General features: G+C 60.4%; 55 protein-coding genes and 3 pseudogenes (2 of these 58 only partly in view). 19 read left to right on the top strand and 39 right to left on the bottom strand.

Annotated features, from left to right (window positions below):
* Both JS82_06150 and JS82_06155 read right to left on the bottom strand, forming a co-directional pair.
* Window positions 1-935 carry the 5' portion of an AAA family ATPase gene (locus tag JS82_06150; protein QHK17712.1) on the bottom strand. Its footprint begins 232 nt before the window's first position, so the window shows 935 of its 1167 coding nt (coding positions 1-935); its start codon is at window positions 933-935; the stop codon falls past the left edge of the window.
* Window positions 936-1343: 408 nt separating this feature from the next.
* Window positions 1344-1931, bottom strand: a complete 588-nt coding sequence (locus tag JS82_06155; protein ID QHK17713.1) for a methyltransferase domain-containing protein — start codon at window positions 1929-1931, stop codon at window positions 1344-1346.
* A 59-nt stretch (window positions 1932-1990) separates the two neighbouring features.
* On the opposite strand from JS82_06155, the gene JS82_06160 reads away from it, so the two are divergent.
* A complete protein-coding gene (locus tag JS82_06160) occupies window positions 1991-2623 on the top strand; it encodes a DUF1847 domain-containing protein (GenBank protein ID QHK17714.1) in 633 nt (210 codons plus the stop codon).
* Window positions 2624-2678: 55 nt separating this feature from the next.
* Window positions 2679-2981: a nitrous oxide-stimulated promoter family protein gene (locus tag JS82_06165; GenBank protein QHK17715.1), complete on the top strand. Its 303-nt coding sequence runs from the start codon at window positions 2679-2681 to the stop codon at window positions 2979-2981.
* 41 nt (window positions 2982-3022) lie between these two features.
* On the opposite strand, the gene JS82_06170 is transcribed toward JS82_06165, so the two are convergent.
* The 7 genes from JS82_06170 to JS82_06200 are packed head-to-tail and all read right to left on the bottom strand — an operon-like array spanning window position 3023 to window position 10339.
* A complete protein-coding gene (locus JS82_06170; protein QHK17716.1) occupies window positions 3023-4714 on the bottom strand; it encodes a leucine-rich repeat protein in 1692 nt (563 codons plus the stop codon).
* Window positions 4715-4732: 18 nt separating this feature from the next.
* Window positions 4733-5107, bottom strand: a complete 375-nt coding sequence (locus JS82_06175) for a hypothetical protein (GenBank protein ID QHK17717.1) — start codon at window positions 5105-5107, stop codon at window positions 4733-4735.
* 36 nt (window positions 5108-5143) lie between these two features.
* On the bottom strand, window positions 5144-6487 hold the full coding sequence (gene cobB, locus JS82_06180; protein ID QHK17718.1) for a hydrogenobyrinic acid a,c-diamide synthase (glutamine-hydrolyzing): 1344 nt from the start codon (window positions 6485-6487) through the stop codon (window positions 5144-5146).
* A complete protein-coding gene (gene cfbD / locus JS82_06185; protein QHK17719.1) occupies window positions 6484-7557 on the bottom strand; it encodes a Ni-sirohydrochlorin a,c-diamide reductive cyclase catalytic subunit in 1074 nt (357 codons plus the stop codon). The genes cobB and cfbD overlap by 4 nt, the downstream gene beginning before the upstream one ends.
* A complete protein-coding gene (gene cfbE, locus JS82_06190) occupies window positions 7554-8768 on the bottom strand; it encodes a coenzyme F430 synthase (protein QHK17720.1) in 1215 nt (404 codons plus the stop codon). Before cfbE ends, cfbD begins: the two co-directional genes overlap by 4 nt.
* A 4-nt stretch (window positions 8769-8772) precedes the next feature.
* Complete coding sequence (locus tag JS82_06195; protein ID QHK17721.1) at window positions 8773-9558, bottom strand: hypothetical protein; 786 nt, start codon at window positions 9556-9558, stop codon at window positions 8773-8775.
* 1 nt (window position 9559) lies between these two features.
* Window positions 9560-10339, bottom strand: coding sequence for an AAA family ATPase (locus JS82_06200; GenBank protein QHK17722.1), 780 nt, complete (start codon window positions 10337-10339; stop codon window positions 9560-9562).
* A gap of 118 nt (window positions 10340-10457) precedes the next feature.
* Here JS82_06200 and JS82_06205 point away from each other — a divergent pair, with 118 nt between their 5' ends.
* Window positions 10458-11150: a methyltransferase domain-containing protein gene (locus tag JS82_06205; GenBank protein QHK17723.1), complete on the top strand. Its 693-nt coding sequence runs from the start codon at window positions 10458-10460 to the stop codon at window positions 11148-11150.
* Window positions 11151-11187: 37 nt separating this feature from the next.
* A complete protein-coding gene (locus tag JS82_06210; GenBank protein QHK17724.1) occupies window positions 11188-12105 on the top strand; it encodes an alpha/beta fold hydrolase in 918 nt (305 codons plus the stop codon).
* A 155-nt stretch (window positions 12106-12260) separates the two neighbouring features.
* Here JS82_06210 and JS82_06215 read toward each other — a convergent pair whose 3' ends face one another.
* A complete protein-coding gene (locus tag JS82_06215; GenBank protein ID QHK17725.1) occupies window positions 12261-12827 on the bottom strand; it encodes a GNAT family N-acetyltransferase in 567 nt (188 codons plus the stop codon).
* Complete coding sequence (locus JS82_06220) at window positions 12824-13528, bottom strand: pseudouridine synthase (protein QHK17726.1); 705 nt, start codon at window positions 13526-13528, stop codon at window positions 12824-12826. The genes JS82_06215 and JS82_06220 overlap by 4 nt, the downstream gene beginning before the upstream one ends.
* A gap of 470 nt (window positions 13529-13998) precedes the next feature.
* Here JS82_06220 and JS82_06225 point away from each other — a divergent pair, with 470 nt between their 5' ends.
* Entirely contained in the window at window positions 13999-15021 is a 1023-nt protein-coding gene (locus JS82_06225) for a pirin family protein (GenBank protein QHK17727.1), read from the top strand.
* Window positions 15022-15175: 154 nt separating this feature from the next.
* Here the strand turns inward: JS82_06225 and JS82_06230 are convergent, their stop codons facing one another.
* The 8 genes from JS82_06230 to cobI form a co-directional block, all read right to left on the bottom strand.
* Window positions 15176-16330 (bottom strand): ATP-binding cassette domain-containing protein, encoded by a 1155-nt coding sequence (locus tag JS82_06230; GenBank protein QHK17728.1) that lies wholly within the window; start codon window positions 16328-16330, stop codon window positions 15176-15178.
* Window positions 16327-17457: an ATP-binding cassette domain-containing protein gene (locus JS82_06235; GenBank protein ID QHK17729.1), complete on the bottom strand. Its 1131-nt coding sequence runs from the start codon at window positions 17455-17457 to the stop codon at window positions 16327-16329. Before JS82_06235 ends, JS82_06230 begins: the two co-directional genes overlap by 4 nt.
* A gap of 2 nt (window positions 17458-17459) precedes the next feature.
* Window positions 17460-18305, bottom strand: coding sequence for a hypothetical protein (locus JS82_06240; protein QHK17730.1), 846 nt, complete (start codon window positions 18303-18305; stop codon window positions 17460-17462).
* A gap of 5 nt (window positions 18306-18310) precedes the next feature.
* Window positions 18311-19375: an energy-coupling factor ABC transporter permease gene (locus tag JS82_06245; GenBank protein QHK17731.1), complete on the bottom strand. Its 1065-nt coding sequence runs from the start codon at window positions 19373-19375 to the stop codon at window positions 18311-18313.
* A gap of 374 nt (window positions 19376-19749) precedes the next feature.
* On the bottom strand, window positions 19750-20385 hold the full coding sequence (gene cbiC / locus JS82_06250; protein ID QHK18418.1) for a precorrin-8X methylmutase: 636 nt from the start codon (window positions 20383-20385) through the stop codon (window positions 19750-19752).
* A complete protein-coding gene (gene cobJ / locus JS82_06255) occupies window positions 20381-21127 on the bottom strand; it encodes a precorrin-3B C(17)-methyltransferase (protein QHK17732.1) in 747 nt (248 codons plus the stop codon). Before cobJ ends, cbiC begins: the two co-directional genes overlap by 5 nt.
* A gap of 2 nt (window positions 21128-21129) precedes the next feature.
* Entirely contained in the window at window positions 21130-21885 is a 756-nt protein-coding gene (cobM, locus tag JS82_06260; protein QHK17733.1) for a precorrin-4 C(11)-methyltransferase, read from the bottom strand.
* A 6-nt stretch (window positions 21886-21891) separates the two neighbouring features.
* Window positions 21892-22593 carry a precorrin-2 C(20)-methyltransferase gene (gene cobI / locus JS82_06265; GenBank protein ID QHK17734.1) on the bottom strand — a complete coding sequence of 234 codons (702 nt, stop codon included), beginning with the start codon at window positions 22591-22593 and terminating at the stop codon, window positions 21892-21894.
* A gap of 121 nt (window positions 22594-22714) precedes the next feature.
* Between cobI and cbiD the strand changes: the two genes are divergently transcribed.
* From cbiD to JS82_06285, 4 genes are read left to right on the top strand one after another with little or no spacing between them, the layout of a single operon-like run.
* Window positions 22715-23869: a cobalamin biosynthesis protein CbiD gene (gene cbiD, locus JS82_06270; GenBank protein QHK17735.1), complete on the top strand. Its 1155-nt coding sequence runs from the start codon at window positions 22715-22717 to the stop codon at window positions 23867-23869.
* Window positions 23866-24897: a cobalamin biosynthesis protein CbiG gene (locus JS82_06275; protein QHK17736.1), complete on the top strand. Its 1032-nt coding sequence runs from the start codon at window positions 23866-23868 to the stop codon at window positions 24895-24897. Before cbiD ends, JS82_06275 begins: the two co-directional genes overlap by 4 nt.
* 1 nt (window position 24898) lies before the next feature.
* A complete protein-coding gene (cobK, locus tag JS82_06280) occupies window positions 24899-26896 on the top strand; it encodes a precorrin-6A reductase (protein QHK17737.1) in 1998 nt (665 codons plus the stop codon).
* Complete coding sequence (locus JS82_06285) at window positions 26893-28254, top strand: cobyrinate a,c-diamide synthase (protein QHK17738.1); 1362 nt, start codon at window positions 26893-26895, stop codon at window positions 28252-28254. The genes cobK and JS82_06285 overlap by 4 nt, the downstream gene beginning before the upstream one ends.
* 123 nt (window positions 28255-28377) lie before the next feature.
* On the opposite strand, the gene JS82_06290 is transcribed toward JS82_06285, so the two are convergent.
* Window positions 28378-29898: a hypothetical protein gene (locus JS82_06290; protein QHK17739.1), complete on the bottom strand. Its 1521-nt coding sequence runs from the start codon at window positions 29896-29898 to the stop codon at window positions 28378-28380.
* A gap of 637 nt (window positions 29899-30535) precedes the next feature.
* Window positions 30536-31039 carry a hypothetical protein gene (locus JS82_06295; GenBank protein ID QHK17740.1) on the bottom strand — a complete coding sequence of 168 codons (504 nt, stop codon included), beginning with the start codon at window positions 31037-31039 and terminating at the stop codon, window positions 30536-30538.
* A 74-nt stretch (window positions 31040-31113) separates the two neighbouring features.
* On the opposite strand from JS82_06295, the gene JS82_06300 reads away from it, so the two are divergent.
* On the top strand, window positions 31114-31395 hold the full coding sequence (locus JS82_06300) for a peptidylprolyl isomerase (GenBank protein ID QHK17741.1): 282 nt from the start codon (window positions 31114-31116) through the stop codon (window positions 31393-31395).
* A 53-nt stretch (window positions 31396-31448) separates the two neighbouring features.
* Here the strand turns inward: JS82_06300 and JS82_06305 are convergent, their stop codons facing one another.
* Genes JS82_06305 through JS82_06315 form a run of 3 tightly spaced genes read right to left on the bottom strand, consistent with a single transcriptional unit; the run spans window position 31449 to window position 32993 of the window.
* Window positions 31449-31976, bottom strand: coding sequence for a hypothetical protein (locus tag JS82_06305; protein QHK17742.1), 528 nt, complete (start codon window positions 31974-31976; stop codon window positions 31449-31451).
* Between the two features lie 44 nt (window positions 31977-32020).
* Window positions 32021-32353 (bottom strand): hypothetical protein, encoded by a 333-nt coding sequence (locus JS82_06310; GenBank protein QHK17743.1) that lies wholly within the window; start codon window positions 32351-32353, stop codon window positions 32021-32023.
* Between the two features lie 55 nt (window positions 32354-32408).
* On the bottom strand, window positions 32409-32993 hold the full coding sequence (locus tag JS82_06315) for a hypothetical protein (protein ID QHK17744.1): 585 nt from the start codon (window positions 32991-32993) through the stop codon (window positions 32409-32411).
* A gap of 157 nt (window positions 32994-33150) precedes the next feature.
* On the opposite strand from JS82_06315, the gene JS82_06320 reads away from it, so the two are divergent.
* Window positions 33151-33549: a hypothetical protein gene (locus JS82_06320; GenBank protein ID QHK17745.1), complete on the top strand. Its 399-nt coding sequence runs from the start codon at window positions 33151-33153 to the stop codon at window positions 33547-33549.
* A gap of 62 nt (window positions 33550-33611) precedes the next feature.
* Here the strand turns inward: JS82_06320 and JS82_06325 are convergent, their stop codons facing one another.
* The 11 genes from JS82_06325 to JS82_06375 form a co-directional block, all read right to left on the bottom strand.
* Window positions 33612-34382: a hypothetical protein gene (locus tag JS82_06325; protein ID QHK17746.1), complete on the bottom strand. Its 771-nt coding sequence runs from the start codon at window positions 34380-34382 to the stop codon at window positions 33612-33614.
* Entirely contained in the window at window positions 34379-35122 is a 744-nt protein-coding gene (cobA, locus tag JS82_06330; GenBank protein ID QHK17747.1) for a uroporphyrinogen-III C-methyltransferase, read from the bottom strand. Before cobA ends, JS82_06325 begins: the two co-directional genes overlap by 4 nt.
* Window positions 35119-35994 (bottom strand): hydroxymethylbilane synthase, encoded by an 876-nt coding sequence (gene hemC, locus JS82_06335; GenBank protein ID QHK17748.1) that lies wholly within the window; start codon window positions 35992-35994, stop codon window positions 35119-35121. The genes cobA and hemC overlap by 4 nt, the downstream gene beginning before the upstream one ends.
* Entirely contained in the window at window positions 35991-37259 is a 1269-nt protein-coding gene (hemL, locus tag JS82_06340; GenBank protein QHK17749.1) for a glutamate-1-semialdehyde 2,1-aminomutase, read from the bottom strand. Before hemL ends, hemC begins: the two co-directional genes overlap by 4 nt.
* Before the next feature lie 4 nt (window positions 37260-37263).
* Entirely contained in the window at window positions 37264-38229 is a 966-nt protein-coding gene (gene hemB / locus JS82_06345) for a porphobilinogen synthase (protein QHK18419.1), read from the bottom strand.
* A gap of 2 nt (window positions 38230-38231) precedes the next feature.
* Complete coding sequence (hemA, locus tag JS82_06350; protein QHK17750.1) at window positions 38232-39473, bottom strand: glutamyl-tRNA reductase; 1242 nt, start codon at window positions 39471-39473, stop codon at window positions 38232-38234.
* Window positions 39470-40087: a hypothetical protein gene (locus JS82_06355; protein ID QHK17751.1), complete on the bottom strand. Its 618-nt coding sequence runs from the start codon at window positions 40085-40087 to the stop codon at window positions 39470-39472. Before JS82_06355 ends, hemA begins: the two co-directional genes overlap by 4 nt.
* A gap of 155 nt (window positions 40088-40242) precedes the next feature.
* Window positions 40243-41577 (bottom strand): aminotransferase class I/II-fold pyridoxal phosphate-dependent enzyme, encoded by a 1335-nt coding sequence (locus JS82_06360; protein QHK17752.1) that lies wholly within the window; start codon window positions 41575-41577, stop codon window positions 40243-40245.
* Window positions 41578-41781: 204 nt separating this feature from the next.
* Window positions 41782-42555: a 4Fe-4S dicluster domain-containing protein gene (locus JS82_06365; GenBank protein ID QHK17753.1), complete on the bottom strand. Its 774-nt coding sequence runs from the start codon at window positions 42553-42555 to the stop codon at window positions 41782-41784.
* 72 nt (window positions 42556-42627) lie between these two features.
* Complete coding sequence (locus JS82_06370; GenBank protein QHK17754.1) at window positions 42628-43140, bottom strand: hypothetical protein; 513 nt, start codon at window positions 43138-43140, stop codon at window positions 42628-42630.
* Between the two features lie 57 nt (window positions 43141-43197).
* On the bottom strand, window positions 43198-43884 hold the full coding sequence (locus tag JS82_06375) for a methyltransferase domain-containing protein (GenBank protein QHK17755.1): 687 nt from the start codon (window positions 43882-43884) through the stop codon (window positions 43198-43200).
* A 105-nt stretch (window positions 43885-43989) separates the two neighbouring features.
* On the opposite strand from JS82_06375, the gene JS82_06380 reads away from it, so the two are divergent.
* Window positions 43990-45201, top strand: a complete 1212-nt coding sequence (locus JS82_06380; protein ID QHK17756.1) for an MBL fold metallo-hydrolase — start codon at window positions 43990-43992, stop codon at window positions 45199-45201.
* 61 nt (window positions 45202-45262) lie between these two features.
* Here JS82_06380 and JS82_06385 read toward each other — a convergent pair whose 3' ends face one another.
* Window positions 45263-47263: a hydantoinase/oxoprolinase family protein gene (locus JS82_06385; GenBank protein QHK17757.1), complete on the bottom strand. Its 2001-nt coding sequence runs from the start codon at window positions 47261-47263 to the stop codon at window positions 45263-45265.
* 125 nt (window positions 47264-47388) lie between these two features.
* On the opposite strand from JS82_06385, the gene JS82_06390 reads away from it, so the two are divergent.
* Complete coding sequence (locus tag JS82_06390; protein ID QHK17758.1) at window positions 47389-48048, top strand: dimethylamine methyltransferase; 660 nt, start codon at window positions 47389-47391, stop codon at window positions 48046-48048.
* Window positions 48049-48098: 50 nt separating this feature from the next.
* Here JS82_06390 and JS82_06395 read toward each other — a convergent pair whose 3' ends face one another.
* From JS82_06395 to JS82_06405, 3 genes are all read right to left on the bottom strand, one after another.
* Window positions 48099-48440 carry a QacE family quaternary ammonium compound efflux SMR transporter gene (locus JS82_06395; GenBank protein ID QHK17759.1) on the bottom strand — a complete coding sequence of 114 codons (342 nt, stop codon included), beginning with the start codon at window positions 48438-48440 and terminating at the stop codon, window positions 48099-48101.
* 1 nt (window position 48441) lies between these two features.
* Complete coding sequence (locus JS82_06400) at window positions 48442-48756, bottom strand: EamA family transporter (GenBank protein ID QHK18420.1); 315 nt, start codon at window positions 48754-48756, stop codon at window positions 48442-48444.
* Window positions 48757-49156: 400 nt separating this feature from the next.
* Window positions 49157-51163 (bottom strand): hydantoinase/oxoprolinase family protein, encoded by a 2007-nt coding sequence (locus JS82_06405; GenBank protein ID QHK17760.1) that lies wholly within the window; start codon window positions 51161-51163, stop codon window positions 49157-49159.
* Between the two features lie 382 nt (window positions 51164-51545).
* On the opposite strand from JS82_06405, the pseudogene mttB reads away from it, so the two are divergent.
* The 6 genes and pseudogenes from mttB to mtbB form a co-directional block, all read left to right on the top strand.
* A pseudogene (gene mttB, locus JS82_06410) lies at window positions 51546-53033 on the top strand ([trimethylamine--corrinoid protein] Co-methyltransferase).
* 5 nt (window positions 53034-53038) lie between these two features.
* Window positions 53039-53692 carry a dimethylamine corrinoid protein 3 gene (locus tag JS82_06415; GenBank protein ID QHK17761.1) on the top strand — a complete coding sequence of 218 codons (654 nt, stop codon included), beginning with the start codon at window positions 53039-53041 and terminating at the stop codon, window positions 53690-53692.
* Between the two features lie 101 nt (window positions 53693-53793).
* Window positions 53794-54869, top strand: a pseudogene (locus JS82_06420) (EamA family transporter).
* Between the two features lie 2 nt (window positions 54870-54871).
* A complete protein-coding gene (locus JS82_06425) occupies window positions 54872-55171 on the top strand; it encodes a hypothetical protein (GenBank protein QHK18421.1) in 300 nt (99 codons plus the stop codon).
* A 471-nt stretch (window positions 55172-55642) separates the two neighbouring features.
* A complete protein-coding gene (locus tag JS82_06430; GenBank protein QHK17762.1) occupies window positions 55643-56284 on the top strand; it encodes a dimethylamine corrinoid protein 3 in 642 nt (213 codons plus the stop codon).
* Between the two features lie 29 nt (window positions 56285-56313).
* Window positions 56314-57671: pseudogene (gene mtbB, locus JS82_06435) on the top strand ([dimethylamine--corrinoid protein] Co-methyltransferase); it runs 43 nt beyond the window's last position.

Below are 57671 nucleotides of genomic sequence, written 5' to 3' on the forward strand. Positions count from 1 at the left end.
AGAATGTTGCCTAGGACGTTGATCCATTGCGGGTGGAGATGGACCTCTGGTTCGTCCAGTAACAGGATCGAGCCTTCGTAGAGCTGTCCGTTGTCCACGAGCTTGCGGATAGTTCCAAATACCTTGATGCCAGACGCAACATTCCTTGGACTTAGAATATGCCCCCCGGGCGATTTGTATCTCAGACCGTTCTTGGTGTTGATGAACATTCCTGGAATGGATTCGTCCATGACCTTGTCCAACTTCTCTAAGTTAGAACGGTACGTCCCTTTCATTATGATGTTGCCTGAGTCCATGTTGAGCAAACGCCACACGTCCGTACGGTGATTGGTACGCCTGATAGACCATATCAGGCTATCATCGACGTTGAAAGGGGAGTCAAAATATACGACGCGAGGTATGCGCCTCCTGTTTCCCTTGCAAGAGATCTCACCTCTCTTGCGAACGTTGCAGGACATCGAAGGCCCCCCTGTGATGCTTACCGAGGCAATATTCTCTGAATCGACATTCCTGAATTGAGAAACGCTCTCAAACTCTGAATTGATTCTTCTACGGACGATTTTTCCATAAAAGTCGTCGTCCACTTTACCTTCTTTCAAATCGATAGCATATTCCAGGCTCTGCTTGTCCTGCTTATCTTCATCATCAATATGCTTGCGTAAATAATCTATGATTTCAAGATACTCGGATTCATCGACATCTCCGAGTAGACGGCTCCGATCCTCATCCGAGTGCCTGAACATTAGCAAATCCAAGGTCTCATCGATCTGATTGTTCTTGATGAGTTCGAAATCGCTCGGACACACCAATACCGAGTACAGAGCCTTAAGTATGGTGCTCTTGCCAGTGCTGTTCTGCCCGGAAATGACTGTGATGTTCCCGGCTATGAACTCAACTTTGCTCAGGCAACCGACATTCTTTATCGAGACCTTCATCGATATCTGAGCATAGCATCGTAGTCGCGGATATTATGGTATCGTACAAACATTCGATATTATAGGAAACGTTGAGAGAACGAATAAGAATTAAAAATGTGAAATTCAAGAACTTCAATAAACATACCTTGATTCCGATGGTTTTCCAATCTCCAAAATATCGGTTTTTTATACTTCTCCCGTCAATCTACCATCAGCGAGACGATTGGATCTCGTCGATGTTCTAGAGGCATGGGATGCGCCTCGAAGACGCGGATGCGCCTCGCATCCGTGTTCTCCGTCCATTCCGTTGTTTCCATGGCCATCGGCATGCTGAAATGGCTCGTCGATACCGACAAGTCCATTTCGGTCGTCGAATGCCATACTACTCCAGAGAGCCTGGGTGTCTATAAAACACTCGCCAGACCGTCAGGAACCGCTTCGTACCTTGACGAGCACGGCGTTCAGCCAGACGGTGCCGCGGGAATCGGAGTTCAACCAGACGTCCTCGGCCGGGAGCCCAGCATCCCCCGCCATCCTGACGAGTCCATCCACGGTCATGTCCGTGTACCAGCGTCCGTCACGGATCCCCTCGAAGGTACCCTCCTTGAACGACACGTAGGCCGCCCCGCCCTTCCTGAGGGCCCTGCAGATCAATCCCAGGACGACGGGTATCTGATCAGCCTTCAGATGGAGCAGCGAGGCGCAGGCCCAGACGCCGTCGAACTCGTCCTCGTAGTCAAGCTCCAGGAAGTCCAGGCGCCTGACCTCCGAACCGAGATTGGACGATGCCACACGGCACATCCCCTCCGAACCGTCCACCGGCACCACCTCGCACCCTGTCTCCCTGAATGCGAGCGTGTCCCTGCCGGAGCCGCAGCCCAGGTCAAGTATCCTGGCGCCGGGATCGAGACGGGAGAGGAAGCGCCGCCTGATGTCGGAGACGTCGTTTCCGAAGGTGGATTCGGAGTATCCCTCCGGGTCCCCGTCGTAGAACGCCCTTGTGACATGTTCCATGCACCCGTATCTACGGCATTACACAAATCATCATATGCGGAGACCCCCTCGGAGACCCCATGACCGATGAGAGGCGCTCGTGCGTGGACTGCGGAACGAAGGGTTGCGACGGCAAGGGCGCGAAGCGCCCGGATTTCTGCCTGACCGACAACATGCCCGAGGGGCTCCTCGAGGAATCGCTGTCCCATTACGCCGAGGGCGAGGAGGCGGACATCCTCAGGACGGCCGCGACGGTGGAGCACGACGGATATCTCAGATGGTGCCGGGTGCAGGAGACGATCGAGTTCGCCAGGCGCATGGGCTATAGGAGGATCGGCATCGCCACTTGCGTCGGCCTCCTGAACGAGTCCAGGACCCTGGCCAGGATCCTCCGCTCCCACGGGTTCGAGGTGTTCGGCGCCGGATGCAAGGCGGGCATGGTACTCAAGACGGACGTCGGCATCGACCCCGAATGCTGCGAGGTCGGGCCCAACACATGCAACCCGATCCTCCAGGCGGAGGTCCTGAACCACGAGGAAACCGACCTGAACATCATGATGGGGCTCTGCGTTGGACACGACTGCCTGTTCTACCGCCATTCCGAGGCCCCCGTCACCACGCTTGTCGCCAAGGACAGGGTGCTGGCCAACAACCCCGCCGGGGCCCTGTACACCGCGAACTCCTACTACAGGAGACTCGAGGGCGACCGGTGAGACGCGTTGCGGAAACAACGAGCCCCTTATCTGCATCGGACCGCGTGATTACCGCATGGCCGGTAGACAATCAGTGACCGCACGCGAGAAGAATACCGTGGAGACCATGGTCGGCATGTACTGCCGCGGTGTCCACGGCATGAGGGACGGCCTGTGTCCGGAATGCTCCGAACTCCTCGGGTACGCCTTCGGCAGAATAGACTCGTGCCCGCTCCGCGACAGAAAGGTGAGATGCTCGAAATGCGAGATCCACTGCTACAGCCCCGAGATGCGCGAACGCATAAGGGCAGTCATGAGATACAGCGGGCCGAGGATGCTGACGCATCCGGTGATGGCCCTCAGGCACCTCCTCTCCTGAGGGAAGAACGGCCGCCGCCCGAAGGCGGCGTAATTTGTTTCTCAGGCCTTGATCTTCCTGACGGAGATCGCCAGGAAGATGATGCCGAGCACGATGGCGACGACGACCCAAATCAGGGCGTCGCCCAGGAGCTCGTTCGTGCTCCTGATGCCGTAGTTCTTGTACTCGTCGTAGGTGACCGTGACACCGTCCCCGAAGGCGCTCTCTGCGAAGGGCTCCAGGTCGGTGAAGATCTCGACGGACACGGGCTCGCCGCCGTCGCTCAGGTCGAACGCTCCGTCGGCGACGGTCAGCTCGGTCGAGGCGATAAGGATCTCCCTGATGCCGGAGCAGCCTGCGAACACGCCCTCGCCGATCGCAGTGACGGATGCGGGTATGTCGACCATGGTGAGGTTGAGCGAATGGTCGAAGGCCGCCGCGGAGATGCTTGTCACGCCCTCCGGGACCTCGTACGACGTCGCGGTGGAAGCTGCGGGATACTTCAGAAGAGCATTCCCTCCGTTTCCGAATAGAACACCGTCGACGGATGAGAACGCTGTGCTCCCTTCGGCGACATTGATCGTGGTCAAGGACGGACATGACTCCATGACACGGTCTCCAAGGGTCCTGAGGGACGCCGGGAGGGTCACGGATGCGAGCGACGGACAGTCCGCCAATGCAGAATCCCCGATTGAAGTCACGCCCTCGGGGAATGATATGGCGGTCAGACCTGTGGACTGGAACGCTCCCGTCCCGACAGTCTCGAGACCGTCCTCGGCGAAGTTGACCTTGGACAGCGAGGTGCATCCGGAGAACGCTCCGGCAGGGATGTCATCGATGCCAGTCGACAGAGTGACCTCTGTCAGTGATCTGCAGTCGGAGAAGGCGGAATCTCCGAGTGACGTAACACTGTCTGGAAGTTCGACGGTTCTGACACCGGAGGCGGAAAACGCGTTTGCGCCTATGGTGCGAACGGTGTCGGGTATGGCGATGTCCCTAAGGACCGTGCATCCGGAGAAGGCGGAATCGCCGATGGATGTCGTCCTGTCGGGGATGACGAACGACTCGAGAACGGAGCATCCGCTGAACACACTGTCCCCTATTGTGTGGTTGTTCGTCCCCGTGGGAGCCCACGTCACGGTCTTGAGCGAGGTGCATCCGGAGAATACAGATTCCCCAAGATTTCTCACCCCGGGCGAGATGGTCACTTCCTCGAGAGATGTGCATCCGGAGAAGGCGGAATCTCCGAGACTGGTCACATGAGAGCCCATGCTCACAGATGTGATGGCAGTTCCCTCGAACGCATTGGCACCGATGGTCACGAGAGCATCTGGCAGATTGATTGTCGACAGCTTGGAACCAGCGAACGCGCCAGCACCAATCGTCTCCAGAGAGCTGGGGAACGTAACAGTCGTCACTCCGGAACCAGAGAAAGCGTTGGCTCCTATCGATTCGATGTGAGTGGCCCTGGACATGTCCACTGTTGTGAGATTGGCCTTGTCCTTGAACGCCTCTGCCGATATGGATATGATTGTGTATGTCCTGTTATTGTAATTTACCGTGTCGGATATCGTGATCTCAGATGAATCACCCTCCCATCCGACCACGGTAACATTGGTTGTGCTGCTCCCGACTGTCTCGTACTGGAATCCTCCGGAGGTGAACTCCACCGCCGACGAGTCCTCCGACACGAGAGTCACCGCTACCAGAGCGATGACCGCCGCGAGCGCGATTGCCTTGATCGTCGTGTTCATGAGAATCTGGACGTGTAATCACGTGCGCGATATAGAACTGATGCGCCCTCGGTCGGCCTCGCGGCACCTGTCGAGGACGATCTCGTCCGCGTGGACGGAGTCGCCCATCCTCTTCGACATCATGCCAAGCTCCATCGACGCTGCATAGACGACCCCCATGGGCACCAGGCATGTCGCCGTCAGCGGGTCGCGGACTCCCTCCCTGTTGACTACGCTGTGCGCGAAGTCGATGACGTCCATCTCCGTCATCCTCGTCAGACGCTCCGCGTACCTCCTGACGTTCTCGCAGTCCGACTCGATGGAGACATCCAGGTCGCCGTCGTCCCTCCTTGTCACAGAGACCCTGGCGGTCCTGCTGCAGGTGTTCATGTTGACGTATATGACGGAGGTCATAGAAACATGACCTGCGGGGGACACGTTAAAGGTTCCTCAGCTCCCCGACATGATCCTGTCCACCGCCCTGCCGATCCAGTCCCTCTCGGAGAGGGCGTGCTGGTGCATGTATGAGCCGATGGAGTTCCCCCTCACGAGGCCGTCCATTTTATCGGCGATGCCCTGGCCCCTCCTCACGGAGAAGCCGAACTCGGCGCCTCCCAGGGGGAATACGTCGGAGTAGTGGTACTCGTGGCCGCGGACAGTGCCGGAGAACGCCGGGTTAGACGGCTCCGCGTCGGCGATAACGTACGTGGGTCCGTGGCGGACGCCGGTCATCCTGGCCTCGGCGTCGAACACCCCGGCCATGGGATGGACCGCACCGTCCTTGTCGGTGATGGACCTGCACATGCTCATGAGACCACCGCACTCCCCGATGACCATCCTGCCGTTCCCGGCCTCGGCCCTGAGGCCCTCCAGGAAGTCTGTGTTGGCGGAGAGCATCTCCGCGTGGAGCTCGGGGTATCCCCCGCCCAGGTAGTAGAGGTCCGCGTCGGGAAGGGGATCGCCGTCAGTTGGGCGGAACGTGGTCACATCGAACCCGGAGGCCTCCAGGCACTCGATGTTCTCCCTGTAGTAGAAGCAGTACGAGTCGTCCATGGGGACCGCCGCCCTCAGGCCGCAGTCCCTCTGCGTGTACGGGGACGCGGTGGGCAGCTCCGACGGGCACGACTCGGCTATGTCGAGGACCCTGTCCAGGTCGATCGGCTCGGTGAGCTCCTGCAGGGGCGTGATCTCCCTCTCCGCGAAGCTCCTCAGAGTCTTGAGGCCCAGGTATCTCTGCTCCAGCGCCTTGTCCGGGTTCTTCGGGATCATCCCCACCAGCTGCACGTCTGGGCAATAGCGCTCCATTGCCGTGCGCAGCTTGTCGCTGTGCTGCCTCCCGGACACGTTGTTCAGAATGACGCCGGCGATGCGGACGTCGGGGTCGAAGGCCCTGAAGCCGTTGACGATCGCCGCGGCGCTCCTGGTGAGCGAGCGGGCGTCGATGATGAGGATCACCGGGAAACCCAGGAGCTTGGCGAGGTACGCGGTGGAGCCTATGTCCTCATCCCCCCTCAGGCCCTCGTAGAGGCCCCTGACGCCCTCCACGACGCATATGTCGGCGTCCCTGGACGCGTACCCCACCAGGTTGCGGATGGTGCCGTCGTCCATCAGGAAGGAGTCGAGGTTCCTCGACCTCCTGCCGGTGGCGGCGGTGTGGTACATGGGGTCGATGAAGTCGGGGCCGGCCTTGAACGCCTGGACCGTCATTGACTTGGACAGCCTGGACATGAGCCCCGTGGTGATGGACGTCTTGCCGACGCCGCTGCCCGTGCCGGCCAGGACCACGCCCTTCATTCCAGCATCTCCCTCAGCGTGTCCGCCGTCTCCAGCGGGACGATGGAGTGGGCGCCCATGACCATGGTGTGGGAGGAGATCTCCCCTACCGCCCAGCGGCACCCCTGGTTGAGATAGTTTGCCAGCTGCCTGGGCTGGTCCGTGATGAGGATGTCGTCCTCCCCCATGCCGGGGTATGCGTGGCATATCCCCAGGATGATCGTGAGGTCTGGTCCGAACCCGTCCACGGCCTCCTTCATCCTGTCGCCGACGATGGCGTACTCGTCGAGCCCGCCGATCAGCCTGTCGATGGTGACACCCTTGGATGCCAGGTCGGCGGTGATCTCGGCGCAGTAGTTCCTGATCCTCGGGAGTCCCTTGTCGGGCTCCATGTTGGCGACGAACAGCGTCTCCCCTCCGAGCCTCCTCCTGGCACGGTCCACCGCCTCGAACATGTCCGCGAAGCGGTAGGCCAGCTCCTTCTTGGCGTCCATGACCACCGCGACCCTGCCGCCTCCGGAGAGGACGTCGACTATCCTCCTGCACACGTGCATCTTCGTGGGGCTCACGGCGGGCTGGATGTAGTCCTTCGAGGCCATGCCGACGTTCTTCTCCAGCCTGGTGGCCGCCTTCATCAGAGATATCTGGCGGTCGCACTCCTCCTTGTCGATGACGTCGGCGTCCCTGGCGGCCTCGAGGGCCCTGATGGCCCCGCGGGTGTTGTCGCCCATGCACCCGTGGCAGTCCACAGGAAACACGTTGGCGTCGATGCCGGCGCGCTTTATCGATTTGGCCATGTCCTCGCCGATGATCATGCTGGCACATGTCCCGACGACGGCCACGGTCCTCGGGTGGAACTTCTCCTCCACCTGCCTGAGCGTGTTGATGAGGGGCTCCTCCCCTCCGAACACCAGGTCGTTGTCCCTCATGCCGGAGGTGACGACCCTCACGTTGGCGTCCTCCAGAGGCCTGGATGCCATGAAGCAGCAGCCTGACGGCCCGTGCTCCACGATGACGTCCACGTCCATGTCGCGCAGCGTGTACATCGCGGCGACTATGGGGTTCGGACGGGGATGGATGACGTTCCTCACTGGTAGCCCTCCTTGACGAACTCGATCAGGAGCCTCACGTCAGACGGAATCCCGGGCCTCTCGCCGTCGCCCCTGGTTATGACCAGCGGGACGCCGTGCTCCGCCACCACCCTCTCGATCTGGTCCCTGTCCAGCTTGTCGCAGACCTTCCTGCTCACCGGGTCCAGGAGGACCATGGCACCGTCAAGGGCGCCCATCTCGCCGAGGCACTCCAGCGTCCTGCCGATGGAGATGTGGGATATCCCGGGGTTCCTCTCACGGACCACGGTCCTCCCGTCCTCGTACAGGATCTCGCCCCTCCCGGGGACGCCCCTGAACGTCTCCAGGGACCTCAGCACGGACTCCCTCGGGACGCCCATCCTGTGGCAGACCTCCAGCGCGAGATCCATGGCCCCGATGTACTCGGTGGCGATGTACGAGCCGTCCAGCGTGACCTCCGACTCGCCGTCGTAGTCGACGCTCACCCTGAGCCCCTCGCCCAGGGCGGGCCTGGACAGGACCCTGACCCTTCCGCCGTAGCCGACGAGGCCGTCGTGGTACTGTGACCAGAACTCCCTCTCCGACTCCAGGACTATGTTCGTCCCGCGGTCGGTGAAGACGTCCCTCTTAGCCTCGGACGCTTTGAAAGTGTTCTTCGCGATTCCGTAGTCCTCGACAAGGTTGGTGATGCAGGCGATGTCCGCCTTCCCGGACCCTCCGAGGGACACCTCGCACACGACCGCGTCGTAGTCGCCGGCGGCCAGGGTCATCAGATAGGGCGGCGCGATGCTGACCTTCCTGTCGATGCGGTGGCCGTCATCGGCCCATGGGCCCTCGCCCCTGGACGAGTGCAGCAGCACGGTCCTCCCCGAGTCGTGGAGCATCTTGGATATGAGGTAGCAGGCGCTGGTCTTGCCCTTCACACCGGTGACCTCGATCCTGAACCTGGTGTCGTCGATGAACCTCTTGACGTCCTGGCTGAACGTGACGATCTCCCCGGGCTCAGCGTCTCCGATGAACCTCCTCGGGCAGTGCTTCGGCATCACCGTCATGTCGTACCTCCCGGCTGGAGTGGTGTCCGCGACCCTGATGTCGTAGGCCGCCAGCTCGTCCTTCTTGGACTGGGGGCAGATGCCGTAGACGTCCACACATGTGACGTCGTCCCCCTCCGCCTGGTGCCTCCTGGCCAGGAGGTCTCCCCCGTGCACCATGTCGAGAACGAGTACGCGCATGGTATCACTGGTACTTCCTGAGCTTCTCGACCAGGACGTCGCACAGCCTGGGGTCGGCCCCCACGGGGACCGCGTACTTGAGCTCGACCTCGCGGCCGTTCCTCCTCACGATGCCGCCGTCGGAGAAGTCCTCGATGCCGAGCTTCCCGGGAACGTCCATCATGAGGTGCTTCCCCAGCGAGATGAACAGGGGGAGGGCGATGATCTCCTCGGCCCCGTCGTCGATCATCACGGGGATCACGTCCTCGATCTTGGGCTCGTTGAACTCGTTGTAGCCGACGTAGACCTTTCCGTAGCCCCTCTCCTCGAGACGCCTGGCGTTGAGCTCCACGACGCTTGAGTTGAAGTCCAGCCTGGACCCGTGCCCCATCACGATGACCCTGGTGTCCTTGCCGGGGGTCCTGAGTTCCTCGATCCTCTCCGCCAGGATGTCCGTCAGGTTGGGGTCCTCCCCGAAGGGCTGGTCGATGATGACGTGGACCTGCTTCCCCTCGATCTCGACGGTGCCGTCCGTGCAGTTCCTGGGGAGCCCGAAGTGCTTCATGGGGATGTCCCTGGTGACGTGGAGGCCAGAGGCCACGAAGAACGGGAGGACTATGATCTCGTCGAAACCGTCCTCCACCATCTCCTCCGCGGTCTCCCTGATGGAGGGGATGGAGAACTCGTTGAACCCGACGTAGACGTCCTCGAATCCCTTGGTCCTGAGCAGGTCGGCCTGCATCTCCAGGACCCCTTTGTTGTATGCCATCGTCGAGCCGTGGCCGGCTATCATGATTCCAGTCTTGGTCATCTCATTCACCCTCGAATCTCATTCCGCCCGAGCTGTCCTCGGACGCGGCCAGCAGCTTGTCCGCCAGCTCCCTGTAGGATGCGGCCATGTCGGAGTCGGGCTCCCCCTGGACCACGGTCATGCCCCTGTCCTCGCACCTCTGCACGGCGGGGTCCCTGGGCAGCCTGTGGATCACGGAGGTCCCCATCTCCCCGGCAGCCCTGTCGACGAGCTCGTCCTCGTCCTTCACCCCGCGGGAGTTCTGTATCAGGCCTCCGAGCCTTGCGTAGCCGTCGTGCGTGAGGTCGTTGACCGCGTAGGCGATGTTGCTGGCGGCGTAGAGGGCCATCATCTCACCCGAGGTGACGACGAACACGTCCCTGGCGTAGCCGTTCCTGATCGGCATGGCGAAGCCTCCGCACACGACGTCGCCGAGGACGTCGTAGAGGATCACGTCCGGCTTGTAGACGCCGATCATGTCTAGTTCCTCCAGCTGCTCGAACGCCGCGATGATACCGCGGCCGGCGCATCCAACCCCGGGCCTGGGCCCTCCGCACTCGACGCAGAGCACCCCTCCCCTCCCCTCGAAGACTATGTCCTCGAGCTCGGGGTCCGGGTTGTCCCTCATCGTCTCCAGGACGGTGGGGATCCTGCGCCCGGCGACCATCCTGGTGGAGTCGGCCTTGGGGTCGCATCCTATCTGTATAACCTTCAGTCCGCGGCCGGCCAGGGCGGCGGAGACGTTCCCGACGGTGGTCGACTTGCCTATGCCGCCCTTGCCGTAAACCGCGATTCTGCGCATGGACGATGATTGTGGGTTTCACATTAATACTTTTACTCACAAAAATAACACGCCATTTTCTATTCACCTGTATACAAGGATGGACACGGATTTAGATAGGCTACATCGTTCCGGAGGCATGGACGCACCGAGGACCAACCCCGACCTGTACGCCTGGGAGACGAACGCCGAGTACTGGGACGACTACATGGGGGACGAATCCAACGTCTACCACCGCGAACTGGTGAGGCTGGCCGTCACCGAGCTGCTCGACCCCTCGCCCAGCGAGAGGATCCTGGACATCGCCTGCGGCAACGGGAACTACTCGGCGTTCCTGGCGGACATGGGGGCGGCCGTCACGGCCGTGGACTTCAGCCCGAGGATGGTCTCGTTGGCCGGATCACGCAGGAACGTGAACGGGAGGAGGATAGACTTCCGCGTCGCGGACGCCTGCGACGAGGATGACCTCATGTCCCTGTCCGTTCCGGGCGGGTACGACGGCGCCGTCTGCAACATGGCCGTCATGGACATGAACGATTTGGACGTGTTGATGCGCTGCGTCCACCGCCTCCTGGCCGACGGCGGAGCGTTCGTGTTCTCCACCCAGCACCCGTGCTTCGTCACCCTCACCGAGAGGTACCTCACCGGCCACTCCTACGAGGGCGACGCCCTCCCGGGACAGCCTGTGAGACAGAACTACCACCACCGCTCACTCCAGGACCTTCTCATACCATGCTTCCGCGCCGGGTTCTCCGTGGACGGGCTCCGCGAGACCGGTCTGCCGGGCAGAGAGACGCCGGAGATTCTGATAGTCCGCCTCAGGAAGGCGTAACAATATCTGCCCCGACGACCATCGGCGGTCCGATAACATGGTTCCCGAGAACTTCAAGATGGCCTCCTCCCGCGGGGACGAGGAGCTCAACTGCTACAGGTGGATGCCCGCCGGCGAGCCCGTGGCTGCGCTGCAGATCGTCCATGGCATGACGGAGCACATACTCAGGTACTCCGACTTCGCGGGGTTCCTGACGGAAAGGGGTTTCGCGGTCTACGGCCACGACCACCTCGGTCACGGAGGCACATCGGAGGAGAAGGGGTTCATCGCCGAGGAGCATGGGGACGACATGCTGGTGTCGGACATGGCCAGGGTCAACGCCAGGATGATGGACGACCTGCCCGGGATCCCGCACTTCGTCATGGGGCACAGCATGGGCTCATTCGTGACTCGCAGGTTCCTCACCGTACATGGGGATGATGTGGACGCCGCCGTCATAATGGGAACCGGGCAGCAGGCGGGGTACCAGGTCTCGCTGGCCCTCACGATGGCCAAGCTGCTCTGCATGGTGAAGGGCAACCACCACAAGAGCCAGATGCTCAACGACCTCGTGTTCGGGAACTACAGCAAGAGGTTCGACGCCCCGGACCTCCCCAACAGGTGGCTGGCCGCCAACCCCGAGGCCCTGAAGGCGTACGATGCCGACCCAGACTGCGGCTTCCAGTTCACCGACGCCGCCTACCGCGACCTGTTCACGATGATCCGCAGGATCGAGAAGAAGGAGGGGTTCGACCGCATACCCAGGAACCTCCCGGTTCTCTTCGTCTCCGGAGCTGACGACCCGGTCGGCGACTTCGGAAAGGGTGTCGAGAAGGCGGCCGACGGCCTCAGAGGAATCGGGCTGTCCCCGGAAGTGAAGTTGTACCCCGGCATGAGACACGAGATCCTGAACGAGGCCGACCACGCCCAGGTCTACGATGACATCGCGGCATGGCTGGAGCGGAGAATCGGATGAGCCAGACTATCGGTTTCGACCGGTGCCCTCTGTCAGATTCATTCGGTCTGTTCTGACGTCGTGACGGACACTGGGGGCAATGGACGCCCATGCGCACATGCTACCTGACAGCGTGTCCTTCGTTCCGGTTGCGTCTCCGGTATACGACCGCGGGATCAGATGCGCCTGTACCAGAAGACGCCCCAGCATCTGCACGGTGCACCGCAGATGGGGCAGTCGTGCCCCTCCGGGGAGTCGACCATCTGGTTCCAGTATCCCTGAATCGCCACCGTCTCCTTGAGGCCCAGCCTCTCGAGGACCTTGGCGATGTTGGTCACGCCGAGGATGTTCTTCCATGCCATGGCGCACACGATACCGCATCCGCGGGCCTTCATCTCGTCTACGCACCTGCGGCCCAGCTCCGTCCCGATGCCCTTGCCCTTGAAGTCGGCGGACACCGCGACGGAGTCCAGCAGGCCCGTCAGCGGCGTGGACATGACCATGTCCCTCTCCGGGCAGTCCGGAAGCATGAGCTTCTCCCCCTCCAGCTCCGGCCCGAACACCTGGCAGATGGAGAATCCGGCGACCCTGCCGTCCTCCTCTGCGACGACGCAGAACTGTCCAGGGTCGGACATCGCATCCTCGAAATCTCCATCGTCGAGATAGTCGACACCAAGCTGAAGCTTGGAGATCACCACAGCCTCCGGTATGTCGGAGGCCCTCAGCATCCTGTATTCCGTCAAAGACCCAGCTCCCTGAATAGTTCGTCCCTCTCGCCTTCGGTCAGGTCCCTGTACTTCCCTGTCGGCAGGTCGCCGAGCTCGATGTTCATGACCCTCACCCTCTTCAGCTCCAGGACGGTGTATCCGAAATGCCCGCACATCCTCCTTATCTGGCGGTTGAGACCCTGCTTCAGGACGATCCTGAACTCCCTGTCACCGGTCCTCTCGACGAGGCATTTCTTGGTGACCCTGTCCAGGATGGGCACTCCGTTGGACATCCCGCTAACGAACTCGTCGGTGACCCTGCGGTCCACCTTGACGACGTACTCCTTCTCGTGTTCGGCCCTCGACCTCATGATACTGTTGGCGAGCTCGCCGTTGTTGGTCATGATCAGCAGACCCTCGGAGTCCTTGTCCAGACGTCCGACGGAGTAGATGCGTTCGGGATACCCTATGAAATCGATTATGTTGTCGGGATCGTCCGGGTTCGAGGTGCAGGTGAGCCCCCTTGGCTTGTTGAAGGCCAGGATGACGTCCCCCTTCCTGGTTCCGACCGGCTTCCCGTCCACGGCCACGACATCCCCCTCCGAGACCCTGTCCCCGAGGACCGCGACCCTGCCGTTGATGGTCACCCTCCCCTCCTCCACCAGCCTGTCGGCCGCACGGCGGGAAGCCACGCCGGCCTCGCTGATGTACTTGTTGAGACGGGTACCCTCTGGCATGGCCATCGGCAACGGGCGCAACTCCCTTAAAACTGCCGATGACTCCTGTAGTTACCAGAACACCATGATTTCCCTGAGCCGTTCCTATTCTCACCGATTTTCAGGCATTTGTTCAAATATCACCTCAGAAGACAGGCCCATGGGCTGGCAGGGGACGGAACGCTGCCGGGTCGAGAGAGAACCGCTGACCTCCGAATCCGTCATCACATCCTCAGGTCAACGGTCCCGGGAACACACCTGTCGGCCCACCTTTCTTCGATAATATGTTGTTCTGATTGTGACGTCAGAAGTTGGATGTATATGCCAACTATTAAATATCCACAGATGCTCGTAGATTCGGGCCGCCGGAAATCATTGCATGGCACGCACGATTAGGACACCACCGACCACATGTACTTCACCCGTACAGCTTCCGTTGTCAGGCGGCCCTTCTACCATACCGATATATCGGTAGCCGTGATTTCCCAACCATGGCCCTATTCTCCAGGAAACCCACAGGACCGGTCAAGGTCACCAGGATCGGAATGCACTGGGACACCGAGGACCCGTTCATCTTCGCCTCGCACCACGAGGACGACTACCCCGCAGGCAACAGGCAGCAGGCCCCTCCCCTGCAGGAGATCGGCGGCAGGGACCTGGGCAGGGACTACGAGAAGAGACTCGGGTACAGGATGTACCACGGTAAGGTCGTGCCCGGGTTCCCCATGCACGCGCACTGGGGGTACGAGACCATCACCCTGGCGGAGGTGGGATACGTCGACCACTTCGACAACATGGGGATCGAGGGCAGGTTCGGATTCGGGGACGTGCAGTGGGTCTGCGCCTCGTCCAGATACAGCCACTGCGAGATGTACCCCCTGGCGGACCAGGAGAACAGGAACCCCAACGACATCACGCAGATAATGCTGAACCTTCCCAACGAAATGAAGAACGGGGAGAACTCCGTGAGGACCGTGTGGGCCTCTGATGTGAAGAAGGCATCCGGCGACGGATGGACCGCCAAGGTCATCTGCGGCAGCTTCGGAGGGGTCTCCGCCACATCGCCGGGCTCACTGTCCTGGTCCCACGGAGATAACGGCGTGAGGATAATCAGGTTCTCGATGGATCCAGGCTCCGAACTCGTAATCGACCCGTCCCTCGACAGCACCGCCAGGAACCTGTACTTCGTGTCCGGAAAGGACGCCGTCATCATGGGCGTTCCCGTGGAGGCGGGGAACAGGGTGAAGATCCTGGAGAACACAGATGTCACCGTAATGAACGGGGACGAGCCGTCTGTCCTCTGGCTTCTGGAGGGACGTCCTATCGGACAGAAGATGGCCTCGTTCGGACCCGTATATCTGCCTACGCTGAAGGATGTCCGTGCGGGACTTGATGAGATCAGGTTGAACGAGTACCACGAGTGGCCCTGGGGAGTCATCGACCGTGCTCAGCCCGTCGGCACCGGCAGGTTCATAAGATATCCTGAGGGGACAGAGTCCAGGCCTCCGGAGTGACTCGGAATCAATGCATGACGTATGTCTCCAAATAACCTGCATCGAAATCATGCCCATCGGATACATGGGTAGTGGATTTTGGCCACCTGAACTTAAAAGAGACACTGTGCGCACATATTGATCCGTAAATCTGACGGTTCGAGGCGATAGAACGTCAACCGCGCATCTGGACAAGTTTCTGAACCTTGGTCCCGAACTCCTCCAGCCTCGAGATCTTCGCCTCTATCAGGTCCACACAGTCCTCATCGCAAAGCAGGATGACATCCCTGCCCATCAGGCACTCGGACATGCAGGACTCGAACCCGTCGAAGACGTAGTCCACAGGGACGCCGCTCTCTGGCAGGAGCGAGCGGACCATGCACCCGTATAGCCCCAGGCGGATCTCCGTGCCGCCTAGCATCTCCACCGCATGGTCGACCATCGGGGGCTCCAGACGGTCGGACACCGGCACGATGACGAACCTCCCCTTGGGACCGGAGGCCATCTTGGAGACCAGCTGCGTCTCGGTCCTCGGATAAGGCGCCTCCTCCACACCGCGCATGTCGCACAGGCTCTTGTTGATCAGGAACATCGACGGCTGCACCACTCCGGTCATGTACACCTGGACGGGATCCGAGTAGAACTCCTCCGACGGTCCGGAGTATATGAGATGACCCATCCTGAGTACGTGGATCTCGTCGGCCCAGGCGTAGGCCAGGTCCACGTCGTGCGTGGAGATGACCACCGTCGTCCCGGCGTGATGCAGCTGCTCGGCGAGCTCCATGAGCTCGAGGGCCATCTGCGGGTCGAGTCCGGCTGTGGGCTCGTCCATCACCAGGACCTCCGGGTCCATGGCCAGTGCTCCGGCGAGGGCCAGCCTCTTCCTCTGGCCGTAGGACAGCTTCATCGTGTTCCTGTCCCTGAGATCGTCCAGTCCCACGAGGCGGAGCGCCCTGTCGACCCTGCGTGACACCTCCTCCGGCGGAAGACCGAGGTTGGATGGACCGTACGTGACATCCTCCTCGACCGTCTGTCCGAAGATCTGGTCATCCGGGTTCTGGAGAACCACGCTGACCCTGGACCTCAGCTTCCTGAGCGCCTTCCTCCGGTAGGAGAACGGCTCCCCCTCGAACATGACCTTCCCTCCCGCGGGCTCGAAGACCCCGTTGAAGTGATAGAATAGCGTAGACTTCCCGGCACCGTTGGCACCGAGGATCACCGTCTTCACGCCCTTCCTGATCCTGACGCTGACCTCGCTCAGGGAGTCGCGGTCGTTTCCGGCGTAGCGGTAGCAGAGGCCTACCGTCTCTATGATGTTCTCGGATGTCATCGGACCACCTCCGGCGCGCGTCCGAACCTGGAGAGCTCGGACACCCTGCGCCTGACGACGTCCACCAGTTCCGGATCGCAGTAGAGCACGGTGTCGTTGCCCTGCATGGCGCTGAGGCAGCACCCCTCCACGGCGTTGAAGTATATGTCGGCCCTGAGGCCCCTCTCCTTGAACGCCTTCCTGGTCCTGAAACCGTAGACTCCCACGCGCAGACCCTCGTCCTCCCTGTCCAGGTCCCCCGACTCCGGAGAGGACTTGACGCGGAGGCTGCCGAACACCGCCTCCGGCGGGGAGAGCTTCGCCAGGAGCTGGCTGTTGGTCCTGGGGTACGGCGCCTCCGGCTGCCCGCGGATGGCCTCCAGCGAGCGGTTCACCGAGAACGTGTGCGGAAGGGTGAGGCCGGCGAGGGCCACGGAGTCCCTGTCGTTGAAGAACTGCTCGGGCTCCCCGGAGTAGACCAGGGTCCCGTGGCGCAGGACGTGGATCTCCTCCGCCCATGCGTAGGCGAGGTCCACGTCGTGCGTCGAGATTATGACCGTTGTCCCGGCGAGGCACATCTGGTCCACGAGCTCCATGACCTCCTGGGACATCTGAGGGTCGAGCCCGGCTGTGGGCTCGTCGAGGATCAGCACCTTGGGCTCCATGGCCAGCGCGCCGGCGATGGCGACCCTCTTCTTCTGACCGAAGGACAGCTGCGTGGTCGGACGGTACCTGTAGTCCTCCATGCCGACCTTGAACAGGCTGTCCCTGATCCTCGCCTCGACGATGTCCGGATGGAGGTTCAGGTTCATGGGCCCGAAGGCCACATCCTCCTCCACGGTGGATGAGAAGATCTGCTCGTCGGGGTTCTGGACCACGACGGCGACGTCCTCCCTGAGCTCGAAGAGGTGCTCCTTCTGGTAGCTCATGGGTATGCCCCTGTAGAACAGCTCCCCCTCCGTCGGCTTGAAGACGCCGTTGAAGTGGTAGAAAAGGGTGGACTTGCCTGCGCCGTTGGCGCCGAGGATGACGGTCCTGACCCCTTCACGGATCCCGAGGGAGACGTTTTTCAGGGAGGCGTTGCCCCCGTTCCTCGAACCGTAGACGTAGGTGACGTCCCTCGCCTCTAGAATGTACTTGAAATCCATGCTCACACCCCGAACGCCAGTCCCGCGAAGTCGATTACCCCCTCGGTGTACGTCCCGAGGACGTACAGCAGGGCGAACACCGCGACTGCAGCCGCGACCCATCCGACACCCGCCCTCTGCGGGCGGTTCCAGATGGGGAAGTACCCGCGGTAGCCCCTGCACTCCAGGGACACCTGGGCCTTGTCGGCCATGTTCATCGATGACGTGAATATTCCGACAGCGATCGAAGCGATCGTCTTCATGGAGCGCTTGAACCCGCTGAATCCGAGCCTGCTGTTGGCCGCGCTCCACATTGTGTCCATCCTCTCGAGGAGGAGGAACGCGTAGCGGTAGATCAGAACCACGATCTCGCATATCTCGTCGGGGATCCTGATCTGCCTGAGGGCCTGCGCCAGATGCGGGATGGGCGTCGACGTGGCGAAGGCCATCATCACAGTGATTCCGGCTACCGCCCTTATCATGACCAGCCACGCCTGGTTGAAGCTGTCGGCCGTCATGTACAGGTCGAGCCAGAGGAAGTCGGCCCTCCAGATGCAGGGCTGCGACGTGTCGCCGTTGATGGATATGATTCCGCAGGCGACTATCAGAATGAGTATGGCCTCGCCGATGGCGACTCCGAGCATGAAGGGTATCCTCATGTTCGTGGAGTACGCCATCAGGGCGAGGCCGATGGCCAGCACCGCCAGGGCAGTGACGACCGAGTCCGTCATCACGTTGGCGATGAGGACCACGATGACCAGAAGGAGCTTCCCCAGCGGTGCCCAGTTAAGCATCCTAGAGCTGTACGCCAGCGCGTCCATCTGAATGTGCTCGGACGCGCCCGATCCGCTTGAAAGCCCCATGGCCATAGGTTTCACCTGTAGTAGTACTTCTCCGTCTGAGCGGGGGCGGGCTCGGAGACGGGCTCGGCGCTGGTCTGGACCTTCTTGGATCCGCCGTTGCCGCCGACCTCCCTCTGCTCCCTCTCGCTCTTGTTCTTGGTGTACCTTCCGATGAAGAAGCCGATGATGATCGCGCCGATCGCGGCCTGGAGGGCGAACAGCATGCTCTCGGTCTCTCCGGGAAGCTCGTAGCTGCCCCAGATTCCGGACCACCAGGGCACGTAGTCGTCACCGACGATGCCTCCGGCGGCGTCGTCCGCGCCACCGAACCCGAATCCGTTGGCGTTGCCGTATGCAAGGATGGCGATGACGGCGATGGCGATCACGATGAAGCCGGCGACGTAGATTGTCTTGGACTTCTTGGAGCCGGACTCGTTGACGGCGACGGCCTCCTTCCTGGGGAATATGATTCCGCCAGCGGTCTCGAAGACCTCGGGCTTGTTGTTCAGCAGGTACGTGGCGAACATGTAGAACAGGATTCCCTCGATGATGGAGAGGGGGATCTGTGTGATGGCGAATGTCGTCATGAACTCGGAGAATCCTCCCCAGTTCAGGGACATCTGGACTGCTGTGCACACGTATGTGAGCAGGTCCGCGATGATCGCGGCGCCCAGCATGCTGACGGGGATGCTGGCGCCAGCCTTCCTCATGACGTTCCAGATGATGACTCCGCAGAACGGTCCGAATATACCCATGGAGAACACGTTGGCCCCCAGGGTGGTCAGGCCGCCATGGGCGAGCAGGATGGCCTGGAAGATCAGAACGATCAGGGCCAGGAACGAAGTCGCGCTGACTCCGTACAGGACGGCGGAGAGGCCGGTTCCCGTGGGATGTGAGCTCGAGCCTGTGGCGGACGGCAGTTTGAGTGACGAGAGCAGGAAGATGAACGCACCGGCGAGTGCGACGGTCATCTTCTGCTCGGGGTGCTCGCGCATCAGCTTCACTATCGCCCTCGCACCGAACACGATGAAGGGGATTGCGAGAATGAACCAGACGGCGCACCAAATAGGATCTAGGTATCCTTCCATTATGTGCATAGATTCACCTTCTAATGCCCGGAGGTCTCCCGACTTCCGGACGAGCCGCGGTCATTTCCGCTACCAATAGGAATTGGATGATGATACCAACTCGGGGTATTTATTGATTGGGATGATGCATCCAACTCATTTTTACGATAAAGGGTCGTTTCCGACGTATTCCAGAACTTTTCAATAAAAATCGATTTAATTAGACCAGACATCAGGGACGCAACTGGTTCGGAACATGTGCGGAAACATGATTTCGAAGTGAAAATTGATATTTAAAGTACCTTACCCCGGTATAGCTATATGGACACAAACTGAATTTGTATCCATGCGGAGCGCGAATAATTGGTGGATAGAATTTCCCGCCTTTCGGCGGGTAATGGGTTTCAGCCCTTGTAGTAAATCATGGAGTTGCAGATGGTGGCCGCGATGTTGGAGCCCCCCTTCCTGCCCTTGGGCACGATGAAGGGTACGTCACGTTCCATCACCATCTCCTTCGACTCCACCACGTTGACGAATCCGACGGGCGCGCCTATGATGAGGGCGGGCCTCACCTCGCCAGCATCGATGAGCTCGCAAAGCCTGACCAGAGCCGTGGGGGCGTTCCCGATGGCGAAGATGACGGGCTTCTCCCTGGCGATCTCGGCCCCGCGCTCCATGCACACGGTGGCACGGGTGCATCCGCGCTCCTTGGCCTCTGCCACGACGTCGTCGTCGCTGATGAAGCAGTGCACCTTCCCGCCGAACGCCGCGAGCTTCTTCTTGTTGATCCCCGCTGCGGCCATCTTGGTGTCGGTGACGATGTCCGCCCCGTTCCTGATGGCCTGGACGCCGATGTTGGCCGCGTCCTCGGAGAACGTCAGGTTGTCGGCGTAGTCGAAGTCCGCCGAGGTGTGGATGCACCTCTTGACGATGGAGAACTGCGGCTCGGGCCAGGTCCTGCCGTTGAGCTCCGAGGTTATGATCTGCATGCTGCGCTTCTCGATGTCCTCGGGTTTGACGAATTCCAATGTCATCTCAATCACTTCCGATTCTGTATCCTCTGGGTGTGATCATCCTGCCGTTCGACACGTACGTCTGGGAGTTCCCTATGATTACAATGGAGAACATGTCCACATCCGCCTTGTCCAGGTCACCTAATGTGGTCACCTGCTTGCTCTCGTCCTCCCTGCCGGCGTTCCTCACGATTCCGACCGGGGTCTCCGCAGAGCGGTGTTTTAGAAGTATGTTTCTTGCATCGTTGAGGTACTCTGTCCTCGTCTTGCTCTTGGGGTTGTAAAGACACACGACAAAGTCGCCCTCTCCGGCGCACTCGACCCTCTTCATGATCAGGTCGATGGGCGTCATGAGGTCGGAGAGGCTGATGATGGCTATGTCGTGCATCAGGGGGGCTCCCAGGACCGAGGCGGCCGTGGATGCGGCCGTCATCCCGGGCACGGTGTCTATGGTTATGTCGGCGCCCATCTCGTCCGCCAGCTGGTACACAATGCCTGCCATCCCGTAGATGCCAGAATCGCCGCTGGACACGATGGCCACATCCTTTCCGGACGTGGCGTCCTCGATGGCCATCCTGCACCTCTCGACCTCCTTCATCATGCCGGTCGCCTTGTACTCCTTGTCCGGGAAAATGGGCTTCAGCATGTTGACGTAGGTAGTGTAGCCGGTGACGACGTCGGCGTCCTGTATGACCTGTGCGGCCTTAAACGTCATGTGCTCGTGTCCGCCGGGCCCGAAGCCGACCACATGGAGACTTCCCTTCGGCAAGGTCACTCCACCCCCTTGCGGAACTCGGTTGTGAAGTGCTTGTCGTAGAGCTTGGAGAGCTCGTACTCGTCGCCGAGGAAGTCCCCGATCACGGTGAGGGCAGTCTTCTTGATGCCCGCGTCCTTCACCTTCTGGGCGATGTCCTGGAGCGTGCCTGTGACGATCTTCTGGTCGGGCCATGTCGCCTTGTACACGACGGCAACGGGGGTTGTGGGCTCGTAGCCCCCCTCCTCGAGCTGCCTGACCATCTCGTCCATGAAACCGATGGAGAGGAAGATGACCATCGAGGCGTGGTGCCTCGCCAGATCGGGGAGCTTCTCTCCGGGCGGCATAGGGGTCCTGCCCTCCATCCTGGTCAGGATGACGGTCTGGCTCTTGCCGGGCATGGTGTACTCCCTGTTGAGCACTGCGGCCGTGCCCAGGAAGGAGGACACGCCGGGGATGACCTCGTACTCGATGCCGAGCTCGTCCAGCCTGTCCATCTGCTCCCTGTGGGCGCCGTATATCGCCGGATCGCCGGTGTGCACGCGGACGCATTTCTTGCCCTCCTTCTCGGCTTTCTCCATGACCTCGATGACCTCGTCCAGGTCCATGAGGGCGCTGTTGTAGATCTTCGCCCCGTCCTTGTGACCGGACAGCACCTCCGGGTTCACCAGGGAACCTGCGTAGATGATCACGTCGGCCCCGTCGATGAGCCTCTTGCCCTTCAGTGTCAGCAGCTCGGGGTCACCGGGACCCGCACCAATGAATGAAATCATGACTTGTCACCCCTTCTTCTTGATAATGACCGTGGTGAAGTAGCCGTAGTCCCTGTCGCGGACCATCGGGCCGACATACTCGCCCTCCATGCCGACGTTGCTGACGACCGTGGCCCTGTCCGCCGGGATCCCCTTGGACTCCATCATGTCCAGGATCATGCCGATCGACTTGAACGCCTTCATGACGACGATGTTGTCAAAATTGTCCAGGGCGTCTTCCAGGAGCCTGGAGTTCTCCTTGGCCACGGGGACGATCGCAAGCCCCTCGTTGCCAATCATGAGCGGGATGCCGGCCAATGCGGCGCCGTGGCAGAACGACGGGATGCCGGGGATGACCTCCGTCTCGTATCCTCTGGCCCTTATGTCCCTGTCTATGTACATGTAGGTGCTGTAGACACCCACGTCGCCCAGGGTCACCATGGCGATATCCTCCCCGTTGTCCAAGAGCATGCACATCTTGTCCAGCGCCTCCGCGCGGCACCTCTCCCTGACGGAGTCGTCAGGGTCCATGCTGAAGAGGAACTCCTCGATACTCTTCTCGGAGATGTCAACCACCGGTTTGATTATGTCGAGGGCGACACTGCCCTCTCCGGGCCTCTTCACCGGGTATGCGATCACGCCGCATCCCTCAAGGACCTCTTTCGCCCTGAGCGTCATGAGCCCGGTGTCACCGGGTCCGACGCCAATGCCGTACAGCTTGCCAGCCATTGTCTACGCTCCTTTTTGGTCGAGTTGGCATAGTAACCCAACTATTATAAGTTGGCGGATGTATCCAATCAACATCCTCCATATGCTGTATTAATATGGAGACACCGGTTGGTGGACACAGATGACAGGATACCCGGAGCTCTACACCTACGTGAACAACAAGAAAATGAGGAGAGGCCACACCACCGGGACGTGCGCCGCCGCGGCATCCAAGGCGGCCGCGGAGGCGATCCTCACGCAGAGCCCCGTTTCATCCGTGATCATACACACCCCCAAGGGAATCACGCTAGACCTGCCCGTGGAGGACCTGACCTTCGATTCCGCGCACGCAAGATGTGCAGTGAGGAAGGACGGAGGAGATGACATAGACGCCACGCACGGCGCCCTGGTCTACTCGGATGTCACGCTCACGGACTCCGGGATCGACATCGACGGCGGTGTCGGCGTCGGACGTGTGACACGCAAGGGGCTCGACCAGCCCCCCGGCAACGCGGCCATCAACAGGGTCCCCCGCAGCATGATAAGGGAGGCTCTAGAGGACGTGGCCTCCGCATGCTCCTATGGAGGGGGGTTCTCAGCGGTGATATCCGTCCCGGACGGCGAGGGCATCGCGGCAAAAACATTCAATCCGCGCCTGGGGATAACGGGAGGCATATCCATACTGGGCACCAGCGGGATCGTCGAGCCCATGAGCGAGACCGCCCTCATCGACACCGTCAAGACTGAGATGAACATGCGCGCCGCTTCGGGCGACAGGGTGCTCCTGGTGGTCCCCGGAAACTACGGGAAGGACTTCAGCGACAACATCCCCGGGATCGATTCCGACTTCGCCGTGAAGTGCAGCAACTTCGTCGGCGAGATGCTGGACCATGCTTGCGAGCTCGGCACGGACGTGGTCCTGGTCTCGAACCTCGGCAAGGCCGTGAAGCTCGCCGCCGGGATCATGAACACCCACTCCAGGAACGCGGATGCCAGGATGGAGATCCTGGCCTCCAACGCGGCGATCGCCGGTGCGGACATCCAGACCGTGCTCAGGATCCTTGAGTGCATATCCACGGATGACGCGCTGGAGGTCATCGACTCCGCGGGGCTCGTCCCGAAGGTCTCCGAACTGCTGATGGAGAAGATAGAGTTCCACATGAACCACCGCACTGGTGGCGCGATAAGGACATCCGCCGTGGTGTTCTCGTCAGTCTACGGGCTCCTGGGCAAGACGTCCCTGGCCGATTCCATGCTTGACGAGGTCAGGGAGGAGATCGGGAGGGACGGCGCATGAGGATAGACATCGTCGCGTTCTCCACCAACGGATGCGCCACGGCCCTCAGAGTCGGTGAAGTGCTCCGGGGGGAGGACGTGAGACTGTTCAGCAAGACCTCGTCTGACAGCCTCGGGATCGAGAGGATAGAGGGAAGCGTCCGCGAATGGACGGGACGGGCGTTCGGAGAGTGCGACGCCATCGTCTTCGTCGGGGCCACCGGCATCGCCGTCAGGCACATCGCACCCTTCATCCGGAGCAAGGACAGCGACCCTGCGGTCGTCTGCATGGACGAGCACGGCAGATGGGCGATCGCCCTGCTCTCGGGCCACATCGGAGGCTGCAACCTGCTGACCCAGAGGATAGCGGACGGCATCGGGGCCGAACCGATCGTCACGACGGCGACCGACCTGAACGGGAAGTTCTCCGTGGACACGTTCGCCGTCAGGAACGGCCTGAGGATCTCGTCCCTCGGGACCGCCAAGGAGGTGTCCGCAAGGGTGCTGGACGGGAGGTTCGTCGGGTTCCACAGCGACATCCCAGTCGAAGGGGAGTTCCCGGACGGGATATCCCCCGCCGACTCTGGCGAGTTCGGGGTCTGCGTCTCCTTCGATCCGGAGAGGAGGCCGTTCGACACGACGCTCAACCTGGTCCCCATGGACATCGTGCTCGGAGTCGGCTGCAGGCGCGGCACCGACCCGGATAAGCTCAGGGGGTTCGTCGTAAAACAGCTGGAGGCCCTGGGCGTGTGCCCCGAGAGGGTCGCCGCGGTCGCCAGCATCGACATCAAGGAGGACGAGGAGGCGGTACTGTGGCTGGCCCGCGACCTCCGCGTCCCATCCAGGTTCTACTCCTCGGAGGAGCTCAACTCGCTCCCGGGGGAGTTCACATCCTCGCAGTTCGTGCGGCACGTCACAGACGTGGACTGCGTCTGCGAGCGCTCCGCCGCGATGGCGTCGGGCGGAAACCGTTTCCTGCTCAGGAAGACGGCCGAGGACGGCATGACCGTCGCGGTCTGCTCCCGTGAGATCACACCGAGGTTCGTTTGAAATGAAGGACGTTTTCATCTTCTCAGGCACCACAGAGGGAAGGACGCTGGCCAGATGGCTGGCGTCCAAGGGCGTCATGGTCCACGTCAGGGTGGCGACCGACTACGGCGCGGAGGTAATGGAGTCGGACGACAACATCGACGTGCAGGTCGGAAGCTGCGGCGGAGCCGAGGGCATCGCCAGGGTGATCTCCGAGAACATGTACGAGATCGTCGTCGACGCCACCCACCCGTACGCCACGACAGTGTCGAAGCACATACGCGAAGGCTGCCAGCAGGCCGGAGCCGAGTACATCAGACTGAGACGGGAGGACTCGAACGTGTCCGCGGATTCGGACATCGTGACGGTCGACTCGGTCGCGGACGCGGTCGAGTATCTGAAGGACAGGGAAGGCGTCATCCTCGCGGCAACCGGCTCCAAGGAGCTGGACAGGTACACCGCCATCCCCGATTACAGGGACAGGGTCGTGGCCAGGGTCCTCTCCACCATGGATTCCGTGAAGAGGGCCGCGGAGCTGGGCTTCGAGGGCAGGAACCTCATCTGCGCCCAGGGACCGTTCAGCGAGGACGTCAACTACGCCACCCTGAGACAGATCGGCGCCAGATACCTTGTCACCAAGGACTCCGGGACCGTCGGCGGCTACGAGGAGAAGGTCCGCGCCGCACGCAGGGCCGGGGTCACAGTCGTCCTGGTCAGGAAGCCGGACGACTCGGGATACCCCTACGGAGAAGTCGTCTCCATGCTCGAGCAGAGGCTCGGCATCCCACACGAGGGGCCCGGACTGGCCCCTGTGGAAAGGAGGAGCGTGCTGCTGGTCGGGATAGGCATGGGACCCGGCGACATGACCGTCCGCGCGTCGGAGAAGGTCAGGGAGGCGGACCTGCTGGTCGGCGCCAGACGCATGCTGGAGGCCGTCGACACCAGCGGGAAGGACGTCCTGTCGGAGTACAGGTCGGACGTCATCGTCGACTACCTCGACTCCCATCCGGAGTACGGCAGGATCGCCGTGCTCCTGTCCGGCGACATCGGATTCTACAGCGGCGCGAAGGGCCTGCTGTCCAAGCTGGACAGATCCAAATACGAAGTGGAGACGGAGGCGGGGATATCGTCCGCCGTGTATCTGTGCTCCAAGATCGGAGAGACCTGGCAGGACGCCTACCTCACCAGCGCCCACGGCAGGGAGTCGAACATCGTCGGACTCGTGAACACCCGCCCCAAGGTGTTCACCCTCCTCTCGGGGGAGGACACCGTCCACGCCATGTGCAGGCAGCTCTTCGACTACGGGCTCAACGACGTGACCGTCACGGTCGGTCAGGACTTCGGATACCCAACCGAGAGGATCTTCTCCGGGACGCCGTCGGAATGCCTCGACAACAGCTTCGGGGACCTGTGCGTGGCCCTGATCGTCAACGGGAACCCGGACACCAGGAACCCCGTGGGCATTCCGGACGAGGAGTTCACACGCGGCGACGCGCCGATGACCAAGAGCGAGGTCAGGGTCCTGTCCGTGGCGAAGCTTAAGCTGTCCCCAGACTCCGTCGTGTACGACGTCGGCGCGGGTACCGGCTCCGTGTCGGTGGAGATGGCCCTCACCGCGTACGAGGGGAAGGTGTACGCGATAGAGAGGGAAGACGTCGCCGCCGACCTCATCGAGATCAACAAGAGGAAGTTCAAAGCATCCAACATCGAGGTCGTCAGAGGCCTCGCACCGGATGCCATGGAGGGGCTGCCCGCACCGACGCACGCGTTCATCGGCGGTTCCGCAGGCAACCTGAAGGAGATCGTCCAGTGCCTCCTGGGGAAGAACCCGGACGTCAGGATCGCCATCAACTCCGTCACGGTCGAGACCATGTCCGAGACGCTTCAGGTCATCAAGGACCTCGGGCTCGTGGAGGAGGAGCTGGTGAACGTCACCGTCGCGAGGTCCAGACGCCTGGGGAGGTACCATCTCATGACCGGACAGAACCCCGTGTACATCGCGGTGGTGAGGGGCAGATGAGCCTCCCCCGCTTCATGATCGCCGCCCCCGCCAGCGGATCGGGGAAGACCCTCGTCACCTGCGGGATCCTGCAGGCGCTGGTCAACAGGGACATGAAAGTCGCCTCGTTCAAGTGCGGCCCCGACTACATCGACCCCATGTTCCACTCAAGGGTCATCGGCGCCAGGTCGAAGAACCTGGACGCATTCTTCTGCGACGACCCCACGCTGAGGTACCTCTTCGGCAGGACGGCGGAGACCTGCGACATCTCCGTGGTCGAAGGCGTGATGGGGTTCTACGACGGCATAAGCATCCTCAGCTCCGAGGCCAGCTCATACGACGTCTCGCAGAGGCTGGACATCCCCGTCGTCCTGCTCCTCAACTGCAGGGGCGCCAGCATGTCCGTGCTCCCGATGCTGAAGGGGTTCCTGGAGTTCAGACCCAACAACATCAGAGGGGTGATCTTCAACAACATGTCCCAGAGGGTGTACGAGACCATCGCCCCGGCCGCCAGGGAGATGGGCGTGGAGCCCATAGGGTACGTCCCCAAGGTCTCGGACCTCGTGCTGGAGAGCAGGCACCTCGGCCTCGTGCTGCCCTCGGAGATCGAAGAGCTGAAGGACAAGCTCAACAGGCTCGCGGATGTTCTGGAGGGGACCCTCGACATCGACCTGCTCGTTAGGATCGCCTCCCAGGCGCCAGACCTGCGGTACGAGGCCCCCGCGGTCAGGAGGATAGATGGTGATGTCAGGATCGGCCTCGCCGACGACGACACGTTCTGCTTCACGTACGAGGACAACGTGGAGCTCCTGGAGAGATGCGGTGCGGAGATCGTCAGGTTCTCGCCGATGCGCGATCCCGTCCTCCCGGACGTGGACGGGATCGTCCTCTCGGGCGGATACCCCGAACTCCACTGCGAGGAGCTGGAGTCCAACAGGACGATGATGGAAGACATCCGGTCCAAAGTCCTGGGCGGCATGCCCTGCATCGCCGAGTGCGGCGGGTTCATGTACCTCCACGAGAGGATGGAGGACAAGGACGGCGTGATGCACGGGATGTGCGGCGTCATCCCCGGAGAGGTGAGGAACACCGGGAGGCTGTCCAGGTTCGGATACGCAACGTTCAGCCCCCTGAGGGACGACGGCGTGACGAAGGGCGGCCTCTCGGTCAAGGGTCACGAGTTCCACTACTGGGACAGCGACAACTGCGGATCTGACTGGAAGGCTGTGAAGACCGGCGGAAGGGAGTACACATGCCTGCACGACACGGGCACAATGCTGGCGGGGTACCCCCATCTGTACTACTACTCCAATCCGGAGTTCGCGACCAGGTTCATGGAGAGATGCCTGGAGTATAGGAACCGCAGGACCACGATATGACAGGTCCAGATTCAGCCATTGACGATCCGACAATTTCATGACAACAATTGGCATGACTTGTCGTTGATTTGACAATGGACCGTGGTTGAAAAATGGGGGCATGGAGCCCCCTGCATTCTTTTTTCAGAGATCGATCGGAACGGCCTCTGCCAGCTCCTTGTCGGTCTTGGAGACGATCCACCAGAACGGCCTGGCGGCTGAGGAGCAGTCGTCCCCGTACGAAGACACCGCGAAGTACCTGACGTCGGAGAACAGCGATTCCAGGACCCTGACGAAGCCGTCCTGGCCGTTCTCCATCAGATACCTCCTCACATCCTTGTCCTTGAGCTGTGGGCTCACGATGTCACTCTTCGTGGCGACGACGGCCATGGGGACGTCCGACACCTTGTTCGGACTTGATCCCGTGATCTGCGAGAACATGAAGTGGAAGGACTCGAACACATCCATCGGTGTGGAGCCCTTCCTCTGCCTGGTGAGAGACATGGGGTCGAACGCGAAGACGATGCCGTCGGTGTAGGTGTAGTACTCCTCGAAGAGCGCCTTCCCCTCCCTGGGCTCGAACTCCTGTCCAGAGATGTCGTTGATCAGCAGCTCCTTGTCCTGCATGGTCCTGGACCTCAGGAAGAGGCACTCGCTGTCCAGCTCTCCGGGAGCCGTCTTCGGGGCGACGTCCTTGGCGATGATGGCCTGCCTGGAGATCCCGGGTGTCACTGCCTCGACGGAGACGTCCCTGGTCCTGGCCATCTTCGTGATGGTGTCGACCGCAGCCAGCATCATCGTGGTCTTTCCAGAGCCGACCGCACCGACCATCGCGACGGAGACTGGCATGGCCTCCCTTGTCTCGATGTCCGCCCCGCAGTAGGGGCAAATTGTCCTGAGTCCGGACCTCTTCCCGGATGTGCATGGGATCTCGTGGCCGTTGTTGCACACGTGGTTCTTGTAACCGTACTCGTTGGGAACCGGGTAGTCCAGGTCCAGACCGCACTTGCACTTGACCTTGGGCCTGACGAAGTTCCTCTTGCACTTCGGACAGACGGCGAACTGGGTCGACTTCTCGTACTCCTTCCCCTCGCGCTTCGCTGCGGATTTGATCCTGGCGCCGATCGCGAGCCTGACCACCACATAGGGGATTATCAGGAACAGCGTCATGAACAGCGACCACATTGCATAGAAGGGCAGCAGGACGATCGGAACGATCGCCAGAGGCTTGGACTTCTCCCAGCACGCCGTGATGAGCCCCCATGGGGCGGCGATGCACCTGGCTGCCGAGTTGGGTCTGTGGGTCCAGAGGTACTGGGCAGGATTGGAGGTCCCCTTGCAGTCGAGGGACGGCTTCGTGACCATCCCCAGTGCGGCCAGGACGAATCCGACAACGACCAGCACGAGCTCTATCATCTTCAGAGTGTCCGCGTCGTCGGTGATCAGACCGCCGACCAGGGACACGAAGGAGTCGTAGAGGTTGGTGAACGCCCCTGCGAACTCCCCGAGGTCGATCCCCAGCTCCCCTCCGTGGGGCATGAAGAGGAACATGGAGACGACACCCGTATCCATGAGGTTCTGCACCGTCAGCAGCAGCGACAGCGCAGAGTAAATGAGTGCAATACCGAAGACGACCCCCACGATCGCCTTGTTCATCCCGTTCATTGCCAGGGGATATGGATACTGATTTTATTTTGCTATCGGGGGGCCGTCCTGAAGACGCGAGATGACAGGTTACGGGCATACGAGTTTGGTAACGGTACCCTGGCCCACCAGCCTCCTGAATTTCCCTTGTCAGGACATCTCCCCTGCTTCGATTGCATCTGTATTGTGTGGAATGCATCCGGAGAAAGTTGTTACGTAAACCCACACCAAAAGAAATACATCCGGAGCATGCACACGCTGCATTGCCAGGGAGGAAGCCCACCGCAGGGGGCTTCCCTGTGGTGGGTCCCGATGACCTGAGAACTACGAGGAGGTGCGTATCTGAATCGGAAGGATCAGGACCAGGGAACCATACTACAAATCGCGTCCCTGGTCCTTCAGACGGTTCGGCTCATCGTCGAACTTCTGAAATGACCCGCCTCGCGAGCGGGTAAACCACTTAGGCCGTCAGAAGACGGCCGCCTGCGGCCTGGATTGATATCTGCTACCAGATATAAAATCAGGATGCACGCTATGCAGGATCCTTTAAGCAAAGCCATCTGCCCGCGCATGTAGCGTTATGGCGATGTCCCCTGACCCCGTCCGGGTCATCGCCTGATCCGTGGCAGGGTTTCCGATGAAACCCACGTCACAGAGTTCAACGCATGTATGAGTACAGGCTCAGCAGCGACACCACGATCAGCACGACGCCGATGATTATCATCATCGTCTCGGTCGTCGCCCCGGGATACGCCAGCAGGACCACGCCGACGATGATCATCACGATGCCCACGACCAGCGCGGTGTTCCTCCTGCGATTGCCCGCGTCCAGGTTGGTGACGATCGCCAACACGCCCAGGGCCATCAGGAACAGCGCCATGACGATGATGAGGATGCTCGTCATCCTGCCCGTTGCGATCACCAGAAGAAGACCGACAACGGCCATCACGACTCCGAGGATCATGTCGGCGTTGGAGTTCGACCTTATCCCGCGGCTGATGGACGACGACCCGTAGACCATCAGCATGACACCTGCGAATATCACAACCACGGACAGCGCACCGGCGCCCATCACGACCATTATCAGGCCGATGAAGAGCATCAGCACTGCCGTTGCCAGAGGGTCCCTCGTAGGGGATACCCTGTCTACATCCCTTCCCATGTCCGGTGTATGGCATTGGGTTGTATTTGAAGCCCCTCGGAACGCTAATAAGAGGGGTCATGGATTCGTCGCGCATGGTGAAATCCGTTTGCGCATCCCACATCCTCGTGGGTAACGAGAAGGACGCTCAGAAGATCATGGACCGCATCGCCAAGGGCGAGGACTTCGCGGAGCTGGCGAAGAGGTTCTCCAAATGCCCCTCCAAGTCCAAGGGAGGGAACCTCGGATGGTTCGGCAAGGGCCAGATGGTCCCCGAGTTCGAGCAGGCCTGCTTCAACGGCAAGACAGGCGACGTCGTCGGACCCGTCAAGACCGAGTTCGGATACCACGTCATCAAGATCACAGGGCAGAAGTGAGCCCGGTTGTTTGTTTAAGGGCCGGCATAGGCCGGCCCGTTGTTTCAATGGTCTCAGGAGACCTTCTTCAGTTGGTAGAACTCGAACAGCTGCAGCAGTCCCGAGATGAACACGATGGCGCCTATGACGAGCATGACGACGTCTGCGGTCCCGTCGAGGTTCAGCAGCGCGTAGATACCAACGATGATCATCAGCACGCCGACAACGACGGAGACGACCTTGCTCCCCCTTGCCACGGCGAAACCGCCGCCGAGGCCGAACAGGGTCACGATTCCAACGACGATCAGCCCGAGGGCCAGGATCGCCATGAGGAGATCCTCGAGCAGCTCGGTCAGTATGATGAGCGCGACTCCAAGAACCAGGAGGATGGCACCCATCACTAGGGTCGGTGTGAACTTGGATTTCAGTCCTCCGTAGAGGGTGAAGATCCCCATGATCAGACAGAGGATGCCGGCGATGATCAGGATGATGTCGAGGGACTCACCCTGGAGGACCATCATGATTATCCCGAGCAGCACCAGGAAGATCCCCGATATGAGGGAGTCCTTCCACGGATTGAACTTCTCGATGGTTACTTCCACTTTACCACCGGGCCGTATATCCTCAACTTAAGTCATAATAGTTCTCACTGCCTGTGCCTGACCACTGCGGGCACCTGATGGCACAGGTCCTGCCCGAACAGGACGTCCGCATCGGGATTCGACTCGATCACGGAACTGTGCGAGTCCAGCTGGGACCAGTGGTCCAGGATGATGACGTCAGGGTTCTCGACGGGGTTCCTGTCCGTCCAAACCCTCAGGCCCATCGAGACCGCCGTGTCCACCACGTATCCCACCGTCTCTTCCCTCCCGTAGCGCCTGGGCCCCAGGACGGAGTCGGTGGACCTGTCCCTGAGGAATGCGGCGACACGCTCGGACATCGATGTTCCGTCCTCGGATGCTGCTGGGCATGGTTCCATGCCCCTAAAAGGGGTAAGGGGTTTGAAAGATGTTTGCTGACTGTCAGTCTTCCGATCAGATGCCCATCTTCTTCCTGACATCCTCATCGAACATGAAGATGATCATGAAGAGGTAGACGATGGCGTAACAGATGGCCTTGACGATGTCGACCACGTCTCCACCGATGCCGAGGAGGCTTCCGATGAAGAGGATGACGAAGATGATCAGGAGGATGATCCAGAGGATCTTGTCGAAGTTGGTAGTCTTTCCGTCGTTGACCTTTCCGCCGATCCATGCGATGATGATACCGAGGATGATCCAGACGACGAACGTCGCAAGAGCGGTCTCGCCCACGACTGCGTATCCGATCAGTGCGAACAGGTTGATGATGACGGTCGTGACTCCGACGATCCTGACGTAGTTACCCAGGACGTCGATCTTTGCGGAGATTGTTCCATTGCGGACCTTGTTTCCGAACAGGAAGTACAGGATTGCCGCAATCAGGCTACCGATTCCAGCGACAACGTAACCAGCGTTGTCGGAGAGGGAGCCGGTGGCTCCTGCGCCATTCCAGATGTCCATGATGGCCGAAATTATCATCAGAATTCCGATGATGAAGAACGCCCATCCGGCGATTTTTGTGTTGTCGAAGAATGACATGCTTTGTAGAATCGCTATCGCTTCTATATAAATTTGAACGCAGTACAAAATTAGTAGCTGGACGTTTAGGAAAGGTTAAATATTTGAAACCGAGAAACCTCCGCATTCCGTCCATTTGTGGTGAACCTTAATTTAATGGGAGGCCGATTCGCGACTCATGGTTTACTCATGTCCGGTTGAGAGCGACCCCAGAGACAAGCTGGAGGACTTCGTAAGGAACCCCGATTTCAAGGTCATCGCAGGCCTGAGGACGGAGGGCCTCGAAGGGCTCATCGGTCTCGTCACGGCCGAGATCAGGAGGCAGGAGCCGGAGTCGAAGACCATCCTCGTCGACAGGGAGGTCATGAGCGACAACGGCATCGACTTCCCCAAGGACCTGGAGAGGTACTTCAAGCAGGAGATGTCGGCCGGCATCAGATGCAACTTCCTGCTCTGCGACGACCTCCCCGTGGTCAACTGGCAGTCCGCGCTCCTGGGCCTGAAGGGTGCAGACGCGCAGGTGTACTGCTTCTCGGTCGCCTGCAGGCAGATCCCGTCCTGCTCGAAGATGCTCTGATTATCTCAAAATGCAAAATGAAGTCCGGGTCCGTCACGTCACGACGGACCCGGCGATAGTTTTCAGGACTCCGGGAAGGCGGCCTTTATCGCCAGGAGCATGTCGTGGAACGTCGTGTCCTCTGGCACGATGTCGGGCTTGAACCCCAGGCTCTCCAGCCTCTCCGACGTCGGTCTGCCTATGGCGGCGATCTTTATCTGGCGGAGGTACTCGTCACCCTTCTCCTTGCCGTAGTGCTCCTCGAGATGCCTTATGAACGAGGATGCCGACATCGGCGACGTGAACGCCATGACGTCCATCTGGGCCCTCTTCACAGCGATCATCATGTGGAGGAGCGCCGGGCACATGCCGACCTCCTTGAGCTTGTAGGACGCGATGTCCACCAGGTCCGCCCCGGCTGCCCTGAGGCCGTCCGAGAGCACGTCCGAACCGCTGTCGGAGCGTATGACGACGATCCTCCTGCCGGACGCCTCCCCTTTGAGGAGGTCGACCAGGCCGTAGGACGAGAAGTCCTCCGGGACGGCGTCGACCTGGAACCCGGCGGCGGTCAGCCTCTTGGTGGTGGCCGGGCCGATGGATACGATCTTCGCCCCCTGGAAGACGCCCACGAGACGGTCGCCGAAGTACTTCTGGCACTGCTCCACCGCGGTGGACGACCCGAAGACCACGACGCACCCGTCGGTCACGGAGTCCTCCAGCCTCTTGAACTCCGACTCGTCCCCCGGCATGATTTCCAGGGACGGCGCGGCCATGACGTCGAACCCGAGGTCCCTGGCCTCCTGCACCGAGTCCTTGATCCTCACGGACGGACGGGTGAAGCCTACGGTGGTCACGCGAGGTCCCCCAGGATGTCGCGGACCTTCGCGACGGAGCCGATGACCATGATTCCCGGGGGCTCCAGCTCGTTGTCCCTTATCGCGGCCTCCAGTCCGGACACCGTCGTGACAGCGACCTTCTGCTCCGGGGTCGAGCCCTTGGAGATGATCGCAGCGGGCATGTCGGGTGACATGCCCCCCTCTATGAGCTGCTGGGAGATGTGGCCCGCGTTCCCCAGACCCATCAGGATCACCAGGGTCCCGTGCCCTCCGACGAGGGCCTTCCAGTCGACCCTGTCCTCGGTGCGGTCGGCCTTCTCGTGGCCTGTGATGAAAGTCACCAGAGATGTGTGGTCCCTGTGGGTCACAGGGATCCCTGCCAGCTCCGGGACGGAGATCGAGGACGACACGCCGGGGACGACATGGACCTCCGCGCCCGCCTTCCTGAGCTCCTCGGCCTCCTCGGCCCCGCGGCCGAAGAGGAACGGGTCGCCGCCTTTGAGACGGACCACGGTCTTCCCCTCCTGGGCGTATTTGACCAGCAGCTCGTTGGTCTGCCACTGGCTGAGATGATGGTCCCTGGCCCTCTTGCCCGCGTCGATGAGCTCGGCATCCGGCCTGCACTCCTTCAGCAGGTCGGGGTTGGCGAGGGCGTCGTACATCACGACGTCCGCCTCCCTCAGGAGCTGCAGCCCCTTGATCGTGAACAGCCCGGGGTCCCCGGGACCGGCTCCAACCAGATACACCTTGCCTGTCAAATCGTGTCCCTCCTTCCTGTGAGATAGTCAGAGATGTCCAGGAGCTCGTCCATGACGTAGTCTATGGGCAGGTCCTTCTCGACCCTCCTGGGTTCATCCGTGTAACCGTAAGACACCGCCCTCACGTGGACCACGTCCCCGTCGACGACGGCGTTTATTCCGACGGGCGACGAGCATCCCGCGCCCATCAGCTTCATAATGCCCCTCTCGACGCCGACGGCGGTCCTGGTGGGCCTGTCGTCCAGCTTCTGCAGGGCCCTCCTCGTCTCGTCGTCGTCCATCCTGCACTCCACGGCGATGGCTCCCTGCGCGGGGGCTGGTACGAACTGCCTCTTGTCCAGAACGAACATGGGGCGGTCGATCCCCATGCGGTCCATACCCGCCTTGGCCAGGATTATCGCGTCGAAGTCCCCGTCGTCCAGACGTCTGAGGCGGGTATGTATGTTCCCCCTCAGGTTCTCTATGACCAGGTCCGGGCGGACCTCGTGGAGCATGTTCCTCCTCCTGACAGAGGCCGTCCCGACCTTCGCCCCCTCGGGGAGATCCTCCAGCGGGCAGGGGAGGATCACGTCCTCGTCCGAGTCGCGGGGGAATATGGCGACCACCGTGAGCTCGGGGTCGACATCGATGGGTATGTCCTTCAGGGAATTGACGGAGCAGTCGATCTGGTCCTGCTTCATGGCCTCGTCCAGCTCGCGCACGAAGGCGCCGGTGGCGGCCATCTTGTCCAGCGGGGACGTCAGGTCGATGTCGCCGAGGGACTTGAGCCCCACGACGTCGCAACGGATGTCGGGGTTGAGCTCCGCCATCCTCTCGCAGAAGATCTCCGTCTGCCTCATGGCGAGTTTGCTCTCGCGGGTTCCAACCCTCATCCCTTGACCTCCGAGAAGAATCCCTTGAAGGCCTCCTCCAGCTGGGAGACCGCCTCCTCGTCGTGGGCGATCGACATGAAGTCGTCCTCCAGGGCCGACGGCGGCAGGTAGACGCCGTGGGCCAGCATGTACCTGAACATCCTGTCGAACATGGCGCGGTCGACATTCTCGGTCTGGGATCCGTTGGTGACCTCCTCTGGTCCGAAGAAGACGGCGAACATCGAGGCGACGGAGTTGACGCATCCCCTGACCCCCGCATCCTGCATGGAGTCCCTGATGGTGGACACCACGGACTGGGTGGCCCTCTCCAGTTTGGAGTAGTTGTCGTCTGAGCACATAAGGTCGATCTGGGCGAGTCCGGCCGATGCCGAGACGGGGTTGCCGGCGAACGTCCCGGCCACGTAGACCGGCCCCTCCGGGGCGACGTTCTCCATGATCTCCCTCTTCCCCATGAACGCGCCGGCGGGGAAACCCCCTCCGATGATCTTCGCCATTGTGGTCATGTCGGGGGTGACCCCGTACCTCTTCTGGGCTCCTCCGGAGGACACCCTGAAGCCGGTGATGACCTCGTCGAAGATCAGGATGACATCGTTCTCGGCGGTGATCTTCCTGACCTCCTCGAGATAGCCCTTCTGCGGCGGGATGACCCCCACGTTCCCCAGGACGGGCTCCATTATGACGCAGGCGATGTCCCCGTTCCCCTCCAGGAGGTCGGCCATGGCCTGGGCGTCGTTGTACTCCACGACATGGGTGTGCCTGGCCGTGTCCGCCAGCACGCCCTTGGACGAGGGTACGCCCTCCGCCGAGCCGCTGCCCGCGTTGACCAGGGCGGCGTCGTGGGCGCCGTGGAACCCTCCCTTCATCTTGACAATGTCGTCCCTTCCGGTGACTCCGCGCGCGACGCGGATCGCGTGCATGGTGGCCTCGGTGCCCGAGCAGGCCAGCCTGACCATCTCGGCACAGGGGACCTCCTTGTGGATCCTCTCGATGAGCGCCAGCTCGGCCTCGGACGGGGCTCCGTAGACGGTTCCCCTCTCCAGCTGGCTCCTGGCGGCGTCCATGACCCTCGGATGGGCATGGCCGGTGATGAGCGGCCCGTAGGCCATGCATAGGTCGATGTACTCCTTCCCATCCGCGTCCCTCATCCTGCATCCGTCGCCGGACTCGATGAAGAGGGGGTAGGGCTTGAACGCCCTGACCGGACTGGACACGCCGCCCGGGGTGACCGCGTGCGACTCGCTGTAAAGCTCCTCCGATCTGTCCATGCTATCAAAGAAGCCTTGCGGCCTCCCTCGCGAAGTATGTTATTATGATGTCGGCGCCGGCCCTCTTGATCCCGAGGAGGGACTCCATCATGATCCTCTCCTCGTCGATCCATCCGTTCTGCGCGGCGGCCTTGATCATGGCGTACTCCCCGGACACCTGGTAGGCGGCCAGCGGGAGGTCGAACCTCTCCCTGGCGTCCCTGATGATGTCCAGGTATGGGCCGGCGGGCTTGACCATGATCATGTCCGCGCCCTCGGCCACGTCCATCTCGATCTCCCTCATGGCCTCCAGCCTGTTGCCGCAGGGCATCTGGTAGCCCGCGCGGTTGCCCTTCCCGGGAGCGGAGTTGGCGACGTCCCTGAACGGGCCGTAGTACGCGCTGTAGAACTTGGCGCTGTACGCCATGATGGGCACGTTCTTGAACCCGGCGTCGTCCAGCGCGATCCTGATCGCCGCGATCTGGCCGTCCATCATGCCGCTCGGCGCGATGATGTCGGCGCCGGCCTCCGCCTGGGAGACCGCGGTCCTGCCGTACAGCTCGATGGTCTCGTCGTTCATGACGTAGCCGTCACCGTCCAGGACGCCGCAGTGCCCGTGGTCGGTGTACTCGCAGAGGCACAGGTCCGCGATGACCAGCATGTCCGAGTTCTCCTTGAGCCCGGCGATGGCCTTCTGCACGACCCCGTCCTTCTCGTACGCCCCGCTTCCGCAGGAGTCCTTGTGCGAGGGGACACCGAACACCAGGACGGAGTTCACACCGCTGTCCTGTATGCCCGCGGCGATGTCCTGGTAGCCGGAGAGCGGGTAGGTCTCCACGCCGGGCATCGACCCCGTCGTCTTCATCCTGTCAATGTTCGCGTCGAAGAAGATCGGCAGCACGAACTCGTCCGGGTGCAGCCTGGTCTCGGCGACCAGGTTCCTCATCCTGTCATTCACTCTCAGTCTCCTGAGACGCACATCTGGGTACATCATCATTCTACATCCCTCAGTCCGAAAAGATCGACGGCGGCGTTGCACATGTCTATGCGGCCGTCGCGTGAGGCCTCCCTCAGATTCTTGTAGAGTTCGGCCGTGAACTTGTTTGTGAGCGCCCTGGACAGGTCGTCCAGGAGCACGTTTACATCGGTGGACCCAGCCTTGGACATCGCGGTCTCCAGCTCGTGGTCCCTTATCCCGGCCAGCTTCAGGCCCAGCCTGCGGATTACGTCGTTCGCTATCTGCTCCTTCTGCTCCGCGTCCATCCTGGCCAGCTCCTGGCCGATGATCCTCTCCGCGGATGCGATCTCGTGCTTCCTGCGCTCGACGTTGCGCATGGCGATCGTCTGCAGCGAGTCCATGTTGTCGAGCTCGACGTTGGGGATCTCCTTGACGTCCGCGTCGGTGTTGCGGGGGATCGACACGTCGATGATCAGCAGCTTCCTGTCCGGACGCGTCCTCATAGCGTCCTCGACATGGTGCCTGTGCAGGACCGCGTGCGGGGCCCCCGTGGCCACCAGGACCAGGTCGGACTCCGCCACGGCCTCGGTCAGACGGGCCATGCTCACGGCCTTCCCGCCGAGCTCGTCTGCGAGCTCGATGGCGCGGCTGTACGTCCTGTTGGAGACGATGACCGTGCCGACGTTCTTGCCGACCAGGTTCTTTGAGATGACCGAGGCTATGTCACCGGCACCGAGGATCGTGATGGCCTTCCCGCCCAGGTCGCCGATCTTGCTCTCCGCCAGCTCCACGGCGGCGGAACCGACCGAGACGGCCCCCTTGTTCAGGGCGGTCTCGGACCTGACCCTCTTGCCGACGATCATGGCGTTGTCGAACAGGCGCGTCAGCATGGGGCCCACATGGCCCTTCTCCCTGGCGTCCATGTACGACTCCCTGACCTGGTGCTGGATCTGGTCCTCGCCGACTATGAGCGAGTCGAGGCCGCAGACCACCCTGAACAGGTGCCTTATGCTCTCCCTGTCCTCCAGTATGTACGAGATGTTGGTGGACGGGACTATCGTCCTCAGGATCGACTGCAGGTAGTCGGACACCGTCCTGTTGTCGGAGGTCGCGGTGTAGACCTCGAAGCGGTTGCAGGTCCTGACGATGACGAACTCGGAGACCTGGTCCATGACGGAAACCCTCTTGCCGACCTCGGCCTCCAGTATGGGGACTACGTTGTTCAGACCCTCCGTGCCCCCCGCGGAGGAGTGTGTGACATGCATGCTAACGATCATGATAGACCGCCTCTCTCCAGTGCCGCCGCGTACGCCCCGTCGCGGTCCCCCTGCCTGAGCATCGTCCAGATGTCCCCGTCTGCGAGCACCCCCGCCAGGAACTCCGCCCTGCCGGGCTGTGTGGGGATCCTGTCGCGGATCACCTTCCTCAGCTCCACGAGGAGCTCCAGCATGGAGTCGTACGACGGGTCGAGGAACTCGTCTATCCTCTCTATCACATAGGGCGGGAACGCGGGCACGCGGCCCTCGGAGGACACCGTCACGGTGAACCCGTCACGGTGGAGTGTCGATGGTATGAGGACGTCTCCTCCGCCGTGGGCGGAGTTCGTCATGATGCCCCTGGACATGGAGACGTCGCGGATCGCGTCGTTGAGCTCGTGGCTCGCCGTGGCGGCGACCACTATGTCCGAGCCGTCCATGTACCCTGCGGCCGTCTCCGGGTCGACCGCCTCGCGGACGACCTCGTCCGCCAGCTCCTCGAGCTCGGGGAGGACCTCGGGCGAGACGACCCTGATCCTGAATCCGTCGAAGTGCCTGCACTTGCGCAGGGCTACCCTACCTCCGCCGAACACGGTGACCAGACGGTCGCCGGGCGACAGCAGGATAGGAGACATCTGAACCTTCTCCAAAAGAGCACCTTCCTCCAACTGGTCGACCCCTATGGCGAAGGATGTGATAAAGTCTTGGTTTATGCGTCCAACCGACAGAAAGTATGCACTATAAAAGAAAGGGGCCGGAGGGCCCCGACTGGCGGATAAAGTTTACGACTTCACACCCTGTCCAGCGCCTGGGACAGGTCTGCTATGATGTCGTCGATGTGCTCGCAGCCGATGGACAGCCTGATGGTCGACGGCCTTATACCCGCCTCCTCCAGCTGCTCGTCGGTGAGCTGTGAATGGGTGGTTATCGCAGGCGGGATCACCAGCGACTTCATGTCGGCGACGTTGGCGAGAAGCGAGAACAGCCTCAGTGAGTCGGCGAAGCGCTTCGCCCCCTCCCTGCCGCCCTTGGTCTCGAACGTGAAGATCGATCCGGCCCCGTTTGGGAAGTAGCGCTCGTACAGCGCGTGGTCCGGATGGTCGGGCAGCATCGGGTGGTTGACCCTCTCGACCTTCGGGTGCCCGGCGAGGAACTCCACCACTCTCTGGGTGTTGTAGACGTGGCGCTCCACCCTCAGAGAGAGCGTCTCCAGCCCCTGCATGAGGGCGAACGAGTTGACGGGCGAGATGCACGCGCCCATGTCCCTTAGGATGATCGCGCGTATCCTGTTGCAGAACGGCGCGTCCGGCATGTCCTTTGCGAAGCAGACTCCGTGGTAGCTCGGATCCGGCTCGGACAGCTGGGGGAACCTCCCGGAACCCACCCAGTCGAACCTGCCGTTCTCGATGATGACCCCTCCGAGGACCAGGCCGTGCCCTCCGATGAACTTGGTCGCGGACTCGACGACGATGTCCGCACCGTGCTCCAGGGGCCTGAAGAGGTAAGGCGTCGCGAAGGTGTTGTCCACGACCAGCGGGATTCCGTGCCTGTGGCACATCTCCGCCAGGGCGTCTATGTCGACGAGGTTGGCGTTGGGGTTCCCTATGGTCTCCACGAACACGGCCTTCGTGTTCTCCCGGATGGCCCTCTCGAAGTTCCCTATCGGATCGGGCTGCGTGGGGTCGACGAACGTGCAGTCCACCCCGTACGACTTCAGGGTGTGGTCGAAGTAGTTGATGGTCCCCCCGTAGATCGAGATGGACGACACGATATGGTCCCCCGAGAACGCCAGGTTGTTGATGGTGTACGTGATCGCGGCGGCGCCAGAGGCGACTGCCAGCGCGGCGGTCCCTCCCTCCAGCGCGGCGACCCTCCTCTCGAAGGCGTCCGTAGTCGTGTTCGTGAGCCTGCTGTAGATGTTCCCCTCCTTCCTGAGGGCGAACCTGTCCGCCGCGTCGTCGCAGTCCCTGAAAACATAGGACGTGGTGAGGTAGATCGGCGTGGCACGGGCGTCCGACGCTGGGTCGGGCGACTCCTGCCCGGCATGGAGCATGACGGTCTCGAATCTCTGACCCGCCGGGTTCAGCGGGCTCTCCGGAACGTTCCTGTCGTCTCTGAATCCCATGGAAAATCCCTTCCGCGGGATTGCCATCATACTATATACCGTGCTTGAGGGACGGTTCCGAGCCGAGACCTCTACAACGTCAAGACCCGGGCGTCTGCGTATTCCCCGGGACCCGTCCCGATTCACAGCCGGATCGGAATCCGACCGACCGCACTGGCTCATTGGTCTTTGAATGGAGATTGTGGAAATTGTTTACCAGAGCCCTCAGTACTTCAACGGGATCCCGATGCTCCTCTCGTAGTACGCCTTGTTGAAGAACCTGCGGCGTCCGACGGTCTCCTCCCCGTACTCTATCGCCTGCTTGGGACACAGTTCCAGGCATCCCATGCAGAGGGAACACTTCTCCTCGTCCCAGACCGGCTTGCGGTGGTAGACCTTTATAATCTGCTCGGGGCAGATGTCCTCGCATATCCTGCACTCGATGCACTTGTCGGTGACGACGAACGGCTCCGTCACGCGCTGCTCCTCATACATGGGATAGATCTCGCGCCAGTCCCTGTCGCCCTTGTGACGGCAGAAGTCGCCGTCCTCCTTCGCCTGGATGGAAGCGATGATCCTCTCGACCTCCGCATCCGCGGCCTCCAGTGTTGCGGCCTCCTGCTCCGGCGTGGGGGGTTCGAACGCGAAGATGGAGTTGTCTGGCATGACGATGTCGTAACAGGCGTCGAAATCCAGCCTTCCGGACAGCTTCTCCGCGAGCATCTCACACGCGCCTCCGGACTCCTCGCCGCATGTCGCGACGCACCATACCCTTCCCGGATTCCTGACGACCAGGTTCTCCGCGAGGGTGGCGACCATCGAGGGCAGCCCGTAGTAGTAGACGGGGAACACGAAGCCGACGTCCTCGCCGGCGGCGTCGTATCCGAAGCGCTTGTACCTCACCGCAGCCGCGGTATCGACCATCTTCACCCCCGTGGCATCTGAGATGCGCTTGGCCACGGAGTACGAGTTCCCGGTTCCGGAGAAGACGAAGATCATGATGCCATGGTGCCGTCTGGAAGTTATAAAACATGCGGCTTGAAGGTAACGGTGTTAATACCGTTAAAGCCGTTAATCCCTGGCGAAGATGGCCTGCAGGTTCCTGACGAACTCCGGGTCCTCCGATGTCTCGGCCCACGAGTCGAAGTCCACCATGCCGTCGACGCAGTGCAGGCGGTAGTTGAGGACCTCCCTGGCTCTCCAAGGCGCCATGCGGAACTCGCCCGAGATCGCCCTGGCGCGGTAGGGTGCTGACTGGGTCTCCGAGACCATCCTGGCTATGAGCCTTCCCTGTACCTCGGGATGGTTGACCGATGCCCCGCACTCCCCCCATCTGACGGCTGATGCCGCAAGGGCGTGAATTACCGTTGCCTCGACCACCGTGTCCTCGAAGTCCGGGGCCAGACCGTTGCCCACCACCGCATGTGCCAGCGTCCTGGCGCAAGCGGCCACCGTGTCGCACATGTCCTCATCAGGAGCCGTCTCCGCGACGACCTCCGGCATGTCCCCCAGGACCTCTCCGACGATCGCGCGCTGGAACTCCATCACGGCCTCGGCGTTTCTGTTCTGATCTGCATCCGACATCATCTGAACCTCCAGTAACATCTGGTCCCCAGACCTTCTCATCGACACCATCATTCTTCATCCCGTCGGGGATGTAAACGACGGAGCTCTTGAAACTCCCAACATTGTTCGGAATCGGAACCTCTTGACCCCTCTGTACAGGACCCCGTGCTCCCCCGGTATCGCCTCTGCGTCGATGCCGTTGGAATCCAGGACGGCGAGGATCTCGTCATCCCTGAGGATCCTCATCCCGTACTCCTCGCACATGGAGTCGACCCTGTTGTCATCCCCGTCGCCGTACCTGATCTCCGACCCTATCGCCAGGACACCGCCCGGCGAGAGGACCCTGGATATCTCCGCAACGCCTTTCCCGAAATCAGGCCAGAAGAAGTAGGTCTCCATCGCGGTGACCATGTCGAAGGACCCCTCCTGGAAGGGCAGTGACTCGACTGACGCCTCATGGAGCTCCAGACCGCCGGACTCGTACGTCTCCGAGTTTACGGACGCCGTCATCTCGAGGGCGTCCCTCGAGATGTCGACTCCGAAGAGCATGGCGAAGGGGTACCTGTCGGACAGCCTGCGGAGGAACCCGCCTCCGCCGCAGCCCACGTCCAGCACTGCCCCGTCCATAGACCTGGGGAGCTTCGACAGGCAGAACTCCCACAGCGGGACGTGATGGTCGTTCATGGACTCCAGTACCTTCCTTCCCTCGTCCCCGTTAGGGTTCCTGAACTGCGCCTTCGTCTGCTCGTCGCGGTCTGCCATGAACGGGGTATCCCTCCGGGCAGTGATAACAACTGCGGACCGGACCTCGGGACGTTTCGATGTTAACGAAGTTAACTATAAAGGCAACGTGCACATGGCAGGGTCATGGCTTACGTGAACGAGAGCGCCGTCCCCATCAGGGACGACATATACTGGATCGGCGGGGACGACCGCACCGCATCGATCTTCGAGGGCGCCTTCCCCATACCCGAGGGCGTCTCCTACAATAGCTACCTGATCAGGGACGAGAAGACATGCCTCCTGGACTCCTGCGATGCGTCCATCGCCGCCAAGTTCTGGAGGAACCTGCGCACCGCCCTGGACGGCAGGCCCCTCGACTACTTCGTGATCAACCACATGGAGCCGGACCACGGCGCGTGCATCACCCAGGTGCTGGAGACGTGGCCGGATGTGACCGTCATCGGGAACTCCAAGACGTTCGACATGATGGAGAACTTCTACCACATCCAGCCCAAGAACAGGATGGAGGTCAAGGAGGGCGACGAGGTCACCATCGGGAAGCACACCCTCCGCTTCTACTTCGCCGTGATGGTTCACTGGCCCGAGGTGATGTTCACCTACGACGTCGGTGAGAGGATCCTCTTCTCCGCTGACGCTTTCGGGACCTTCAAGACCCTCTCCGGCGCCCTTTACGCCGACGAGACCGACTTCGACAGGGAGTACCTGGACGAGGCCAGGAGGTACTACTCCAACATCGTGGGGAAGTACGGAAGCAAAGTCCAGGCCGTGTTCAAGAAGCTCGACGGTGTGCCGATAGACATGATCTGCCCCCTCCACGGACCCATCTGGAGGAAGGACCTCGGCTACATCCTCGAGAAGTACGACCTCTGGAGCAGGTACGAGCCCGAGGAGAAGGGCGTCGTTATCGCCTACACCTCGATGTACGGCAACACCGCCGCCGCTGCGGACAGGCTCGCCATGCTGCTGAAGGAGAGGGGCATCGCCAACGTCACCATGTACGACGTCACCAGGATGCACCCCTCCTACGTCGTGTCGGACGCGTTCAGGTTCACCAACATCGTCCTGGCGGCCCCGACGTACAACAACGCCCTCCACCCGACCATGTCCGCGGTCATCGAGGACATGGAGAACATGGCGGTCCAGAACAGGAGGTACTCCCTCATCGGCAACGGATCGTGGGCGCCCCAGTCCCCCAGGATCATGGAGGAGCGCATATCCAAGCTGAAGGACATGACCAAGGTCGGCGAGACCTTCGTCATCAAGTCGTCCATGAGGGACGACCAGCTCCCGGACCTCGAGAAACTGGCGGACGAGATCGCCGCCTCGATGTCCTGAATATCTTGAAGCGGAGGGGTCCGACCCCTCCGCATCTTTATTTTTGATTTCTACCGCGGGGTCAGAACATCCTCGGCTTCCCTGCGGCCGTGACCACGAGGATCGCCTCCTCCAGGTCAGTCGATCCCAGGTTAAGCACGTACGGCTTCCTGTCCAGGTCGACGGTGACCTCCACGAACTCGGCGTTGTTGTCCAGGGCGGCCTTCGTCACGAACTCCCTGCCCTGCTCCACACATCTCTCGACAGCTTCGTCCATCGTGGTGTAGATTGCCCTCCCGAACCTGGAGAAGACCTCGTAGGCGCTTCCCTCGACGGCCTTTATCGGGGATATGCTGAACTTCACGGACTCCGAGACCGACGCGCATATCGCGCCGACCGCGTTGCCCACGTCCGAGTCGTCGCATACGATGACGTCGGTGCCGAGGACGTCGCCGACCCATCTGATGTACACGCCGGACGGCGCGCCTATGCCGACGATCGGCTTGTCGAGCTTGAAGAAGCAGCCGAAGTCCCGGGCGTGCTCGCAGGTGATGGCCTTCGTCAGCAGGTCCGCCCCAGTCCTCCCTAAGTCCGGCTCGCCGGAGTCCTCGGTGATCAGCGCCTCCATGAGCTCGCGGCACAGCTTCGTCCGGATGGTCTTCCTGCATTCGCCCACGAACTCGTCGGCATCCATCCCGGCGAGGGCGGCCAGATAGGCCGCTCCGGCCTTCGATGCGTCGACGTCGAACTCCGTGTAGGTGCCGTCCGCGTGGAGCACGTCTGTCGGCGTGAACCCTATCCTCTGGATGAGTCCCATCTCCTCCAGGCTCTCGAGGAAGAAATCGGACGGCTCGCGCCCGAGCCTGTCACACGCCTCCATGATCCCGCAGGGCTCGTCGAAGGCGAGCTTCAGCAGCTCCGTGTTGTCCTCGTTCACGCTGTAGCCCTCCGGCGGCATCCTGACAGTCAGGATCATCTCCGAGGCGAGGGCCTGCCTGCCGGGCTTTGGCAGCTCCTTGACCATCGGCTTCGGAAGCCCGTCGGTCAGACGCGAGAACGCCTCCGCCACCTTCGGCCACCTAGTTGCCGCCACGCACATGGGTATCGCCCTCCTCGGCGTCAGCACGGGCCTGCCTGGGTTGACCACGATGCGGCTGTCGCCCCCTATACCGGAGGTGTAGATCCTGGCCGCCATCACCCTGGTCCTCTTTCCGCCGATGACGGTCCCCTCTGGGTCGAGGCTCGGGCGTCCGTTCCTCAGGATCCCTATATCGGTCGTGGTTCCGCCCATGTCCATGACCACCGCGTCCCTGACGCCGGCCATGGACATGGCGCCCATCAGACTGGCCGCCGGTCCCGAGAGGATCGTCTCCACCGGCCTATCCCTCGCGAAGGAGTCCTTCATCATCGTTCCGTCGCCGCGAGAGATCATGAGCGGAGCGGAGATGCCCCTCTCGTCGAGAACGGCACGGACCGAGCGTATGAGCTCGTCCATGACGGGGATCAGTCTGGCGTTCATCACGCAGGTGGTGGTGCGCTCGTTGAAACCGAGCTCGGACGAGAGCTCGAAACCGCAGACCGCCGGGACGTCCAGGATCTCCCTGGCCATCTCCCTGACCCTGATCTCGTGCTCCGGGTTCCTGACGCTCATGAAGCTGGAGATCGCTATTCCCTCGACCTTGCCCTTGATCGACTCGAGGAACTCCCTGGCCTCCTTCTCGCCGAGGTACTGTACCGGTTCACCGTGGATCCCATGGCCACCCTGAATCCTGACGCTGTAGTCCGGGGGCAGCGTGTTGTCGTAGTCGCATCCGATGCTGACGAGCCCTACACGGCAGCCCCTCCCCTCGACAACCGAGTTTGTTGCCAGAGTGGATGAGAGCGCCACGACGCCAACTTTCCCAAGCATACCTGGGTCGAGCCCGTCGATGGCTCCGCGTATTCCTATGCTGAGATTCCTGTGGGTGGTCCTGGATTTGGACTTGCAGAGGACCTCCCCCCTGTCCAGATCCATGATCACCGCGTCCGTGTATGTTCCGCCGGTATCCAATCCGAGTCCGTACCCCATGGTATCCCTATGCATGTGGGACGTGTTGCTGACTATATGATGATTATATCATCTTACATATTATAATGGATGATACATCCAACTAAATTCACAGGTTTTAGTTACCTTTATTTCATACCGTGAGAATACCTATCAATCCCATGAACCAAGACGAGATTCTTGACAAGCTCGGAGCCTCCATCGAAGCCTACGACATTGATGAAGCCGAGAAGTATGCCAGGCTTGCGATGGATGAGGGCATATCGCCCGACGATGCGATAAACCTGGGTCTCGCCAAGGGCATGGACACGATAAGCCGTCTTTTCGACGAGGCCAAGATCTTCCTCCCCCAGATCCTGATGGCTGCCAAGGCCATGGAGGCGGCCCTCGACATCATCGAGCCCTACATGAAGAAGGGCGACGATGTCAAGCTCAAGGGGGTCATCGTGATGGGATCCGTCAAAGGGGACATCCACGAGATCGGTAAGAACGTCTGCTGCGCCATGCTGCGCGGTGCCGGATTCAAGGTCATCGACCTCGGGACCGATGTCTCGCCCTACGCGTTCGAGAAGGCCATAGAGGAGTCCAACGCCGATGTCGTCGGAGGGTCCGCGCTCATGACCACAAGCCTGTACCAGCAGAAGGACATGGTTCGCGTGTTCAATGAGGACAAACTCCCGGTGATCACGATTTTCGGAGGGGCCCCCTGCAGCGAGGAATGGGTCAACGAGATCGGCGGTGACGGCTACTCTGCATCCGGGTCGGAGATCGTGGAGCTCGTCCGCAGACTCCTCTCCGAGAAGCCTGACGGGTCAGAGTGATCCGTTAATTCTGATTCAGAAAAAGGATTTGGAAATGGTTTCTCGTCCGCTCAGGACACCATCTTCAGACCGACCACTCCGGCCACTGTGACCATAAGGAACAGGACCATTCCGAGTGTGATCGTCTCCAGACCCAAGATGGCGGATACGATGATGGTCAGGACGACGCCGAGGCCCACCCACACGGCGTAGGCCGTGCTGATGCTGATGCCGCTCTTCATCGGAATCGAAAGGCACAGCATACTGAGCAGAAGCGATACGAGGACTATGATGTCCCACAGGATGTTGGTCATCCCCTCGGTGTAATCCAGGCCTATGGACCATCCGACCTGGAACACCCCTCCTAAGATGATCAGGAGCCAGGCCACCCTTGGACTGACGTTGAGTTCCATTTCAGGCACCTCCAGATGTCAGACGGATACCGACAATTCCGATCACGATCACGATGATGAAGAAGATCTTCTTCGCGTTGATGGGATCCTTGTACAGGAACACACCGGCTATGACCGTTCCAATCGCACCGATCCCCGCCAGGATGCTGTACGCCACACCGGGCCCAATGTTCAGGACGGCCAGCGACAGCATGAACAGACAGCAGAGAACGGCGACGATCGCGGCGATCCCCCATCCCTTCTTCTTGAAGTTGTCCGACTTCTCGAGAAGGACCACCCAAATGGGCTCGAGGATGCTTGCTATGATCAAGCACACCCACGACATTGCTGCTTCCATGCAGATTGTATCGCCGAGTCATACATATTAAAGGGTAGCAGTTGGACGCGTTAAGATGCAGTTTTTTGAATCAGACTGTTGTATGTTTGATTGAATTTCTATAATAAATTTTTGTCCAATAGTAGTTGTTGTTTCAACCACTTATATTTATACATTCTCTTTATTTGATGATTAGTACATCCAATTCGTTTATCCACCCATCAAATCATCAAGCCCACATTCCGGACATGATCTGCTTCATACCGTACGGAAACAGATGACACTTCCGATTCGATGGATGTTTAATACATTGAACAGTTGAATTAAGATGTTTGATAAATGAAATCGGGCGGGAGACAAAGGATAATCATTGGCCCCCGCCCTGATATTTGAACCAGGCTTACGCCTTCTTCCTGTAGGCAGGGTCTCCGGTCGCGGTGATGATCAGCTTGATCTCCACGAACCTCGTCCTCAGATGCTCCTTTCCGACGAAGACCTCGGACTTGTCGGAACCGACCGTGACCTTGATGTTCTCGGCCCCCGCCTTCTTGGCCATCTCGGTGACGTACTGCTTGCCTGCCTCGGTCGCCTGCACGACTCCGTCGTCGAACTTCTCGTAATAGAACCTGCCGAGTCTGGAGAACGCGGTGCATGCGGGGTTGTCGATAGTCGTTCCGGTGGCGGTCTGGATGAGTATCTCTATACTCTCGACGACCTTTCCGCTCACCGCTCCAACGGCGTTTCCTACGTCGTAGTTCTCCGGCATGACCAGCTCCGTGCCCAGAAGCTCTGCGACCTTCGGAAGCATGTCGTACGCGGGACCTCCCATTCCGATGATGGGCTTGTTGAGCCTGAAGGACACGTCGTAGTCCAGGGCGTGGGACCCAGTGACCGCCTTGTCCACGAGATCCATCCCGAAACCGGTGAGGTCGGTCTCCCTGTTGTCCTCGAGAAGTACTTTCTTGACGATCTCCATACCGATCTTCTCGGTGACCAGGTAGTCGGCCTTTGCGATGAACTCCTCGGGCGTCATGTCCAGGTTGGCGGCGTGGTACGCGATTCCGAGCTTGGACGCCTCCGCATCGTACTTGGTGAAGCATCCGCGGGCGTGCATCAGGTCGGTAGGGGTGAGCCCGATTCTCTGGATTATCCCGAGCTCCTCCATCTTCTCGATGTTGAACGAGATCGGAGGCTCCTTCAGCTTCCTCTTGGCCTCGGCGAGCGAATGAGGCTCATCCTTGACGAAGTCGAGGAACTTCTCGTCCAGCTCGGTGAGGTAGTCGGCGTTCTTCATCTCCTTCACTTTGATGAAGTACTCCGTGTCGATGACTATGTTCCTGGCGTAATGGGCCACAGGAATCTTCTTCGGACCGTCGTCGACAAGGGTCTGGAGCCTCTCGCGCAGACCGGGATGCTTCCATGCGGCGACGCAGAGGGGTATGACGCGGACCGGCGAGAGGTACACCTTCTCCCCGTTTATGACGATGCGGCTGTCCCCGCCCATTCCCGCGGTGGTGATCTCCGCCGCCATGACACGGGTCCTGTACCCGCCGATGAGGGCGCCCTCGGGATCCAGACGGGGCTTGCCGTCCCTGACGATTCCGATGTCGGTGGTGGTGCCTCCGATGTCGACAACGATGGCGTTGTCCTTACCGGAGAGCTTCTTGGCACCGTTGATACTGGACGCGGGTCCTGAGAGGATCGTCTCCACGGGCCTGATCTTCGCCATCTCCTCGCTCATGACAGAGCCGTCTCCCTTGACGATCATCAGGGGGGCGTCAATGCCGAACTCGTCCAGGACCTTGTTGACCGACTGGATGAGCTCCTCGATGACTGGGATGAGCCTGGCGTTCATCACACAGGTGATGGTACGCTCGTTGAACCCGAGTCCGGAGGACAGCTCGTATCCGCAGACCACGGGCACGTGGAGGGTCTCCTTCGCGAGAGCGGCGATCTCCTGCTCGTGCTCAGGGTTCCTGACGCTCATGAACCCTGTGACGGCCATACAGTCGACCTTGCCCCTGATCGATTTGAGGAACTCCTTCGCCGCCTCTACGTCGAGGGGCTCGTCGACCTTGCCGGTCGCCGTGTGGGATCCCTTTATCATAATAGAATAATCAACCTTGGCGGAAACGGTGATCTGGGATCCGATCAGGATCAGACCCACGCGGCACCCCTTGCCCTCCACGATGGAGTTGGTGGCGAGGGTGGATGACAGACAGACTGTGACGACCTCGGAGAGGAGGCTCTTGTCGAACTCCGCGATGGCACCCTTGATCCCTATGGAAAGGTCGTTCCTCGTTGTGAGGGACTTCGCCCTCTCGAAGATCTCCCCTGTGTCGAGGTCCATTATCACTGCGTCCGTGTACGTTCCACCCGTGTCGAATCCTAGTCCTAGCCTGCTCATCTCCATTCGCCTATTATTCTTATTTTCCATCCTGTGGACAGAGGCATGGAAGCCCCTTCCGATGCAATGCGAGAGCAGAGTTAGTTGCTACATATAATACAATCACCCGGGGGTGGGTGGCCGAGGTCGGAAAAATGAACAAGAAACTCGGATTACACATCCATCTATGGAAATGGTTTTATATGGTTGGACAAGGCAACAAATTCATCAGAATCATCCAATAGTAATTTTTAAATAGAATGAAAAACGGAGCTTGCGAGCAAAAAGCTCGCGACGTACATCCGTATTTAATACTTTTGATTCAGTCACATAGCATTATATAGGATAAATGGAATCATTCGTCCAACGAGTGTATCCAATACTCTCGTATGGAGGAAACAAAATGGAAGCAAGATTCCCAGGCAGAAAAAGCCTGAATGGCGTAAAGCTGGAGCTTTTCTCTGAGGACGACATTCGCGAGATCGACCTCGCGACCAGGGACATCCTGACCAACGCTGGTGTCCAGGTCTCCGATGAGGAAGCCAGGCAGCTCTTCAAAGACGCCGGATGCGAAGTCAACGAGGAGACTTACATCGTCAAGATCCCCGACTGGCTTCTCAACAAGTGCCTCGACATGGCACCGTCCAAATTCTACCTCTACGGAAGGGACGACGAGCACACACTCGAGCAGCAGTGGTGCGGAAAGGTCCACTTCACCTGCTTCGGAACCGGAATCCAGGTGTGCAAATACCTCGGAGACGGAAAGTTCGAGACCAGGGACTCCACCGACGCCGACCTCGCCGAGTGCGCTAAACTCGTCGACTGGGCCGAGAACATCGACTACTTCTCCCTGCCTGTCTCCGCTAGGGACTGGGCCGGAAAGGGTGCCGAGGATGTTCACGAGATGTACACATCCATCGCGAACACCGTCAAGCACTTCCACCACATCGACCCCGTCGGAGAGCACGTCGAGTACTACTGGGAGATGGCAAAGGCCTTCTACGGTGGCGACGAGAAGAAAGCCCGCGACAGGCCCATCTTCTCCATGCTCGTGTGCCCCACCAGCCCCCTCGAGCTGTCCCACAACGCCTGCCAGGTCATCATGAAGGGAGCCAGGTTCGGCATCCCCGTGAACGTCCTGTCCATGGCCATGTCCGGCGGATCCTCGCCCGTGTTCCTCGCAGGAACCCTCGTCACCCACAACGCCGAGGTCCTGTCCGGAATCGTCCTGGCCCAGCTGGCTGCCCCCGGCGCCAAGTGCTGGTACGGATCCTCGACCACCACCTTCGACCTCAAGCGCGGAACTGCCCCCGTCGGTTCTCCCGAGCTGGCCCTCACCTCTGCAGCTGTTGCAAAGCTCGGACAGTACTATGGACTGCCCGTGTTCGTGGCCGGTGTCTAGTCCGACTCGAAGGTCCCTGACACCCAGTCGGGACACGAGAAGACCATCACTGGACTGTTCCCCGCACTCTCCGGAGCCAACACTCTCTACGGAGCCGGAATGCTCGAGCTCGGAGTCACCTTCTCCATGGAGCAGCTCGTCATCGACAACGACATCATCTCCATGATCAAGAAGGCCATGGACGGAATACCGGTGAACGAGTACACCCTCGCCGTCGACGCCATCAAGGAGGTCGGCGTTGGTAACGACTTCATCGGACACGAGACCACCATGGACAACATGGACCTCCCCTCCGACCCCCTCGTCATCAACCGTGACATGATCGGAGACTGGAGAGCCGCCGGCTGCAAGAACCTGGCCGAGGCTGCCCACGATGTCGTCGAGGACGTCCTCAAAAACCACACCGTCGAGCCTCTGACACCCGAGGTCGACGCCGCAATGAAGGCCATCGTGAAGAAGGCCGACGATGAATTCCTCAAGGAGGCTTGAATTTAATGTCACAGGAAGAAGTCAACGCAAAAGCGAAACAGGCAGTGCTGAAATACGATGTCAAGGGCGCCAAGGCAGCAGCCCAGCAGGCAGTCGACGAGAAGCTCGACCTCGTCCAGGTCATCAACGACGGTTTCACCGCCGGAATCCAGGAGGTCGGAGAGCTCTTCGAGGCCAAGAAGCTGTACCTGCCCCACATCATGGCAGCCGCCAACGCGATGAACGCCGGTGTCGACATCCTGACCCCCGAGATCGAGAAGTCCGGAGCCAACACCGGAGAGGGACTCGGAAAGTTCGTGATCTGCACCATCGAGGGTGACATCCACTCCATCGGAAAGGACATCGTCGCCATCATGCTGAAGGTCGCCGGATTCGACGTCGTCAACCTCGGAAGGGACATCGCCCTGAAGGACATCGTCGCCGCATGCAAGGCCGAGAAGCCCATCGCCGTCGGAACCTCCGCGCTCATGACCTCCACCATGGTCAACCAGAAGACCCTGGAGGAGCTCCTGAAGGAGGAGGGAATCAGGGGAGACCTGATCACCAACGTCGGCGGAGCACCCACCACCCAGCAGTGGGCCGACGAGATCGGAGCCGATGTGTACTCCGAGAACGCCCTGGACTGCGTCGCCAAATTCAAGGCGAAGGTCGCCCAGTGAGCCTAACCTAAAGCTTAAATCACTTAATCTGGGGCCTTCGGGCCCCTACCAGTTTCCATTTGTAGCTGCGGTCAGCCGCGGCTATGAAAGGAGGAATGGAAATGGTATCTGTTGAAGAAATCAAGAAAATGGATCACAAGACGAAGATTCGCATCGGACTTGTCATGGGAATCTTCTGTGCCCTGTACTGGGGAGTCTGGTACGTTCCGGGATACGCCGCGTGGAACATGGACATCCTGACCCAGCTGACCCCCAACATTGAGGCAGACGGTTTCGGATACGACTTCTCATATCTGACCACATGTCTGTTCCTTACAGGATTCAACGCTATTGCCTGTGCGATTGTGCTGTTCATCTGGAACGGTGCCCTCGGAAAGCTCCCCGAGCTTAAGAGGACCACAGTCCAGTTTAAGGGAGCAAGCAAGTACTTCCTCATGGCAGGTCTCTGCGGAGCCTGCGCCGTGTTCGGAACATACATTGCCGCGGCCTACCTCAGTGCCGCTTTCGCAGCCGTCGCAGGACTGCTGTACCCCATCATCGGTACCACCCTGTCCGTCCTGGTCCTTAAGCAGAAGGTCTCCAAGCGCGCCTACCTCGAATCACCGTCATCCTCATTGGAGGAATCACACTTTATGCGGGAAGTATTGCCGCCAATGGTGTCGGAAACGCAATCGGACTCATTGGAGGAATCATGGCCGCTGTAGGATGGGGATGCGAGGGTGCCGTCGCCGGAAAGGCCCTCGACACCTGCGAGCCCGATGTCGGACTCCACCTCAGGTTCATCTTCGAGGCCCTGTTCTGGATCGTCGTCATGCTGATCTTCGCCGCCTGTGGAGTTCCCATATTCTCTACACTCAGCATGTTCGCTGACCCCGGAGTCCTCTTCGTGTTCCTGCTGCTCGGACTGTCCTTCGGATGGTGCTACGTCTCTTGGTACAAGTCGTTCCCGTTCCTGGGAGTTCCGAGAGGACAGGCCATCGGAAGTCTGTACGCCGCATGCGGAGTCATATTCCTGTGCATCTTCGCCGGTCCTGCCGGAGCGCTCGGATACACCGACGACACCATGGTCATGATCGTAGGATCGACAATTGCGGGTCTCATCATCTGTCTCATCGGAAGCTACCTGTTGGGCAGCGAGGACAGTGAAGGACTTGTCAGTCTGAGGGAGGAATCCTGATGATGGAAGGTCAACCCATCAAGTTCCGTATCCTGGAACTCTTCAAGGAGAAGGGTGCCATGTGGACGGACGAGATCGTCCCCATCATTCAGGACGAGTACAACATGAAGAGCAACTATGGGAGAGACATGGTGAACTTCGATGTCATCGAACTCGTCTCCGCCGGACTCCTCAGAGAAGGTGAGTCCAAGGTCGATGAGGATGGCCACTACAAGAAGGACCACCTCATCACCAAGTACGAGATCTCCGGACTCGGAGAGTCGTACCTGGAAGACCTGCAGAAGAAGGTAGGAAAGAGGTGATTTGAGATGTCACAGTGGTCTCAGTATGCCGAGTACTTCGTCGATGGGATGCCCTACGGCGACATCATATGCTCGGTCTTCATCATCGCACTCTGTGCGGTCGGTGTGATCGTGGCCAGAAAGGCATATAACAAGCTTTGAAAACAGAGGGGCAACCCCCCTCACCTTTCCTTTTTCTGCCATAAAATTGGATACGGATTCCATCCATCATAACGTTGATATACAAGTGGATGAACACAAAAATCCGCTTTCTATATCCAATAAAAAAATTTAAATATTGAATTTTTTGAAAAACTCGATGTGGATAGATTCCATTTGTTTTGCTATTTAAAACTAACTGTACATACAAGGTAATTTTAAATAGGTTGGATGTGGATGTGACCGCAACGAGTTAAACCAGACTCGTGAGGAGGAAAGTGACTGAAAAGTCGCCATCCAATCGGATGGAATTATCCTTCAAGAGGTGAAACAATGGCTTTCGAGAACGAAGAGAAAAAACTGCACGACGCGCTCGTGTCCTGTAAAGTACCTGACATCGCCAAAGCTGTCGACGAGGCCCACGCTGCCGGAATGTCCGCTACCGCGATCATCGACTGCCTCGGAAACTCCATGTCCGAGGTCGGTGTCCTTTTCGAGAGGGGAAAACTGTTCCTGCCCCACGTCCTGAGTGCCGCCAACGGAATGAAGAAGGCAATGGACGACCTCGGACCGGAACTCGCCGCCGGTGGAGAGACCGGAGAGGCCAAGGCCTCCGTCGTCATGGGAACCGTCGAGGGAGATGTCCACGACATCGGAAAGTCCATCTGCTCGACCATGCTCCAGTGCGCCGGATTCGATGTCCACGACCTCGGAAGGGACGTCCCCAAGGGCAACTTCATCAACGAGGTCCAGAACGGATGCACCTTCTGCGGAATGTCCGCCCTGATGACCACCACCATGACCGTCCAGAAGGACGTCATCGAGATGCTCAAAGAGGCCGGACTCAGGGACAAGGTCACCGTCATGGTCGGAGGAGCCCCCGTCACACAGGCCTACGCCGACAAGATCGGAGCAGACATCTACGGAGAGTCCGCTTCCGAGACCACCAGGAAGGCCAAAGACCTGATTGCCTGATCAAACTTCAAAATCAAAGAGGTAGAATCATGACTGAGTATTACACAAGGATGGGTGACGGAAAAAGAATCACCATGACCAAAGAGCAGATCATGGCTGACCTCCAGGCCGGAACCGCTGACGCGGCCGACATGGGAGAGATTCCCGCACTGAGCTCCGAGGAGATGGAGCAGCTCTTCGACATCATCTCCGACAAGAACAGGATCGTCGGAGTCGAGCCCGGCAAAGAGGTCGTCCTGACCTACGACATCGGACAGCTGGACTTCACCGGCGACAACGGAAACTCCGGAAACGGAGTCGACATGGGAAGGCTCGAGGCCGCCCTGCTCCACGAGAGGGCACTGGGAGCCGACACATTCGAGCTCGCCCACGCCGACTACTCCATCAAGCCTGTCAAGCCCATCATCGCCAACGAGATGCAGACCATGGAGGAGATCCAGAACGAGATCATCGCCCCCTACTTCTACGGAGCGATGCCCAACATGGGTCTCTACTACGCCCCCGACGGACCCTACGGAAACCCGGCAGACCTGATGAGGGAGTTCAAGATGGAGGAGTCCATGGCTTCCTCCGAGGCCGCCGCCGAGCACCTCGCAAGGGACATCGAGTACGTCTCCACCAGGATCATCCAGGCCGGAGCCGACGGATTCAACTTCGACACCACCGCCTCCGCTGGAGACGCCGACTTCGTCGGAACCCTCAGGGGAGTCGAGGCACTGAGGAAAGCCTGCCCCGACGCGTACATCAACGTCGGAATGGCCGGAGAGTCCGTCATGGGAATCCACGGTGGAATCGAGTACGACGGACAGATCGTCGCCGGAATGTACCCCCACCAGCAGGTCAAGATGGCCGAGAAGGCCGGAGCCGATGTCTTCGGACCCGTGTGCAACACCAACACCTCCAAGAGCCTCGCCTGGAACCTCGCCCGCTCCGTGACATTCATCAAGGAGTGCGTCAAGGTCGCCACCATCCCCTGCCACGTCAACATGGGTATGGGAGTCGGAGGAATCCCCATGTGCGAGACCGCGCCCATCGACGCCGTCACCAGGTGCAACAAGGCCATGGTCGAGATCGCCCATGTGGACGGTATTTAGGTCGGAGTGGGAGACACCGCCGGAATGGCAGTCCCCCACTACATGGCTTCCGGAATGGGAGGAATCAGGTCCGCTGGAGACCTCGTCGCCAGGATGGAGTACAACAGCAACATGAAGGTCGACAAGGCCAAGGAGTATGTTGCCAAGAAGCTCGGAATCTCCACCCTCGAGATCGCTGACGAGTGCATCATGAGAGAGCTCAGGGAGGAGCTCAAGATCGGAACCGTCACCGCCGTGCCCGGTGTTCCCCGCGGTATCGCCGCCAAGATGAACATCGAGAAGCTGCTTGACAT

The organism is Methanomassiliicoccaceae archaeon DOK (assembly GCA_009911715.1).
Classification (GTDB): domain Archaea; phylum Thermoplasmatota; class Thermoplasmata; order Methanomassiliicoccales; family Methanomethylophilaceae; genus Methanoprimaticola.

What these genes read in the sequence shown, in the direction of transcription:
- cobI (QHK17734.1), bottom strand. Translation starts at nt 22,593, where the DNA reads ATGGCTGGCAAGCTGTACGGCATTGGCGTCGGACCCGGTGACACCGGG.
- cobB (QHK17718.1), bottom strand. Translation starts at nt 6,487, where the DNA reads ATGAAGGGCGTGGTCCTGGCCGGCACGGGCAGCGGCGTCGGCAAGACG.
- cobK (QHK17737.1), top strand. Translation starts at nt 24,899, where the DNA reads ATGAAGGACGTTTTCATCTTCTCAGGCACCACAGAGGGAAGGACGCTG.
- JS82_06320 (QHK17745.1), top strand. Translation starts at nt 33,151, where the DNA reads ATGGTTTACTCATGTCCGGTTGAGAGCGACCCCAGAGACAAGCTGGAG.
- JS82_06245 (QHK17731.1), bottom strand. Translation starts at nt 19,375, where the DNA reads ATGCACATAATGGAAGGATACCTAGATCCTATTTGGTGCGCCGTCTGG.
- JS82_06300 (QHK17741.1), top strand. Translation starts at nt 31,114, where the DNA reads ATGGTGAAATCCGTTTGCGCATCCCACATCCTCGTGGGTAACGAGAAG.
- JS82_06360 (QHK17752.1), bottom strand. Translation starts at nt 41,577, where the DNA reads ATGGGATTCAGAGACGACAGGAACGTTCCGGAGAGCCCGCTGAACCCG.
- JS82_06220 (QHK17726.1), bottom strand. Translation starts at nt 13,528, where the DNA reads ATGCCAGAGGGTACCCGTCTCAACAAGTACATCAGCGAGGCCGGCGTG.
- JS82_06430 (QHK17762.1), top strand. Translation starts at nt 55,643, where the DNA reads ATGGCTTTCGAGAACGAAGAGAAAAAACTGCACGACGCGCTCGTGTCC.
- JS82_06175 (QHK17717.1), bottom strand. Translation starts at nt 5,107, where the DNA reads ATGACCTCCGTCATATACGTCAACATGAACACCTGCAGCAGGACCGCC.
- JS82_06200 (QHK17722.1), bottom strand. Translation starts at nt 10,339, where the DNA reads ATGCGCAGAATCGCGGTTTACGGCAAGGGCGGCATAGGCAAGTCGACC.
- JS82_06380 (QHK17756.1), top strand. Translation starts at nt 43,990, where the DNA reads ATGGCTTACGTGAACGAGAGCGCCGTCCCCATCAGGGACGACATATAC.
- JS82_06415 (QHK17761.1), top strand. Translation starts at nt 53,039, where the DNA reads ATGTCACAGGAAGAAGTCAACGCAAAAGCGAAACAGGCAGTGCTGAAA.
- JS82_06240 (QHK17730.1), bottom strand. Translation starts at nt 18,305, where the DNA reads ATGGCCATGGGGCTTTCAAGCGGATCGGGCGCGTCCGAGCACATTCAG.
- cfbE (QHK17720.1), bottom strand. Translation starts at nt 8,768, where the DNA reads ATGCGCGTACTCGTTCTCGACATGGTGCACGGGGGAGACCTCCTGGCC.
- JS82_06225 (QHK17727.1), top strand. Translation starts at nt 13,999, where the DNA reads ATGGCCCTATTCTCCAGGAAACCCACAGGACCGGTCAAGGTCACCAGG.
- JS82_06160 (QHK17714.1), top strand. Translation starts at nt 1,991, where the DNA reads ATGACCGATGAGAGGCGCTCGTGCGTGGACTGCGGAACGAAGGGTTGC.
- JS82_06385 (QHK17757.1), bottom strand. Translation starts at nt 47,263, where the DNA reads ATGCATAGGGATACCATGGGGTACGGACTCGGATTGGATACCGGCGGA.
- cobM (QHK17733.1), bottom strand. Translation starts at nt 21,885, where the DNA reads ATGATTTCATTCATTGGTGCGGGTCCCGGTGACCCCGAGCTGCTGACA.
- JS82_06310 (QHK17743.1), bottom strand. Translation starts at nt 32,353, where the DNA reads ATGGAACCATGCCCAGCAGCATCCGAGGACGGAACATCGATGTCCGAG.
- JS82_06285 (QHK17738.1), top strand. Translation starts at nt 26,893, where the DNA reads ATGAGCCTCCCCCGCTTCATGATCGCCGCCCCCGCCAGCGGATCGGGG.
- JS82_06165 (QHK17715.1), top strand. Translation starts at nt 2,679, where the DNA reads ATGGCCGGTAGACAATCAGTGACCGCACGCGAGAAGAATACCGTGGAG.
- JS82_06170 (QHK17716.1), bottom strand. Translation starts at nt 4,714, where the DNA reads ATGAACACGACGATCAAGGCAATCGCGCTCGCGGCGGTCATCGCTCTG.
- JS82_06365 (QHK17753.1), bottom strand. Translation starts at nt 42,555, where the DNA reads ATGATCTTCGTCTTCTCCGGAACCGGGAACTCGTACTCCGTGGCCAAG.
- JS82_06395 (QHK17759.1), bottom strand. Translation starts at nt 48,440, where the DNA reads ATGGAACTCAACGTCAGTCCAAGGGTGGCCTGGCTCCTGATCATCTTA.
- JS82_06355 (QHK17751.1), bottom strand. Translation starts at nt 40,087, where the DNA reads ATGTCTCCTATCCTGCTGTCGCCCGGCGACCGTCTGGTCACCGTGTTC.
- hemA (QHK17750.1), bottom strand. Translation starts at nt 39,473, where the DNA reads ATGATCGTTAGCATGCATGTCACACACTCCTCCGCGGGGGGCACGGAG.
- JS82_06425 (QHK18421.1), top strand. Translation starts at nt 54,872, where the DNA reads ATGGAAGGTCAACCCATCAAGTTCCGTATCCTGGAACTCTTCAAGGAG.
- JS82_06210 (QHK17724.1), top strand. Translation starts at nt 11,188, where the DNA reads ATGGTTCCCGAGAACTTCAAGATGGCCTCCTCCCGCGGGGACGAGGAG.
- JS82_06230 (QHK17728.1), bottom strand. Translation starts at nt 16,330, where the DNA reads ATGACATCCGAGAACATCATAGAGACGGTAGGCCTCTGCTACCGCTAC.
- JS82_06390 (QHK17758.1), top strand. Translation starts at nt 47,389, where the DNA reads ATGAACCAAGACGAGATTCTTGACAAGCTCGGAGCCTCCATCGAAGCC.
- JS82_06315 (QHK17744.1), bottom strand. Translation starts at nt 32,993, where the DNA reads ATGTCATTCTTCGACAACACAAAAATCGCCGGATGGGCGTTCTTCATC.
- JS82_06205 (QHK17723.1), top strand. Translation starts at nt 10,458, where the DNA reads ATGGACGCACCGAGGACCAACCCCGACCTGTACGCCTGGGAGACGAAC.
- JS82_06290 (QHK17739.1), bottom strand. Translation starts at nt 29,898, where the DNA reads ATGAACGGGATGAACAAGGCGATCGTGGGGGTCGTCTTCGGTATTGCA.
- JS82_06275 (QHK17736.1), top strand. Translation starts at nt 23,866, where the DNA reads ATGAGGATAGACATCGTCGCGTTCTCCACCAACGGATGCGCCACGGCC.
- hemB (QHK18419.1), bottom strand. Translation starts at nt 38,229, where the DNA reads ATGTACCCAGATGTGCGTCTCAGGAGACTGAGAGTGAATGACAGGATG.
- JS82_06155 (QHK17713.1), bottom strand. Translation starts at nt 1,931, where the DNA reads ATGGAACATGTCACAAGGGCGTTCTACGACGGGGACCCGGAGGGATAC.
- JS82_06370 (QHK17754.1), bottom strand. Translation starts at nt 43,140, where the DNA reads ATGTCGGATGCAGATCAGAACAGAAACGCCGAGGCCGTGATGGAGTTC.
- hemC (QHK17748.1), bottom strand. Translation starts at nt 35,994, where the DNA reads ATGAGGGTTGGAACCCGCGAGAGCAAACTCGCCATGAGGCAGACGGAG.
- cbiD (QHK17735.1), top strand. Translation starts at nt 22,715, where the DNA reads ATGACAGGATACCCGGAGCTCTACACCTACGTGAACAACAAGAAAATG.
- JS82_06295 (QHK17740.1), bottom strand. Translation starts at nt 31,039, where the DNA reads ATGGGAAGGGATGTAGACAGGGTATCCCCTACGAGGGACCCTCTGGCA.
- JS82_06195 (QHK17721.1), bottom strand. Translation starts at nt 9,558, where the DNA reads ATGACCAAGACTGGAATCATGATAGCCGGCCACGGCTCGACGATGGCA.
- JS82_06235 (QHK17729.1), bottom strand. Translation starts at nt 17,457, where the DNA reads ATGGATTTCAAGTACATTCTAGAGGCGAGGGACGTCACCTACGTCTAC.
- JS82_06405 (QHK17760.1), bottom strand. Translation starts at nt 51,163, where the DNA reads ATGAGCAGGCTAGGACTAGGATTCGACACGGGTGGAACGTACACGGAC.
- JS82_06375 (QHK17755.1), bottom strand. Translation starts at nt 43,884, where the DNA reads ATGGCAGACCGCGACGAGCAGACGAAGGCGCAGTTCAGGAACCCTAAC.
- hemL (QHK17749.1), bottom strand. Translation starts at nt 37,259, where the DNA reads ATGGACAGATCGGAGGAGCTTTACAGCGAGTCGCACGCGGTCACCCCG.